Annotated in this window: 50 protein-coding genes and 2 other annotated features (2 of these 52 cut by a window edge); of the genes, 10 read left to right on the forward strand and 40 right to left on the reverse strand. The window is 43.9% G+C overall.

Annotation, left to right across the window (positions count from 1 at the left end; translation table 11 throughout):
* The 4 genes from tgt to ruvA form a co-directional block, all read right to left on the reverse strand.
* Positions 1 to 298, reverse strand: the 5' end (the start) of a protein-coding gene (gene tgt / locus FFM64_RS02575) for a tRNA guanosine(34) transglycosylase Tgt (protein WP_137606444.1). The gene continues 845 nt to the left of window position 1, outside the view; 298 of the gene's 1143 nt are visible here — the first part of the coding sequence; it begins with the start codon at positions 296 to 298; its stop codon lies off the left edge, out of view.
* 147 nt (positions 299 to 445) lie between these two features.
* Entirely contained in the window at positions 446 to 1480 is a 1035-nt protein-coding gene (queA, locus tag FFM64_RS02580; RefSeq protein WP_137606445.1) for a tRNA preQ1(34) S-adenosylmethionine ribosyltransferase-isomerase QueA, read from the reverse strand.
* Between the two features lie 20 nt (positions 1481 to 1500).
* On the reverse strand, positions 1501 to 2511 hold the full coding sequence (gene ruvB, locus FFM64_RS02585; RefSeq protein ID WP_137606446.1) for a Holliday junction branch migration DNA helicase RuvB: 1011 nt from the start codon (positions 2509 to 2511) through the stop codon (positions 1501 to 1503).
* A gap of 12 nt (positions 2512 to 2523) precedes the next feature.
* Positions 2524 to 3138: a Holliday junction branch migration protein RuvA gene (ruvA, locus tag FFM64_RS02590; protein WP_137606447.1), complete on the reverse strand. Its 615-nt coding sequence runs from the start codon at positions 3136 to 3138 to the stop codon at positions 2524 to 2526.
* A gap of 159 nt (positions 3139 to 3297) precedes the next feature.
* On the opposite strand from ruvA, the gene FFM64_RS02595 reads away from it, so the two are divergent.
* On the forward strand, positions 3298 to 3819 hold the full coding sequence (locus FFM64_RS02595) for a DUF1015 domain-containing protein (protein ID WP_137606448.1): 522 nt from the start codon (positions 3298 to 3300) through the stop codon (positions 3817 to 3819).
* Positions 3820 to 3974: 155 nt separating this feature from the next.
* On the forward strand, positions 3975 to 4562 hold the full coding sequence (locus FFM64_RS02600) for a hypothetical protein (RefSeq protein ID WP_137606449.1): 588 nt from the start codon (positions 3975 to 3977) through the stop codon (positions 4560 to 4562).
* Between the two features lie 87 nt (positions 4563 to 4649).
* Here the strand turns inward: FFM64_RS02600 and FFM64_RS02605 are convergent, their stop codons facing one another.
* From FFM64_RS02605 to yfmF, 12 genes are all read right to left on the reverse strand, one after another.
* Positions 4650 to 7718, reverse strand: a complete 3069-nt coding sequence (locus tag FFM64_RS02605) for a YfhO family protein (protein WP_137606450.1) — start codon at positions 7716 to 7718, stop codon at positions 4650 to 4652.
* Positions 7719 to 7909: 191 nt separating this feature from the next.
* Entirely contained in the window at positions 7910 to 9913 is a 2004-nt protein-coding gene (gene mutL / locus FFM64_RS02610) for a DNA mismatch repair endonuclease MutL (RefSeq protein ID WP_137606451.1), read from the reverse strand.
* A gap of 26 nt (positions 9914 to 9939) precedes the next feature.
* Positions 9940 to 12591, reverse strand: a complete 2652-nt coding sequence (gene mutS, locus FFM64_RS02615; protein WP_137606452.1) for a DNA mismatch repair protein MutS — start codon at positions 12589 to 12591, stop codon at positions 9940 to 9942.
* Between the two features lie 25 nt (positions 12592 to 12616).
* Positions 12617 to 13423: a TIGR00282 family metallophosphoesterase gene (locus tag FFM64_RS02620; protein ID WP_137606453.1), complete on the reverse strand. Its 807-nt coding sequence runs from the start codon at positions 13421 to 13423 to the stop codon at positions 12617 to 12619.
* A gap of 124 nt (positions 13424 to 13547) precedes the next feature.
* Entirely contained in the window at positions 13548 to 14159 is a 612-nt protein-coding gene (locus FFM64_RS02625; protein WP_137606454.1) for a helix-turn-helix domain-containing protein, read from the reverse strand.
* A gap of 183 nt (positions 14160 to 14342) precedes the next feature.
* A complete protein-coding gene (gene rny, locus FFM64_RS02630) occupies positions 14343 to 15902 on the reverse strand; it encodes a ribonuclease Y (protein ID WP_137606455.1) in 1560 nt (519 codons plus the stop codon).
* A gap of 226 nt (positions 15903 to 16128) precedes the next feature.
* A complete protein-coding gene (gene recA, locus FFM64_RS02635) occupies positions 16129 to 17229 on the reverse strand; it encodes a recombinase RecA (RefSeq protein ID WP_137606456.1) in 1101 nt (366 codons plus the stop codon).
* A 91-nt stretch (positions 17230 to 17320) separates the two neighbouring features.
* Positions 17321 to 18583: a competence/damage-inducible protein A gene (locus tag FFM64_RS02640; protein ID WP_137606457.1), complete on the reverse strand. Its 1263-nt coding sequence runs from the start codon at positions 18581 to 18583 to the stop codon at positions 17321 to 17323.
* A gap of 131 nt (positions 18584 to 18714) precedes the next feature.
* Positions 18715 to 19299: a CDP-diacylglycerol--glycerol-3-phosphate 3-phosphatidyltransferase gene (gene pgsA, locus FFM64_RS02645; RefSeq protein WP_137606458.1), complete on the reverse strand. Its 585-nt coding sequence runs from the start codon at positions 19297 to 19299 to the stop codon at positions 18715 to 18717.
* Positions 19300 to 19321: 22 nt separating this feature from the next.
* Complete coding sequence (locus FFM64_RS02650; protein ID WP_137606459.1) at positions 19322 to 20218, reverse strand: helix-turn-helix domain-containing protein; 897 nt, start codon at positions 20216 to 20218, stop codon at positions 19322 to 19324.
* Positions 20219 to 20323: 105 nt separating this feature from the next.
* Positions 20324 to 21625: an EF-P 5-aminopentanol modification-associated protein YfmH gene (gene yfmH, locus FFM64_RS02655; protein ID WP_137606460.1), complete on the reverse strand. Its 1302-nt coding sequence runs from the start codon at positions 21623 to 21625 to the stop codon at positions 20324 to 20326.
* A complete protein-coding gene (gene yfmF, locus FFM64_RS02660) occupies positions 21612 to 22883 on the reverse strand; it encodes an EF-P 5-aminopentanol modification-associated protein YfmF (RefSeq protein ID WP_223876877.1) in 1272 nt (423 codons plus the stop codon). Before yfmF ends, yfmH begins: the two co-directional genes overlap by 14 nt.
* Before the next feature lie 203 nt (positions 22884 to 23086).
* Between yfmF and FFM64_RS02665 the strand changes: the two genes are divergently transcribed.
* Complete coding sequence (locus FFM64_RS02665) at positions 23087 to 24439, forward strand: aspartate kinase (RefSeq protein ID WP_137606462.1); 1353 nt, start codon at positions 23087 to 23089, stop codon at positions 24437 to 24439.
* A 51-nt stretch (positions 24440 to 24490) separates the two neighbouring features.
* Here FFM64_RS02665 and FFM64_RS02670 read toward each other — a convergent pair whose 3' ends face one another.
* The 15 genes from FFM64_RS02670 to ezrA form a co-directional block, all read right to left on the reverse strand.
* Positions 24491 to 25327: an amino acid ABC transporter substrate-binding protein gene (locus FFM64_RS02670; protein ID WP_137606463.1), complete on the reverse strand. Its 837-nt coding sequence runs from the start codon at positions 25325 to 25327 to the stop codon at positions 24491 to 24493.
* An 11-nt stretch (positions 25328 to 25338) separates the two neighbouring features.
* A complete protein-coding gene (locus tag FFM64_RS02675) occupies positions 25339 to 25980 on the reverse strand; it encodes an amino acid ABC transporter ATP-binding protein (protein ID WP_137606464.1) in 642 nt (213 codons plus the stop codon).
* A 12-nt stretch (positions 25981 to 25992) separates the two neighbouring features.
* Positions 25993 to 26634, reverse strand: coding sequence for an amino acid ABC transporter permease (locus FFM64_RS02680; protein ID WP_137606465.1), 642 nt, complete (start codon positions 26632 to 26634; stop codon positions 25993 to 25995).
* Positions 26635 to 26802: 168 nt separating this feature from the next.
* Positions 26803 to 27034, reverse strand: a binding site (T-box leader).
* Between the two features lie 48 nt (positions 27035 to 27082).
* Positions 27083 to 27889, reverse strand: a complete 807-nt coding sequence (gene minD, locus FFM64_RS02685; protein WP_137606466.1) for a septum site-determining protein MinD — start codon at positions 27887 to 27889, stop codon at positions 27083 to 27085.
* Positions 27889 to 28557, reverse strand: coding sequence for a septum site-determining protein MinC (locus FFM64_RS02690; RefSeq protein WP_137606467.1), 669 nt, complete (start codon positions 28555 to 28557; stop codon positions 27889 to 27891). The genes minD and FFM64_RS02690 overlap by 1 nt, the downstream gene beginning before the upstream one ends.
* Before the next feature lie 21 nt (positions 28558 to 28578).
* Positions 28579 to 29094 carry a rod shape-determining protein MreD gene (gene mreD / locus FFM64_RS02695; protein ID WP_137606468.1) on the reverse strand — a complete coding sequence of 172 codons (516 nt, stop codon included), beginning with the start codon at positions 29092 to 29094 and terminating at the stop codon, positions 28579 to 28581.
* A gap of 13 nt (positions 29095 to 29107) precedes the next feature.
* Positions 29108 to 29953, reverse strand: a complete 846-nt coding sequence (gene mreC, locus FFM64_RS02700) for a rod shape-determining protein MreC (protein ID WP_137606469.1) — start codon at positions 29951 to 29953, stop codon at positions 29108 to 29110.
* A 70-nt stretch (positions 29954 to 30023) separates the two neighbouring features.
* Positions 30024 to 31028 carry a rod shape-determining protein gene (locus FFM64_RS02705; protein ID WP_137606777.1) on the reverse strand — a complete coding sequence of 335 codons (1005 nt, stop codon included), beginning with the start codon at positions 31026 to 31028 and terminating at the stop codon, positions 30024 to 30026.
* A gap of 217 nt (positions 31029 to 31245) precedes the next feature.
* A complete protein-coding gene (locus FFM64_RS02710) occupies positions 31246 to 31887 on the reverse strand; it encodes a JAB domain-containing protein (RefSeq protein ID WP_137606470.1) in 642 nt (213 codons plus the stop codon).
* 40 nt (positions 31888 to 31927) lie between these two features.
* Complete coding sequence (locus FFM64_RS02715) at positions 31928 to 33247, reverse strand: bifunctional folylpolyglutamate synthase/dihydrofolate synthase (protein WP_137606471.1); 1320 nt, start codon at positions 33245 to 33247, stop codon at positions 31928 to 31930.
* Between the two features lie 447 nt (positions 33248 to 33694).
* The gene (locus FFM64_RS02720; protein WP_137606472.1) at positions 33695 to 36364 is read right to left on the reverse strand and encodes a valine--tRNA ligase; all 2670 of its coding nucleotides are present in this window, start codon (positions 36362 to 36364) and stop codon (positions 33695 to 33697) included.
* A gap of 53 nt (positions 36365 to 36417) precedes the next feature.
* Positions 36418 to 36773: a binding site (T-box leader), on the reverse strand.
* A gap of 38 nt (positions 36774 to 36811) precedes the next feature.
* Positions 36812 to 37306 (reverse strand): thiol peroxidase, encoded by a 495-nt coding sequence (gene tpx, locus FFM64_RS02725; protein WP_137606473.1) that lies wholly within the window; start codon positions 37304 to 37306, stop codon positions 36812 to 36814.
* A 275-nt stretch (positions 37307 to 37581) separates the two neighbouring features.
* Positions 37582 to 38799 carry a tRNA uracil 4-sulfurtransferase ThiI gene (gene thiI / locus FFM64_RS02730; protein ID WP_137606474.1) on the reverse strand — a complete coding sequence of 406 codons (1218 nt, stop codon included), beginning with the start codon at positions 38797 to 38799 and terminating at the stop codon, positions 37582 to 37584.
* 18 nt (positions 38800 to 38817) lie between these two features.
* Complete coding sequence (locus FFM64_RS02735) at positions 38818 to 39972, reverse strand: cysteine desulfurase family protein (RefSeq protein WP_137606475.1); 1155 nt, start codon at positions 39970 to 39972, stop codon at positions 38818 to 38820.
* Between the two features lie 149 nt (positions 39973 to 40121).
* Positions 40122 to 41834: a septation ring formation regulator EzrA gene (gene ezrA / locus FFM64_RS02740; RefSeq protein ID WP_137606476.1), complete on the reverse strand. Its 1713-nt coding sequence runs from the start codon at positions 41832 to 41834 to the stop codon at positions 40122 to 40124.
* A gap of 172 nt (positions 41835 to 42006) precedes the next feature.
* Here ezrA and FFM64_RS02745 point away from each other — a divergent pair, with 172 nt between their 5' ends.
* Entirely contained in the window at positions 42007 to 42468 is a 462-nt protein-coding gene (locus FFM64_RS02745; RefSeq protein WP_137606477.1) for a GAF domain-containing protein, read from the forward strand.
* Positions 42469 to 42668: 200 nt separating this feature from the next.
* Positions 42669 to 43277, forward strand: a complete 609-nt coding sequence (gene rpsD / locus FFM64_RS02750; RefSeq protein ID WP_137606478.1) for a 30S ribosomal protein S4 — start codon at positions 42669 to 42671, stop codon at positions 43275 to 43277.
* A 270-nt stretch (positions 43278 to 43547) separates the two neighbouring features.
* Here the strand turns inward: rpsD and FFM64_RS02755 are convergent, their stop codons facing one another.
* Positions 43548 to 44156 (reverse strand): DUF1054 family protein, encoded by a 609-nt coding sequence (locus FFM64_RS02755; RefSeq protein WP_137606778.1) that lies wholly within the window; start codon positions 44154 to 44156, stop codon positions 43548 to 43550.
* Between the two features lie 81 nt (positions 44157 to 44237).
* Here FFM64_RS02755 and FFM64_RS02760 point away from each other — a divergent pair, with 81 nt between their 5' ends.
* Entirely contained in the window at positions 44238 to 44696 is a 459-nt protein-coding gene (locus FFM64_RS02760; RefSeq protein WP_137606479.1) for a YueI family protein, read from the forward strand.
* A 46-nt stretch (positions 44697 to 44742) separates the two neighbouring features.
* On the opposite strand, the gene gshAB is transcribed toward FFM64_RS02760, so the two are convergent.
* The gene (gshAB, locus tag FFM64_RS02765; protein ID WP_137606480.1) at positions 44743 to 46995 is read right to left on the reverse strand and encodes a bifunctional glutamate--cysteine ligase GshA/glutathione synthetase GshB; all 2253 of its coding nucleotides are present in this window, start codon (positions 46993 to 46995) and stop codon (positions 44743 to 44745) included.
* A 140-nt stretch (positions 46996 to 47135) separates the two neighbouring features.
* Between gshAB and FFM64_RS02770 the strand changes: the two genes are divergently transcribed.
* The 3 genes from FFM64_RS02770 to FFM64_RS02785 all read left to right on the forward strand — a co-directional run bounded on the left by FFM64_RS02770 (position 47136) and on the right by FFM64_RS02785 (position 49709).
* On the forward strand, positions 47136 to 48416 hold the full coding sequence (locus FFM64_RS02770) for a replication-associated recombination protein A (protein WP_137606481.1): 1281 nt from the start codon (positions 47136 to 47138) through the stop codon (positions 48414 to 48416).
* Positions 48417 to 48876: 460 nt separating this feature from the next.
* Entirely contained in the window at positions 48877 to 49152 is a 276-nt protein-coding gene (locus FFM64_RS02780; protein WP_137606482.1) for a hypothetical protein, read from the forward strand.
* Positions 49153 to 49226: 74 nt separating this feature from the next.
* A complete protein-coding gene (locus tag FFM64_RS02785) occupies positions 49227 to 49709 on the forward strand; it encodes a universal stress protein (protein ID WP_137606483.1) in 483 nt (160 codons plus the stop codon).
* A gap of 97 nt (positions 49710 to 49806) precedes the next feature.
* Here the strand turns inward: FFM64_RS02785 and FFM64_RS02790 are convergent, their stop codons facing one another.
* Genes FFM64_RS02790 through FFM64_RS02805 form a run of 4 tightly spaced genes read right to left on the reverse strand, consistent with a single transcriptional unit; the run spans position 49807 to position 52986 of the window.
* Positions 49807 to 50580, reverse strand: coding sequence for a hypothetical protein (locus FFM64_RS02790; protein ID WP_137606484.1), 774 nt, complete (start codon positions 50578 to 50580; stop codon positions 49807 to 49809).
* Between the two features lie 15 nt (positions 50581 to 50595).
* A complete protein-coding gene (locus FFM64_RS02795; protein WP_137606485.1) occupies positions 50596 to 51261 on the reverse strand; it encodes a zinc-ribbon domain-containing protein in 666 nt (221 codons plus the stop codon).
* A gap of 37 nt (positions 51262 to 51298) precedes the next feature.
* Entirely contained in the window at positions 51299 to 52408 is a 1110-nt protein-coding gene (locus FFM64_RS02800; protein ID WP_137606779.1) for a PrsW family glutamic-type intramembrane protease, read from the reverse strand.
* A 17-nt stretch (positions 52409 to 52425) separates the two neighbouring features.
* Positions 52426 to 52986 (reverse strand): DUF805 domain-containing protein, encoded by a 561-nt coding sequence (locus tag FFM64_RS02805; protein WP_137606486.1) that lies wholly within the window; start codon positions 52984 to 52986, stop codon positions 52426 to 52428.
* Positions 52987 to 53266: 280 nt separating this feature from the next.
* Here FFM64_RS02805 and FFM64_RS02810 point away from each other — a divergent pair, with 280 nt between their 5' ends.
* Positions 53267 to 53956, forward strand: coding sequence for a helix-turn-helix domain-containing protein (locus tag FFM64_RS02810; RefSeq protein WP_137606487.1), 690 nt, complete (start codon positions 53267 to 53269; stop codon positions 53954 to 53956).
* A gap of 421 nt (positions 53957 to 54377) precedes the next feature.
* On the opposite strand, the gene FFM64_RS02815 is transcribed toward FFM64_RS02810, so the two are convergent.
* The 3 genes from FFM64_RS02815 to FFM64_RS02825 all read right to left on the reverse strand — a co-directional run.
* A complete protein-coding gene (locus FFM64_RS02815; RefSeq protein ID WP_137606488.1) occupies positions 54378 to 54950 on the reverse strand; it encodes an SdpI family protein in 573 nt (190 codons plus the stop codon).
* 66 nt (positions 54951 to 55016) lie between these two features.
* Positions 55017 to 55913, reverse strand: coding sequence for a helix-turn-helix transcriptional regulator (locus tag FFM64_RS02820; protein WP_137606489.1), 897 nt, complete (start codon positions 55911 to 55913; stop codon positions 55017 to 55019).
* A gap of 455 nt (positions 55914 to 56368) precedes the next feature.
* Positions 56369 to 57671, reverse strand: the 3' portion of a protein-coding gene (locus FFM64_RS02825; protein ID WP_137606490.1) for a glycerophosphodiester phosphodiesterase. 251 nt of this gene lie beyond the right edge of the window; 1303 of the gene's 1554 nt are visible here — the last part of the coding sequence; its start codon lies beyond the right edge, outside the window; its stop codon occupies positions 56369 to 56371.

Raw genomic sequence — 57671 nt, forward strand, 5'->3', positions numbered from 1 at the left:
GAAAACCACCTGAATCGGTCAAAATACCCTTTTTCCAATTCATGAATTGGTGCAAGCCACCAGCTTCTTTAACAATCTGTTCACCAGGGCGTAGCCATAAGTGATAAGTATTGGAAAGAATAATCCCAGCACCCATCGCATCTAACTCTTCTGGGGCCAGCGACTTGACGCTTGCCTGCGTTCCCACAGGCATAAACATTGGCGTTGGAAATGTCCCATGTGGTGTAATAATTTCACCCAAGCGTGCGCCTGTGTGTTTTTCTTTTTTAATTAATCGGTATTTAATAGCCGGTTCCATAGTTAATTTTTGCCTCCGTTAATTCCTGATCTAAACTTTCAATATCATAGCACGAATCCAGCACTTGAGCCAACTCGCCTAACTAGTCGGTGCTGACAAAAAGAGACTGGAACTTGCCCAGTTCCAGTCTCAGTTCACGACTTACCGCTAATGAATATACATGGCATCGCCAAAGCTAAAGAAACGATACTTCTCATCAATCGCATGTTGATAGGCGTTCAAAATCATGTCACGGCCTGTAAAGGCAGCAACCAACATCACTAATGTTGATTTTGGCAAATGGAAGTTGGTGATAAACGCATCAACAACTTTCCATTGATACCCCGGCTTGATGAAAATATCGGTCCAACCAGAATCCGGCTTGATTTCGCCATCAAACTTCGTGCCGACCGTTTCCAACGTCCGAATTGAAGTCGTCCCAGTCGCGATAATCCGACCGCCGTTAGCCCGAACTTCATTCAAAGTCTTGGCGGCGTCTTCATCTAAGCGATAAAATTCACTGTGCATCTTGTGGTCTTCAATGTTATCTTCTTCAACTGGTCGGAAGGTACCTAATCCGACGTGTAACGTTAAATAAACCAGCTTCACACCTTTATCCTGAACCTTTTGTAATAAATCCTTCGTCCAGTGCAACCCTGCCGTGGGTGCCGCCGCCGAACCATTTTCTTTGGCATAAACGGTTTGATAACGATCTGGGTCATCAAGCTTTTCTTTAATGTATGGTGGCAATGGTGTTTCACCAAGACTCTCAAGAATTTCCATAAAAATCCCATCATAATGAAATTCAATCAACCGAATGCCATCTTCTTTTTCAGCAGTCACTGTGGCGGTTAGCTTGCCATCACCAAATGAAATCACTGTCCCAACTTTAGCCCGTTTTGCGGGTTTCATCAGCGTTTCCCATTCGTCGCCCTCGGTATTGTGCAATAACAAGACCTCAGCATGACCACCAGTCTCAGGCTTAACGCCATATAATCGTGCAGGCATGACCCGCGAATTATTCATCACAACCGCGTCGCCAGGATTCAATTGATCGAGAATATCGTAAAAATGCTTATCTTGCATTTCACCGGTTTTTCGATCTAATTCTAATAATCGCGATGTATCGCGTTGTTTAATCGGGGTTTGGGCAATTAGTTCGTGTGGTAAATCATAATCAAAATCTTCTAGCGTTAAGCTCATCAGGATGACCTCTAATCTATTTATTTAGTTTCTGGGTATGGAAAGCCCAGATGTTGATAACCTTTTAATGTGACGACCCGTCCACGTTGTGTTCGTTTGAGAAAACCAATTTGCAATAAATATGGTTCCACCACTTCCGCAATCGTGTCGGTCTCTTCACCGATATTCGCCGCAATCGTTGCTAAGCCAACTGGGCCGCCATCGTAATATTCTAACATGGTTCGCAGTAACTTATTGTCGGTCTCGTCCAACCCGGCCTCATCAACCCGTAAATAAGTCAATGATCGTGTGACGATGGCCTCATCAATGGCGTCCTTATCAGCAACCTCCGCAAAGTCACGAATCCGTTTAAACAACCGGTTCGCAATCCGCGGCGTACCGCGTGAACGACTGGCAATCTCATGCGCACCGGACGGCTTGATGGGCGTCTGGAAGATATCGGCCGTTCGTTTGACGATGTCTTCCAAATCGGCAACTTGATAATAGGCCATGTGTTCAACAATCCCAAAACGATCACGTAACGGCGCCGATAACATTCCGGCACGTGTGGTCGCACCAATCAAGGTGAACGGTGGCAGTGGAAAATGCACCGGATGAGCCGTTGGACCTTGACCAACCACGATATCCACAAAGAAATCTTCCATCGCAGAATAGAGCATTTCTTCCACAATCTTAGGCAACCGGTGAATCTCGTCAATAAATAAGATATCACCAGGCTCCAACTCATTCAAGAGCGCCACCAAATCACCGGGTTTTTCAATCGCTGGGCCACTAGTTGTCCGAATATGCACTTGCATCTCATTAGCGATAACCATTGCCAGCGTCGTTTTCCCCAAACCAGGAGGCCCAAACAATAGGACGTGGTCTAATGATTCTTCCCGTTTACGAGCAGCTTCAATATAGACACCGAGTTCATGTTTGACCCGATCCTGACCAATATATTGGGCCAGCGTCTGCGGACGAAGCGACTTCTCTAAAGACCCCTCGGCGGCATCAGTGGTGTCACCTGATAACAATTTGTCGTCGTCCATGCTCATCCCTCCTTACGACTTAGTCGTCAATAACCGTAATCCTTCGCTCAGCAAGTCATTCGTATCCACTGACTTGGTTTGGCTAAAGGCTTCTAACTTCTTCGTGATTCGTTTAATTTCGCGAGCTGAATAACCTAGTGCTTCTAACGCAGCTAAAGCATCCGCCAAGGCGCCTTCTGCTGGATCATCAGGCATTGCCAATTCTGTTTGTCCGGTCACATCAACATTTAAATCATTTAATTTATCCTTCAAATCTAACACAATTTGTTGGGCCGTTTTCTTACCGACGCCAGGGAAACTGGTTAGATAAGTTGCATTGCCTTGATTAATGGCTTGAATTAACCCAGCATGGTCGTTATTGGCGAGAATTGCGAGCGCCGATTTGGGACCAATACCAGAAACATTTAATAATTTTTCAAATAAAGCTTTTTCATCCGCATCAAAAAATCCGAATAACGACATCCCATTGTCGCTGACGGCTTGGTGGATATACATCTTTATGGCATCTGCGCCAACTTGATAACGATAAGGGTTGGCCGTTAGTACTTTGTACCCGATGCCCGCAACTTCGATAACCACGAAGCTCGGTGTGACATCGGTAATCTGGCCTAAGAAATATTCATACACGGTCAATTTGCTCCTTTAATAAAACGTATGTTTGCTTGCTAAATTGTACCACATTCCCAGCCTTGCTTGATAGGTTTCGACCGATGATTTTACCGTCACTTTCATACTTGCCCCAAACCCGTTAAACATGCTATGCTCAAAGCCAATGGAGGTGCCATTTTGCAATTAAAACCTTTTACCGCCGTCCTACCAAATGCTGACGGCCGAATTAAACTTGAAACTAACGACGAAACTTGGTCCACAGAAGACGAACAGCGTCAAACCGGCAACAGTTATTACTGGTATGAATTGACTCAAAACGGCGTTCACCAATGGCGTTTAATCGCGCGTTGGCCTGAAAACCAAACCGTTTCAACAATTATCCCAGCCACAATTAACACCGTCCTTTATGCGCAACAACCTGTCATTGAAATGTTAATCGACGATTGGGTTGGTCACTTTCCCAAAGCGCTAGAAGTGACGGACACCAATAAAGTGACGCATCGACTATGGCAGATCACTGATTCCGACGTGAATGCGGATATTACCGAAGTGTTGGCCCCAATCGAACCGCGCAAAACTTGGCTGACCACTACCAGCACATCCCTAGTAATGTTAGTAGCCGACAGCGAGTGGGCAAAGTTTAAAGCGCCAGTCAGTATTCCCGCTCACTTGATCCGTTTAGCAACTGACCAACACTAAGCACCAGCCAAAAGCGCTGATGCTTTTTATTTAATTTGATGTCCATCTAAATTTATGGCTCACTTTCAAAACGACAGGATATGTCGCGATCTGGTGTTATCCTATCATTATCAACTCAATAAGTTACTAATACCAATAAAGGATGATCGATTAATATGACAGAATTACCATTTACCGCCGAAGATAGTTGGGCGCTTTGGAACCTCCCAAATGCGTCACTGGACGATAAAACCGACAAAGAACGCGAAGAACTTTTTGCAAACAACTATCAGCCAGAGACATTTCCAATCGAATTACTACCAGACGACCTCGAGAAACATCTAAAAGGCGTTCAGTATGTCCTAGTTGGCATGAATCCTGGCAATGCTGGCAATGATCACCCTGCTGAAGGCGTCTTTCTAAACTTTCACGGTCAAAAGAAAAGTGCCGACTCGCGGTTAGCTGCTGCCGTCTATGGAACAGCTGTCTGGGGGACCTTCATGACTGATCTGTCGAACACCATTGACAGTGACAGTACCCGCATTAAATTCATTGAAGCTAATGTCGCACAGTTAGAAGCTCATCTTGATGAACTCGGCATTCCGCGTGATGCAACCTTAATTGCCATGGGTAAAAAAACTGCCACCGCACTCGACCAATTTGCAACTAGGCCGGTCGCGCAAATACCACACTATTCACGTGCAAATGCACACTGGAACGCAACTGATGCACATGCACTACTCCTCTCAATCGGTCAGAAATAATTTATTAGCAATCGGTCGTCAAAATTGGCTGACAAAAGGACTCACGATGATGGTCGTGAGTCCTTTTCGAATGATACTTTTATAAGATTAATCTTTTTCCACCTTAAACCGTTTAAACCCAAGCCACCCAGCAATTACAATCACAATGATCCAGCTCACTACCGCCAACCATGTGCCTAGTTTTAAGCCTGGTGTCGTATAAGTCAACTTAATGGTGTGCTTGCCAGCTGCTAACGCTGCGCCAACGAACGCGTCATTGACGATTTGCGTTTTTACTGATTTTCCGTCAACTTGTAAGTGCCAACCAGTTGAGTACGGAATACTCGTCGTTAATACACTCGCTTGCGTCGTCTTGGTCGTGCCGGTCACTTGGTTAGCAGTCACCCGCATATTTTGTAGACCTTGTTTTTGTAGCTTAGTTGTTTGGGCCGTATATGATTTGCCAAATGGGACGGCCACTAATTTTGCGGACTTAAACTTCAAGTCACGAACCTGCGTAAAGTTCAAAACTATCTTTTCACGCGCATGTTTGCTATAACCAAGATTAATTACCGCAGAGGTTCGTGGTTCATAGTCCGACATATTGGTCGTCCCAAGTTGGTTAAAGGTCGCCAAGTTATCCATGGTTTGAGCCGTTAAACTATAACCGCTGGCACTTAAATTGCCCTTTAACCCATCACGCAACCGATTTAACTTATCAATTTTTGTATTCGGTCGTGCTGCGAAAACACTATTCCGATTACCAACCGTCATTGCATATTTGATGGACGAATTATTATATGTGATACCATCAAGAACCAGATATAATTCAGTATTACGATATTTCTTCGGATTCGTAATCGTTAAATTATAAGGCAACTGATGACCTTGCATATCACTCGTCATTTGTTTCAGCCCATTTTTGTTCACTTCGGCATCGTTGTTAAAGATTTCTTGATTTGCCGTAATTAAGTTAAGCAAGTGTTGCGAAGGTTTGGTCATCCCGGTTGCCGGGGTCAGGCTTTCACGTTGTTCTGGCGTCAAAATGATCGTATCTGCCGGTAATTTGCTCAACAAGTTGTTAGAACTTCCGGAAGCATGCTGGTTCCGATAAATAATCACCTTATCGGTCGAATCTAGCATTGTTGTATCATCCAACTGCGCGCTATAAGCCACGTTTTCGCTCTTAGTGGTCGGAGTAACCGTCTTGACATCTTTAGCTTTGGTCGTCGTCATGGCGCCCTGCAATAAGGCTTGTTCCCGATCCGTCACGGCAAGCTTAGCAAACGTTTTGGGCGAAAATTGTTGGGTTTGTGTATATACCAAAGGCAATGCCCGCTTAGACTCAAGCAACACGGTACCAGTGTGATTACTCAACCCATAAATAAATTTATCCGCGTAAATCTTCGGTTCACCTTGTTTGGTCTTGACCACTTGATAGCCACTTGGCAAAGCTTGACCCTTCAATTGGTCCTCCCGCGCAAATAAATAGCGAACCCCTAAGAAATTACTTAAAGTCGTTCGTTGATCTAACGTTCCGAGTGGCGAATTCATCGCATATTCTGAATTACCAAGGTCTTGTGACAACTTACCCACGTAGCCGCTTTGGACTGAAAAGTAAGAGCCAACCGTGTGTGTGCCTAAGACCATTGGCACATCACTCTCGGCAGAACGCATCGTGTAATAATTTGGTCCCAGCGCCGTTCGGTAAAAACCAGTTTTGGACAAGCCGGTTTGAGCACCATCAAGGTAACCTTTTACCCACTTCATCGCAGTACCCTTGCGAATCTGCTCGGTACTATTCGAGTTCGTATTAATACTCATCCAACCTAGGCCGTTGTTAGCAAGATTCAGCACAACCATCCCCAACAACAACCAATTAAACTGGCGTGTGGACAGCTTCAGTGAGTGTCGAGCTAATAACAAACCAACTAGCGCTAGCAAGATTAAATAAGTCGCAATATCATGTTTTCGAATATTTAAATATAGCCCGTTGATGATCCAAATGATGGCCAGCAATCCGCCACTCATCCCAGTTAACCATTTCAAATCGCCAGCGGTTAGGTTCGCCATTTCATCAACAAAAATCATCGTTGCTAAGGCAAATACAAGCGTTGCCATCATCAACCAGCGATTTGACGGTGTCGATAAGACGTTAAAGAACGCGGCAAAGCCCGGAACCAAGATACCAATCATCATGGCAACGATTACCCAGTTTAAAGTCCAGTAACGCTTGAAGTGTTTTAAGGTATACAACGCCCCTAAAAAGCTAATGCTACTTAATCCAAGTGTGACCCAGTATTGAACACTCCCACCATTCGTTAAAAGTCGATTGGGTAAATTAATGTAGTAATTAATGGGGTACGTGAATAGCCCATTGGCAAAGTCAAAGCTTGTCCGAGTGGCATGCAGCATCGCTAAAATTGTCGGTACCAAGATGGCACCAGCCATCGCAACACCCAGCACGACAGCAACTAACAATCGCCAAAATAGTGCCATAAAATGTCGTGACAAGCGTTGTTCACGTTTCAGTTGCCAGAAACGGACAAACGCGTAAATCAAGCTACCGAGTGCTAACAGATAAGCAAAATAGAAATTGCTGGTAATCACCATGGCGGTAATTAAGGTTAACGGTAACCAGTGCTTTCCCTGCAAGACTCGTTCAATTGCCCAGCAGAGTATCGGGAACCAAATCATCGGTAAAATGAAGAACGGATGGTGCATGCCAACATAAAAGGTATAGGCCGTAAAGGTATAAGTCAACGTCCCAATCAAGCGGCTCAGTCGACTAAAATGAAATTGCTTGCTAAAACCAAGAAAGGCTAGTCCAGCACAATATAACCGCAAAATAATCAAGGCTTGGTAGGTAAATTCCAAATGTGCCCGTGAAGTCAGCGCCACCAAATAATTAAATGGATCACCAACCACATAGTAGGCAAACGTCGTTAACTGATCAGCGCCTAACCCCATATTCCAAGACCAGCTGAATAGCTTTAACGGATTGCTTTGTAAGATTCGTTGAAATTCCAACAGGATTGGAAAGTGCTGCGCAATCCCATCAACTTCCCAAATTAACGTTCGCCCGGCCAAGAATAGACTACTAAACGTCAAGCCACAAATGATGACAAACATGACGCTATAAGTCACCCATAGTGGGATTTTTCTAAATTTAATCAAACTCTGGTCCCCTTCATTAAACCGCGATGCCTCGCGATCCCCATCTAATTTCGGTAAAATAATGGTTTAATTTTACCATGAAACGACGCAACAGCGTATCAGTTACCAATAAACTTAAAACTTTCGAAGAAAAAAGGCCCTCGCAATTCGGACAGACACAAAAGACCGTGACATTAATCACGGTCCTAGGTCTAACGCGTCGCTTGCGACGTATGACTATCTTGAATTCGTTTGAACATTTTTTCCATATCAGTATTCGTAAAGTGAACCGTCACTGGCCGGCCATGTGGGCAATTAAATGGATTCTCACAAGTCGGCAATTTTTTCAATAATGCCCGCGCCTGTTGATCATCTAAATGATGATTAGCCTTGATTGCACGTTTACACGACATCATAATGGCAGACTTCTCACGAAACTGTGCGACTGTCAGTTTGCCATCTTGCAGTACCCAATCAACCATTTCACGAATCGTGTCCTCTTCCTGTCCGGCCTTAAACCAAGTCGGATGGGAATGGACGATAAAACTATTGCCGCCAAAAGCTTCCAACTTGATTCCAAGCTCAGCCAGCATCGGCAATTGTTCTTTAATTTTCAATACATCACTCGTGGGATAGTCCAAAATGATTGGGACTAACAAGTTCTGTTGATCCGGGCTGACCTCGCCAATTGCTTGACGATAGTATTCATAATTGATCCGTTCTTGAGCAGCATGCTGATCAAGAATATACATGCCATCATCCGACTCGGCAAGTAGATAAGTGCCGTGCATTTGACCAAGGTAGCGTAATTCTGGAAAGCGCTCGGTTGAAGCTGGTGTACTGGTCTCCTTGGTTTCAGGTTCAATGGCCATCATTTTTGCTGGCTTGGCGACCCCAAATGGTAACCCCACGGTTTCATCACGATACCGCTCATCAAAAGCAGTCACAGCGGTATTGTCGAGTTCACGCTTGTCACTGATCATAATTGGCGTTGTTTCAGCCGACTCAGTCTCTGCGGCTGCAGAGGTATCCGCAGCTGAAGTTGCTGCTTGTGACGTTGCGGCAGCCATTTCAGTTGCGGCGGGTGCCGTTGATGGACTAACTTCTACCTTAGCGGGACGCGGCTTTACCTGATACTGTGATGAAGCGGCATTTAAATCAATGGCTAATTGGTCTGTATTTAGCCGTTCACGCCGGTGGCTTCCTAAATTCGTTAATGCCGACGGAATCAAATTGACGTTCGCTAAACGGTCTGTAATCGTTGTACTAATCAGCTTCGCTAAGGCTGGCTCTTGACTCAATCGAACCTCTTGCTTAGTCGGATGCACGTTCACATCGACCAGCAAGGGGTCCATTTCAAGTGCGACCACCGCAATCGGATAACGGCCAACCATTAATTTCGACCCATAGCCTTGGATGATAGCCTTAGTCAGTTGTTGATTCTTGATAGCACGACCATTAATTAAGACTGTGATATACTGCCGACTTGCTCGCGTCAATTCTGGTAAAGCGATATAACCAGACAAGGTATAGTCAGGCGTTGAACCAGCAATTGCCACCATTTTACGAGCGTTTTGTACCCCATAAATGCCAGCAATCACCTGTTGCAAATCACCACGACCGGCTGTTTTAAGTAACTCTTTCCCATTGTGCACCAGTCGAAAAGCAATCGCCGGGTAACTCAAGGCTAGGCGATTTACAATATCGACAATATTAGCTAGTTCGGTTTGCGGTGACTTCAAATACTTTAAGCGAGCTGGTGTATTGAAAAACAGCTCGGTAACGGTGATATCTGTTCCTTGACGCAAAGGCGCCGGGGCTTGTTTCAGCAATTTACCGCCACGATAATGAATGTTTGTCCCAGTAGTACCAGTACTCGTATTCATAACCACATCCGCAACTGACGCAATACTTGGTAACGCCTCACCCCGAAAGCCCAGTGAATGAACTCGAAATAAGTCTTCACGAGACGTGATTTTGCTCGTCGCATGCCGTTTAAACGCCGTCAAAACGTCATCATCCGCAATGCCGTCCCCATCATCAATCACGCGAATTGATTGCACGCCCGATTCCAAAACTAACACATCAATTTGCGTTGCATGGGCATCCACCGCATTTTCAACCAATTCTTTAACTACCGAGGCCGGACGTTCCACAACTTCCCCAGCGGCGATTTGATCCGCTAAAACGGATGCTAATTCATGGATTTTTGCCATTGCCATCGGCTCCTTCATCTAAAAAATTACTGACCTAGTTTTTGTTGCCATTTATACAGCTGATTCATCACATCCATCGGTGTCATCGCCATCAGGTTTAAAGTCTTCAACTGTTGTAAGACTTTCTCACCTTTGGCATCGGTGACCGTTGGTTCACTAAATAGGGATAATTGTTCCTCTGGAGCTGGAATAGCAGCCACGGTTGGCGCTTTTGCAACAACAGGTGGTTGCTTTACAGTCGGTGTTGGTTGAACTGGACTAGTCGTTGTCACACCCTCACCAGTCACGGACACAGTGCTAGTTTGACTTTCAAGACTCGTCAAGATCGTATTGGCACGCGTTAACAGATCGGCTGGCATCCCAGCGAGTTTAGCCACGTGAACCCCATAGGATTTGTCTGCAGCACCGTCCTCGACTTTGTGTAAGAAAACTAATTCACCGTTTTGTTCGGTCGCCCCAACATGCACGTTGCGTAATCCTTTGAGTTCTTGATCCAATGCTGTCAATTCATGATAATGAGTCGAGAAAAGCGTTTTTGCATGGATATTGTTATGCACAAATTCAATGATTGCTTGGGCCAGAGCCATCCCATCATAGGTAGCAGTTCCTCGGCCAATTTCATCAAATAGAATCAAACTATTCGCAGTAGCATGTTGCAACGCATTATTGGCTTCTTGCATTTCCACCATAAACGTACTCTGACCAGAAATTAGGTCATCCGTGGCGCCAATTCGTGTAAAAATTTGATCAAAAATTGGCAATTTGGCTTGCTTGGCTGGCACAAAACAACCAATCTGTGCCATGATCACCGTCAGTGCCAATTGCCGCATATAGGTACTTTTACCTGACATATTAGGCCCGGTAATCAGTAACACCGTCTCATCAGGGGTCATGTTGACATCGTTTGGCACGTAACTTTGATTACCCATTACTTTTTCAACGACGGGATGACGACCTTCAACAATGTCCAAATTGTGCGACTTAGTCAGTGTCGGCCGAACAAACCGGTAATCTTCACTGACGACAGCAAAACTTTGCAATACATCAATAGCGGCTACAGCTTTAGCCAACGTTTGTAGCCGTTTAATGGCCCCTTTAACTGTTTCTCGCACCTTAGTGAAGAGTTCATACTCTAACTGGGTAGAATGGCTCTCAGCCTCTAAAATCAAGCTCTCATGTTCTTTGAGCTCTGGTGTGCTAAAACGTTCAGCGTTGGTTAACGTCTGTTTCCGTTCATAACGATCAGCAGGCAGTTGCGCCAAGTTAGACTTGGTCACTTCAATATAATAGCCAAAAACACGATTAAACCCGATTTTAAGGTTCTTAATCCCAGTAACTTCACGTTCTTTAGCCTCTAATGCCGCAATCCATTTTTTACCATTATTCATGGCATCGCGGTATTTATCCAACTGTTCGTCGTAACCATCCTTGATGACCCCACCATCTGTCACAGATAGTGGTGCTTCCTCAACAATCGCCCGATCAATTAAGTCAGCCACATCTTCCACTGGATCTAAGTGGCTCACTTCTGCCGTAAACACTTTTTCATCTAATTCAGACAAAATATAGCTGATTTTAGGCACTTGGCGCAAAGACGTCTTTAACTGAATCAAGTCTCGTCCATTCACGCTCCCAAATGCCACGCGGCCGGCTAACCGTTCCAAGTCATAGACCTTGACCAATTCTTCTTGTAAATTACTGCGTTCAAAATAGTGATCTAACAACGCAGCCACTTTATTTTGACGGGTTTCAATATCTGCCTTAACAATTAATGGCCGATCTAACCATTGTTTCAGCAAGCGACCACCCATCGCGGTCTTAGTTTCATCCAATAACCACAAAAGAGTGCCTTGTTTTTTGCCTGTTCGAATCGAACGCATTAGTTCCAAATTATATTTAGAGTTATGATCCAACTTTAAAAAATAGGAAGGTTCATAAGCCACGGCTTTTTGTAAATGCGCCAGACTGCGTTTTTGAGTCACATTAATATACATCAATAAGTGCTCAACGACCTTGGTCTCGAGTTCAACCGTCAAGTCTTGAGTGAGGTAGCTCAATTCTGCTTGTGGCTCAACTTGGTTCTGTTCCGAAACCAAGATCCCCAAGTTTTTAATTTTGGCTCTGAGATCATCATCAATTGACTCATCAACCACGATCTCCTTCGTCTGTAAACTCGTGATTTCATTGATCAACGTATCAATGGTGGTCAGTAAACTGGTCTTTAATTCTCCAGTGGATAAATCCGCGTAGGCAAACCCAAATTGACCATCGGCTTGAATTAAAGCAGTCAGGTAATTATTGGATTTAGCTTGTTCAGCGCCGCGTTCTAAAGTCGTCCCCGGCGTCACCAACTGAATGACTTCGCGTTTGACCATGCCTTTAGCCAGCTTAGGATCTTCCATTTGCTCGCAAATGGCAACTTTGTAGCCTTTATCAACTAAAATATCAATATAATTTTGGACAGCGCGATGTGGAACCCCACACATTGGAATTGGATTGGCCGCGGAATGGTTCCGGGTGGTTAAGGTCAATTCCAATAATTGGGCACCCTTGATAGCGTCGTCATAAAACATTTCATAAAAGTCACCCAGCCGATAAAATAAAAATGCGTCTGGATATTGATTTTTCACCGAGAAATATTGACGCATCATCGGCGTATCACTCGTTTTTTGTGGCAACTTAGTTCCTACTTTCTATCTCAAATTAATCATCAAAATAAGGGTGGTCCGGGTTAATCAAAATCCGTTCGATCTTCTTAGCATGTCCCGTCTTACCATCAACATCAATCACACAACCAGATAAGACCGCTGGACTGTCTTCTTGCACATTAAAACGGGTCGGCATTTGTTCCAAAAACCGACCAATCACATTTTCACGAGTCATCCCTAGAATCCCATTATAAGGGCCTGTAAAGCCAACGTCACTTAAAAAGGCCGTACCGGCAGGTAGAACGCGGTTATCGCTCGTTTGCACGTGCGTGTGCGTCCCAATCACCGCACTAACTTGACCATCCAAGTACCAGGCCATTGCTTCTTTTTCACTCGTCGTTTCCGCATGTAAGTCGATAAAGATATTAGGTGTTTGTTCACGCAACTCATCGACCAGTGGCTTGACGGTTAAAAAGGGATTCGCCAAATTCTGGCCCATAAAAACATTGCCCTGCACATTAATCACTGCTAATTTTTCGGTATTAACATTCACAATCGTGTAGCCAGATCCCGGTGTCGTCTCCGTTGGAAAATTCAGTGGTCGTACCAACTTTTTGGCATCACCAATAAAATCAAAAATTTCATTATTATCCCAAGTATGGTTTCCCATGGTAATCACGTCGGCACCAGCCGTCAAAAAATGCTTATAGACATCCTGGTTGATCCCGCGACCCTTAGTGGCGTTCTCACCATTAACAATGGTTACTTGCGGTTTGTAACGCCGCTTTAATTTTGGCAAATACGTGGCAATCGCTGCTTGACCCACTTCACCCATGACATCGCCGACAAATAAAATTCGCATATGTTGCTCCCTTGTTTTAACGTTATAACCATTATTCTAGCATTAATTAGCATAAAAAGTGGTGCTCAATCCACAATAAAAATGAGCTTAAGCCAACTTTCAGCCCAAACTCATTGTTAAATTCTCATTGGGCTATTTTTTCAACCCGTGCAATTAGCCACAAGCAACTCCCAGCAAGCCCAATTCCGCACATGACGCCAGTGATCAGGGGCCGAAAATTAATTATCTCGCCGATTAAGCCCAAAATTCCAATTAGGGCAAAGAGCCAAATTGCATACTGATTAAACCACGGATGTCGTTCACGAAACAATGGCCGTTCATTTAAACCCAGGTGACGATCAAACTTATTTAAGCCGTCCAGTCCGAAAATTCCAAACAGGAACACAAAACTGACGACTGGATTCATGAGCTTCAATTGTGGTTTAAACAGATTAACTAGTGTCAAAATGATAAACGCCACCATCATGACGACTAACATCATTCGAACTGGCCGAATTTGTTTGCGAACATCTTGACGCCGCAAATACTCGGTCATACCGACGTCTTCACGCAACAATACATCCAACGACAAGTCGTAAAAATCGCTCAAGCGTAACAAACTATCAATATCTGGATAACTATTTTCGTTTTCCCAACTAGAAATCGTTTGACGAGAAACGTGCAATTGTTCTGCCACGGCTTTTTGAGTCAATTGCTTATTTAGCCGTGCCTGTTTTAAACGTTCACCAAAGCGCATGATCATCAGCTCCCTTATTAATTGCTTTAATCATAAATCGGCGACTCACAAAAACCTAGCTTAGAATCTTGGCACCTTGATTTGACGGTAATTATGACATGAACCAATTAGAAATTGGCTGAACTAATTTCACTGTAACTAAAAAAATAAGCCCAAGACCGAAGTCCCAGACTCATTTTCTATTTATTTAGCGTAGTCAACTGCTCGAATTTCCCGAATAACTGTCACCTTAATGTGACCAGGATACTCAAGTTCATTTTCAATTTGCTTTTTGATATCGTGCGCCAAAACAGTTGCTTGTAAATCAGAAATTTCTTTTGGCTTTACGATAACCCGAATCTCACGACCAGCTTGAATCGCATAGCTCTTCTTGACGCCATCCTCATCATTCGCAATCGCTTCAAGTTTTTCAAGTCGATGAATGTAATTCTCCAACGACTCGCTCCGAGCGCCTGGCCGAGCAGCAGAAATTGCATCCGCCGTCGCAACCAACACAGCAATAATCGATTTCGCTTCAACATCACCATGATGAGAAGCAATTGTATTAATTACCACTGGATTTTCTTTGTACTTAGTTGTCAATTCCACGCCAATTTCAACGTGGGAGCCTTCGATCTCGTGATCGACGGCTTTACCAATATCGTGTAATAACCCTGCGCGTTTCGCTACAGTAACATCTTCACCAAGTTCAGCGGCCAAGACACCCGCTAACTTCGCAACTTCAATCGAATGATTTAACACATTTTGTCCGTAACTGGTCCGATAATTCAATCGACCGACCAACTTGATCAAATCAGGATGCATCCCATGCAATCCTAAATCAAAGACCGTTTGTTCACCGGTTTCACGAATCTTCTCGTCCATTTCTTTACGAGCTTTTTCAACCATTTCTTCGATCCGAGCCGGATGAATCCGACCGTCTTGAATCAATTTTTCGAGCGCAATCTTAGCAATTTCGCGACGAATTGGATCAAAACCACTCAAAACGACCGCTTCCGGCGTGTCATCGATAATTAAATCGACACCCGTCAACGTTTCCAGTGTCCGAATATTACGACCTTCACGACCGATAATCCGACCCTTCATGTCATCATTTGGTAATGAAACGACTGAAACAGTCGTCTCAGAGACCATATCGGCGGCACTCTGTTGAATGGCTTGAACGATTAAGTTTTTAGCTTCTTTTTCAGATTGGGCCTTAACTTCGTCCGTACTTTCTTTGATCATCACTGCGCGCTCATGCGTTAATTGATCTCGCGTTTGCGTTAAAATCTGTTCCCGCGCTTGGTCTTGTGACAAGGCGGCAACCTTTTCTAATTCTGCTTGACGTTGCGTGATTAGTGAAGCTGCACTTTGTTGCTGTTGCTCAACCCGTTTTTGCTCTGTGGCAATTTTTTCTTCCTTTTTGCCTAAAGCATCTTCGCGTTTTTCAAAAGTATTTTCTTTGTGATCCAAAGTCTCTTCGCGTTGTAGCAGACGGTCTTCTTGCTTTTGCACTTCATTCCGTCGTTGCTTCAATTCACCTTCAACTTCAGTTCGATAGCGGTGACTCTCCTCTTTTGCTTCAAGGACTTTTTCTTTCTTATGAGTCGCTGCTGCTTTCTTAGCCTCAGAAATAATACCTTCAGCGGTGTTCTTGGCCACGTCCAAATCCTTTTCATGGACATTCTTACGAACGTAATAACCAATCCCATAGCCGACAACAATTGCGATGACTGCGAGGATTAACCCGAAAACATTCATGTTTCCACCTCCGCATCACCAAAATCCAGTTAACATAAAATCAACTACAAATTTTCAGATGTTATATTTTGATTACTTACACACTTGTTATTCTAATGTTTGAAACAAGTAGTGTCAACTTAAAGTCTTATGTGAGGGCGGTCTGAACCGGTTTCAACTAGGTTGAAATGGCTCTTTTTGGGACAGAAAACGCCCAAAGCAACCGCTTTGGACGTCAAATGTTCACTTATTTAGTTTCTTTTTCGGCTTTAGGTGTCTCTTTCAAGTCAAGGGTACTTGGATCGGTTACTTTATCCTTAGCTTTCGGATCGGTCATTTCAGCTTCTTCATCGGTCGCAGCATCCATCCCATAGGCATTTCGAACTTTGGTCCGGATCTCATCCATGACATCTGGATGTTCAGCCAAGTATTTCTTGGCGTTCTCACGCCCTTGGCCGATTCGGTCTTCACCATAAGAATACCAAGAACCACTCTTCTTAACGATATCCTTATCGGCAGCCATATCAACGATTTCACCAGTTTGAGAAATCCCATGACCGTACATGATATCAACTTCTGCACGCTTGAATGGCGGCGCAACCTTATTCTTGACCACTTTGATTCGAACACGGTTCCCGATAATATCGGTGCCATCTTTAATTTGTTCTGCCCGACGAACTTCCAAACGAATCGTTGCATAGAACTTCAACGCACGACCACCGGGAGTAACTTCAGGATTACCGAACATAACGCCAACTTTTTCACGAATTTGGTTAATAAATAAAGCAATCGTTTTGGTTTTATTTAAGGTTCCAGAAAGTTTCCGAAGTGCTTGAGACATTAAACGAGCTTGTAACCCAACGTGGGCATCACCCATTTCACCTTCAATTTCGGCACGTGGCACTAAAGCCGCAACCGAATCGATGACTAAAATATCCACCGCACCACTAGAGACCAAGGCGTCGGCGATTTCCAACCCTTGTTCACCAGTATCAGGTTGTGAGAGCAATAAGTCGTCAATATTAACACCTAAGTGTTCAGCGTAAACGGGATCTAGCGCATTTTCTGCATCAATATAAGCTGCGGTTCCGCCTTGCTTTTGTACTTCAGCAACAGCGTGTAACGCAACAGTTGTCTTACCTGAACTTTCAGGCCCATAGATTTCAACGATACGGCCACGCGGATAACCGCCAACCCCTAACGCATCATCTAAGGCTAATGACCCACTTGAAATGGTTGAGATTTCGGTGTTAGCCGCATCCCCCATTCGCATAATAGAGCCTTTACCAAAGTTCTTTTCAATCTTTTTTAAGGCAGCATCTAGTGCTGCTTGCCGTGCATCAGCCAAATTATTTCCTCCTTTGGTTCTCGCTCTTAACTCTTAATATCATAGCTGTTCAATTGCAGAAATGCAAGCAAAAAGCGAACAAAAGTTCGGTTTATTTTTCAGTCGGTTGTTCTGCAGCTAATGCCCGCCGTAAGAGGTCTAATCCGGCCATTACACTCCGCTCACGAACTTTCTGCCGATCACCAGCAAAGTGATACAGTCGGCCAATTGTCGGCTGTTTACGATAAGCTAGTCCAATCCAAACAGTCCCCGCAGGCTGTCCTTCCAAGTCGTCTGGACCAGCCACACCGGTAAAGCTTAAGGCAATCGCGGTTTGCAACTGAGCACGGGCCCCATCGGCCATCGCGATTGCCGTTGCCTCCGACACAACACCAGCCTGATCAATCGTGGTTTGCGGAACGTTGACCAATTGGTGTTTGGCCGCATTCGCATACGTCACAAAGCCGCCTGGGAATATTGCTGAGACTCCCGGTACACTGCCGATAGTACTCTGAAACTCACCAGCAGTCAGACTTTCAGCCGCGGTAATACTCAAGTTGCGCGCAATCAGCGACTCAACCACAACTTTTGCTAATGAGTTATCATCGCCATAACCGTAAAAGTACGTTCCAACCTTAGTCATAATCTGTTCGTCAACAACATCCAATGCAACTTGAGCTGCTTGCTTCGAATCAGCTTGAGCACTCAACCGCAACGTCACTTCATTGGTCTTAGCATATGGTGCAATTGTCACCGCTTGTTGATCATTGATCAGTGTTTGCAACTCAGTCACCAACTTAGATTCACCAATGCCGAAAAACCGCAACACGCGTGAATAAATCTGTGCCTGTTTGCCGTATACTGCCTGTAGCTTAGGCTTAGCCTCCGAATCAAACATCTTAGTCATTTCACGTGGTGGCCCAGGTAACAACAAAAAATCAGCTGAATCTGGGGACTGATAAAACGCCCCTACGGCCATACCATTATGATTGGTCAACGGTGTTGCCCCGTTTGGATACAGTGCTTGAATCCGATTATTAGCCGTCATCGATTTGCCGGTCGTTTTAAAATAATTATTGATGACTGTCATCGCTGCCGCATCTTCCACCAGCGGAACGTTTAAGTATTTAGCCAACGTTTGTTTCGTTAAATCGTCTTTCGTTGGCCCGAGTCCACCTGATAAAATAACTAAATCATTGCGTTGTGCGGCAATTTCAATCACTCGGGCTAACCGGGCTGGATTGTCCCCAACTACTGTTTGATAATAGCTGTCAATCCCAAGTTCAGCTAATCCTTGTGCAATGTGCGTACTATTGGTATTCGTAATCTGACCGAGCAAAATTTCGGTTCCTACCGCAATTATTTCTGCCTGCATTAAATTAATGACCCTCCTCGTAACTGTTGTTTCACGTTACATTAAGTATATACGTAATGTAACCCTCACTACCACTAAAAGAATCGAAAAAAGTTCACTAACCAGTCGTCCTAGTTAGTGAACTCAAAGAATTACTTAAAGCCATCTGCAAAGACATCCCGATTTTGAACGAAATAGTCAATTCCTGAATAGATGACAAAGAATAAACAAATATATAACATAATCAAGGCAAATGGGAAGTTGATGGCGTCAAAGAAGACGTTATTCAACAATAAGAAGATAATGGCAATCATTTGTGTGGTTGTCTTAATCTTACCTGGCATGGCTGCAGCCATGACTTTACCGTTGTTTTCAACGATCAAAAGTCGCAGTCCAGTAACAGCTAATTCCCGACACATGATAATGGCAACGACCCAGTCAGGCGCCATGTTCAAGCGAACTAAGATAATGAATGCCGTCATGACCAACATCTTATCGGCCAAGGGATCCGCAAACTTACCAAAATTGGTCACCAAATGTTGGCACCGTGCAATCTTACCATCCGCTAGGTCCGTTAAAGAAGCCACCGCAAAAATAATTGTTGCGACAACTTGTGTCACTGGGATAGTCGTGCCAGCCCAAACAACTTGGCCCCAGCTCAATGGCAAGACCATAATCAAAATGAACACTGGAATCAAGATAATTCGAAATACAGTTAATTTATTAGGTAAATTCATGACTAAACTTCCTCCGTAACGTTTATTTAATGGTTAAAGTGATTGTCCGTACTTGTGACGAACTATTCTTTGGATTAAAATCAAAGTTTTTGCCATTAATGGTTACTGAAGTCGAAGTTGCATTTCCAAATTGGAACTTAACCGTCTTCGCACCGCTTGGTAACGTGACATCATGAGTGCCGTTAGCCGTTAACGTGCCCTGCCAAGTTTGTGTTCCATCAGTCGTCACAGACATCCAAGCCGCTTTTTCAGCTTTGAAGGTCACTTTGTTTTTCGTTGCACCGTTGGTCAAAGTATAGGCAGTATCACTATCACCATCTGCTTTGATGGCTTGTTGGTCATCCTTAGCTTTCTTTTCAGAACTAGCCTTGGCGGCACTACTACTGCTAGCAGCGGCTTTAGAACTGGCAACTTTACTGCTACTGTTGGCCTTGGAACTGGAAACTTCCGTGGTCGAAGAACTAGTATCGGTTGCGGAGCCAGCGCCTGCATGCGTTTTAACTGCCATGAACCAGATAAACAGCAAAATCACCACAACAATGCCAGTAACGATAATTGTTGGCAAATAATTACGGACCCGACCAGCGGGACTTGTTGGACGTTCACGCGAACTTGCCCGTGTCGGTTGCACTTCATCAACATTCTTAACAATCGTTTCGGTTTCAGTTTGAGGTAACTCATCACGATGAGCTTCTAGTAAGGCATTGCCATCTATATCAACCGTATCCGCGTATTGACGAATAAACGCGCGCACATAAAAATCGCCCGGCAACTGATCAAAATCGTCATCTTCAATGGCAATTAAATAACGCTTCTGGATTTTTGTGATTTGTTGTAAATCATCAATCGTCAAACCTTTAGTTGTCCGCGCGGCTTTTAGTTGCGCACCAATTGTACTCTTCTCTTCATTTTCACTCATTTGACTTTTTTCTCCACCCTAAGTCTATTTTCAAAATCTTTCGTTTCATAGTATAGCACAGCCCACTCAATTGTCAGTACCGCTGACCATAACTTTCAGATTTCTTTAATTCTTGCCACTTGGTCGAATTTGATATTCACTGATTGCTTGCGATGTTAGGAGTTGTTTAGCGATTGTTGCCAAATCTTCCAAACTCAAACTGTCGATTACCCCAGGTTCATCAAAAATCGTCGCCTGACCAAATAACTTCTGATCATAGCGGTTCGCAATGGCTTCCAGAGAGTTCGCCATAAAGACGATCCGCCCAATCATTTCCTTCTTAATCGTTGCTAACAGTTCTGTTTGATCAAGCACCGCTGTTTGCCAATTTTCTAAAACATCGATAATTGCCGCATCAAATGCAGCTGGGTCATCAGTCTCACCACTAAAGGTCAAGAAATCAAACCCATTTTGTAGTTCGAAATCATACCCAAAAGTGTCATCGATAATGCCTTGGTCGTATAACCGCAAATAATTCTTCGAGGTATCACCAAATAACATTTCTAATAGAACATTCACACCTGCTCGATATTTCAACGCCGGCAAACCGGGTTCAATTGGGTTCAACCCCTTAACGCCTACGACTGATTTTGCCCGATTAACTGGCATCTCAATTGAACGATACGGGATGATGTCATGACCATCAGTCGCTGTGGCAGGGATTTTGGTTTCAATCGGTTGAAACGCATCAAATTGTTTAGCCGCCTGATTAGCAGTCACCCAACTCAAAACTTCATCTGGGTCCAATTTACCAACCACAAACAAGGTCATATTTTCAGGATGATAGAAAGTCCGATAGGCGGAATACAAGTCATCCGCCGTAATCTTAGCAATCGAGTCGGTGGTTCCGGCAATATCAGATTGCAGTGGATGATTCGGATATAAGTTGCCAATCATCCCAAAGTACAAGCGCCAACTTGGATCATCGTCATACATTTCAATTTCTTGACCAATGATGCCTTTTTCCTTTTCAACCGTTTTTTCAGTGAAATAAGGTGCTTGCACAAAATCGAGTAACGTTTCCAAGTTTTCTTTTAAATTCCGCGTGGCGGAAAACAAATAACTTGTGCGTGTGAAGCTGGTAAACGCATTCGCACTTGCGCCATACTTACCAAATGTTTGAAACGCATCATGATCAGCCTTTTCAAACATTTTATGTTCCAAAAAGTGCGCAATGCCATCCGGAAAACGACGCATTTCAGTCTCACCAGCTGGCACGAACGTATTATTAATTGAGCCATAGTTCGTTGTAAACACAGCATACGTTTTATGGTAACCAGCCTTGGGCAACATTGTCACTGTCAGACCATTGGCCAGCTTAGTTTGATAACTTGTTTCATTAAATTGTTCATAATTAGTTACTTTCATGCTGACCCCCACTTAAGAAGAACCCGTTATTTAACGTCACGAGCTGGGCGACCGCCATAATCTGATCCCGCGTCACGGCCTGAATCTGTTTGAGCCAGTCGGCATCGCTGACACTTTGTTGCGTCAGGTCATCAATTAAGGCCTGAATGGCAAAGGTCCGTTGACTATCTAAACTTGACTCGAAGTCGTTGATCAAGCCCAATTTCAACTGATCAACTAATTCATCGGTAAAGTTACCTTGTTGAATAGCGGTCAATTGGGCGGCAATGATTTTCAACACCTGATCGTGGTTTTGACCATCGATTCCAGCAGAAACTTTTAAGACCCCGCGGAAGGTGTCTAGCGAGCTGCTGGCATAGTAAGCCAAACTGGCTTTTTCCCGCACATTCATAAATAGTTTTGATAGCGGTGACCCACCGAATAACTCGTTGAAGACAAGCGCCGCGTAATAATGCTTATCGCGATAAAAAACTGGAAAATCGTAACCTAAATTCAATTTAGCTTGGCTAAGTGCTTGAATTTCTGACGTTTCAGTATAAGTATTTTCATTTTGATGCCGGTAAAAGGCAGCTGGGCGGGCAACCAATCGATTTCTGAAATCAACGGCCTGCCAACGATCAATCACAGTCGGTTCATCAAAGTCACCCATCATAATAATATCAATCTGATCCTCGGCCAATAACTTTTGGTAATAGTCATACAAGTCACTCGCTGTGATTGCGGCAATGTCACCGGCAACTCCATAGCTGGGAATTTGTTGCGCAACATCTGCAGCAAACAAGGCTTCATTTAATTTCTGAGCCGCATAATATTGCTTATCATCCGCAACAGAATCAATTGACGCTTTTAAATTCGTTGCTTGGCGTTTAAAGGTTGGCTCGTCAAAATGGCCGTCCTGTGCGAGCGGCTTGAAAATAATCTTAATTAAGAAATCAATGGCTTGGATCGTCAACGGTTCGGCCGTGGCAAGGTAGCGCTCGTTAGGTACCGTAATTGACAATTGTAAATTATGCGTCGGTCCCTTGCGACTGACACCCGCACCAAACGCCGCACCATACATCCCAGCTAAGGCATGCGCTAATGCCCGCTGGTCCGGATAGTCGGCGGAACTCGTTTCTAATAAGTTGGCCAACAAGGCCCGTTTTGTAATATCGGCCCGCTTGATTGGCGCCCGAAAATTAATAATAATTTGATTGGTTTTAAATTGATGACTCAGGACCGTCGTCAATTGAACCCCTTTTGCTAACTGAGTTTGCAAATTTCGTCCTCCTTGCATATGTATTAAATAATAAGCGAAAGGCTGCACTGACGCAACTTTCAATATCGGTTGGTGAAAATCAAGGTTAAATGTTAACGCTCCGCGAGTCAAAATGAGAGTCAGATGAGGTCATATTAACATTGCAAACAAGCGGTTTGTCTGCTATTCTTTGAAGTATTGATAAAATTGAGGAGCGATTTAATGTGAAAGTAATTAAATTTGGTGGCAGCTCGCTTGCCAGCAGTACCCAGCTACAAAAAGTACTGTCGATCGTCAAAGCAGACGACCAACGGAAATATGTGATTGTTTCTGCGCCAGGTAAACGGTTCGACGGCGATACCAAAGTCACCGATCTACTCATCCAGTATGCTCGCCAAACGATTCATCATCAAGACACCACGGCAGTTATGCAAACCATCATTGATCGCTACGCCGAAATTGGCCACGGCTTCGATGTTGCCGACGCCCAATTAGCACCTATTTTTGACACAATTAAAAACTTACCTAAACAAACATACGCCGATAATACGTATTTGATGGCAACGTTTAAGGCCCACGGCGAAAGATTGAACGCGCAGTTAGTTGCCGCCGTCTTTGCAAAATCCGGCTTAAACGCGCGCTATTTGGATCCGAAAGAAGCCGGCATGGTTGTCACCGATGTTCCGGACGACGCGCAAATCATTGACAGTAGCTACGCCAGCCTCGCTAAATGGGCAAATAGTGAACAAATCCTAGTGATCCCAGGCTTCTTTGCCTACAACCGTAACGGCCAGATCTGTACGTTTTCACGTGGTGGTTCCGATATTACCGGTGCCATCATTGCGCGTGGTGTAAACGCCGATCGCTATGAAAACTTTACAGATGTTGACGCCATCTATGCCGTGAATCCCTCATTAGTCGCTCAACCGGCCGCCATTCAAGAAATGACCTTCCGTGAAATGCGTGAACTTTCTTACGCTGGTTTCTCAGTTTTTCATGATGAAGCGCTGATTCCTGCCATTCAAGGTAACATTACGGTAAATGTTAAAAACACGAACCATCCAGAGGCACCTGGGACGTTGATCAAATCCACTAAGGATAATAGTACCGACTACCCGGTCACTGGGATTGCCAGCTCTTCTAGCTTCTGTTCCTTATATATCCGTAAATACTTGTTAAATAAAGAAGTTGGCTTTGGCCGCAAGATTTTAACCATTTTAGAAGATCATCATGTGAGTTATGAACACATGCCTTCTGGGATCGATGACTTAACGATTATTTTCGATGAGCACCAATTGACACCCGAACTAGAAGCAACCCTCAAGACTGAGATTGCGGCGGCTGTTCAGCCTGACGAGATTTACTTCACCCATGACTATTCGATTTTGATGATTGTCGGTGAAAGCATGCGTAATCGTGTCGGTATCATGTCACGAGCTTCAACCGCATTAGCTGACCATGGAATTAAATTAATTATGGTCAACCAAGGCGCCTCCGAAATTTCAATCATGTTCGGAGTCCACGACCGTGACGCCGATCAAGCTGTCATTGCGCTATATAACGAATTTTTTAAATAGACTTCAATCAAAAAAAGTGCGACTCAGGCTAATTCCTGAATCGCACTTTTTTTAATTTTCAACCTGTTGATCACCGAACCATTTTTTGTTGATTTTTGCTAAGGTTCCATTGGCTTTTAACGTCTTCAACCCAGCGTTAATCTTAGCCTTCATGGTCTTATCACCCTTACGCATCCCGACGGCAAAGTCCTCAGAGTCGAATGTGCCTTGTGTTTCATGGTAATCCGCAGAGTTCGCTTCATGTTTGATGTAATAGTTTGCGTAAACACTATCGATTAATAGACCTTGAATCCGACCAGCGTTCAAATCCAGAAAAGCATTGGTAAAAGTATCGTATTGAACAGGGGTTTTCTTGGCAATTTTATCTTTCAACAATTTAGGATTATTTTCCAACGATTCATAACCAGACGACCCGGATTGAGCCCCCAGCGTTTTACCAGTCATATCGTTGAATGAGTTAATATTATTTTTCTTTAAGGAAACGAGTACTTGCTTATTTTTCAAATAAGTATCGCTGAACGCGACAACTTTTTCACGTTGTGGATTTTTCGTGTACCCATTCCAAATCAAATCAATTGTCCCATTGCGCAATTCAGTTGCATTCATCGACCAATCGATTGTCTGGAAACTGACTTTGATCCCATACAGTTTGAAAACTGCCCGGGCCAAGTCAATATCATAACCAACAAGCTTCCCCGACTTTTCGCGAAACCCCATTGGCACGAAACTATCATCCAAACCAACCACGACAGAGCCACGCCGTTTAATTTTGGACCAAGTATCTTGGGTGTCGGCCCGCGTCGTGACATTTTCACACCCTGACAACGTGCTAGCTAACCCGAAGAGGACCACAAAGAGTAAGCTCAATGAAATTAATCTTTTTTTCATGCAATCCCCTCCTACTTCGATTGATTAGGTTCAACGTGTAACATCTCATCCGCAATATTTTCAGCAAAAGTTAAATCATGGCTAACGACGATTTGGGTCATCCCATCAGCTTTCAGGCTTAAAATCAACTTTTCAACTTCTTGGCGTAAATTTGGGTCCAACGCAGACGTTGGTTCATCATAGCACAGCACGTTCGGTTTCATTGCTAAGGCTCGCGCAATCGCAACCCGTTGTTGTTGGCCACCTGAGAGTTGATAGGGATACTGATCACCGTGGTCACCCAGGTTTAAGCGAGCCAATAATTTGTTGGCTTCAGCTTTTGCAGCCGCTTCACTTTGTTTGAGGACCATCGTTGGCGCTAACGTGATATTTTGCAACACTGTTAAATGTGGAAAGAGCTCGAAGTTTTGGAAAACAACGCCAATCACACTGTCATTTGACCGGTTAGTATAAGGATCAAACGGCTGACCGTCCACTAAGAAATCGCCGCTATCAACTTGTTCCAAGCCTGTAATACAGCGTAGTAATGTGGTCTTACCAGCACCAGAGGGACCAACAATACTCAAGATTTCACCATCTTTAACCGTTAAACTTAACTTGTTAATGATGGTGCGATCGCCGAAACTCTTCGTAATATTTTTAATTTCTAACATATTGACCCCTCCTTATTTCCAATAACTGTAACGTTTTTCGATTCGTCGTAAGACAAAGGTCGTTACCGCGGTGAGCAATAAGTAGAGCACGGCGACTAAGACCAATGGTACCAGCGTGACATCACGAGCGGTCGCAACGTTCCCAGCCCGCAGGAGATCACCAATCCCGATAACGTAGACTAATGAGGAATCCTTGATCAAGTTGATGACTTCATTCCCAACTGAAGGAATAACAATTTTGACCACTTGTGGGATCACAATCTTACGAATGGTTTGACCATAACTTAACCGTAGGACCCGCGCGCTTTCATACTGACCGTTATCAATCGATTGTAACCCGCCCCGAAAGATTTCTGCGAAGTAAGCCGCATAGTTTAAAATAAACGCGAATAACGCCGCTTCATACCGTGGAAAGACGATTCCAATCAGAGGTAAGCCATAGAAAACGAAGATCAATTGCAACAACAACGGTGTCCCACGCATGAGCCAAACATAAAAGTTGATAAGCCATTGTAACGGTTTAATTTTTGAAATTAAGCCTAGACTTAAAATCAGTCCTAATGGTAATGATCCAATCAACGTCCAAAGAAAAATTTGTAGCGTCATGCCGGCGCCGGATAATAATGATGGCAAGATTTCTGAAATATAATGCATAAGCTTTCCCTCCTAATTTTTATCACAGTAACAAAAAAGTCCTCTCGAGAAAAATTCTCAAGAGGACGTCTATGCGCGGTGCCACCTCACTTCGCAGCAACTTCACAGTTACTGTCTCAGGGAGTTTAGTGATAAAAATACAAAAAAATCGTCCTTAGGTCTGAAACCTAAGAGGACGATTTTATCGCGGTGCCACCTCATCTTTTTCAATTGCTCACACAACTGAACTCAGCGAGTTTATCACTAAACTCCGCCGCTAACGAGGCCAACCGAAACAGCTTACTTAATTCAGCCATTCAACTCACAGATGTGGTTCGTCCACCAACTATGATCGACTTTCCAGCCCCGCCGATTCTCTGCTCAATAGTTGAAGTACTACTCTTCTGTTCTCTGTTTTTTAATGTTGTTCTCATAATAACCAAAAGCTGGTCACACGTCAAGCCCTATTTTACTTATTTCGATGAAAAATACTGGTAAACCGCGACCAAACGCCTGGTTTTTGTTGCTCAATATTCATCAGTGGCACGGTTTCACCTTCAATTCGACGGGCAATATTTCGATAGCCTTGTGCCGCCGCATTTTTCGGATCGAGTACGATGGGTTCCCCATTATTAGACGTCCGAATAACCGCATCATCATCAAAAACGATTCCTAATAGATCAATCGACAAGTGATGGGTAATTTCATCAATATCCATCGTTTCCCCATCTTGCATCATCCGGCGACGAATCCGATTAATGACTAGTTTAGGCGCTTCAGCTAATGGGTATTGTTCCAATAAACCAACGACCCGATCAGCATCCCGAATTGCCGAAATTTCTGGCGTCGAGACAATAATAGCAGCGTCAGCACCGGCAATCGCGTTCATGAATCCCCGTTCAATCCCGGCTGGACAATCCAACAGGATATAGTCAAAATCAGGTTTTAATTCATCCACGACTGCCTTAACTTGGTCTGGATTCAAGGAATCCTTATCCGCGTTTTGAGCCGCAGGAAGTAGGAATAAGAGATCATCAAACCGCTTATCCTTCACTAAGGCTTGACGAATTTGGGCCCGGTTTTCGACAACATCCACGATGTCATACAAAATCCGGTTATCCAAACCGAGGATCACATCTAAATTCCGTAATCCAATATCCAAATCAACCAGGCAAACTTTCTTGCCCATCAAAGCTAAAGCCGTACCAAGATTGGCAGTCGTCGTTGTTTTACCAACGCCGCCTTTACCAGAAGTGACCACAATTGCTTTTCCCATTAAAGACGTCCTCCATTCCGCGTAAATAATTTTGGCCGGACCCGTTTCAATTGGTTCAGCGGGACATAGTCGAGGGCTTGAATATCATTAATGTAAACGACATTCGTCCCGGCCACGATTTTTTCTTTATCAACTAATTCGATTAATTCACCGACTCGTACACGGGGTACGGTCGCTAGATCACAAACGATTGCAGCATCATTATGATCAGGATAACCGGCCTCTAACACACCAGCAATGTCTCCCATCACAAAAATACTACCGGTCGCTCGTAACACACCGCCTTCATGGATTTTTCCAAAAAACAACACATCACCAGTGACTTCTAACACCTGACCATTACGTACAATTTGATTCACCAAATGAACAGTATTGCGTTCAACCATTGCTAACGCATCTGAAGCCATGATCACATCAGCAGTTAATTTATGAATACTGAATAATGAATAGCGATTGACTAACTGCGTGACTTTTTGGGTCTGTTCAGCGGTCAATAAACGGCCCTCGGTACTCATATCAAAAGAGATTTGTTTATCAGTCGTGTTGTCGACTTGTAGCCGGTCTAACAAAGCTTTCAAATCGACCATAATGGCATCAAAACTGGCGGCTTGTCGAAAAATCAAGTCATAACCATCATTACTGGCTTTTAAAATCACACTCTGTTGCATGCTCGAATTCCTTTCTACCGACTAATCAACTCTTAGATATAACTGCCGTACCGGATAATACAAAATCACGAAAATAGCCAGATTTACGGCAATCGTCGGTCCTAATGTATAAACCGCAAAATCGGCCAAGTTACTCGTCACAATCTTGCTGATCATATACCAAATGTACACAAACGCTTCAACGATCGTTAAGTTAATAATGTAGACCATTAGTAACGTCAAAAAGTTCAAATCTAACCAAGGTTTGATTTGACGACACAAATAGACCACGAGTGGTAGTGCAATCAAGTAAACACCAAAAACCCCAGTGTAAAACCAATCGAAAACCAGCCCAGCAAACGCTGACCAAGCCACGACTGGCAAGTCATCACGTTCATCTAAAAAGACTGCAAAGATAAGCCATAGCAGAACTAGATGTAAGACACTTGAGTAGGGATATTTGAACAAACTCCCTGCAAACACATTCGACAAGGACCCATCCAAAAACAGGGCTAAAAACAAACCAATTGGGAAGATAATTCTTAATCGTGATTTCAAAGTTGCACCTCCCCTATTGTTCAGCAACCGTAACGACTGTTAAGTCAGTCAGGTCGGCAGCAGGTTTGATTTCAACTTCTGAAGCCAGCCCGTAATCGTCTTGTTTGACTTTGGCGACGGTCCCGACATAGAGTCCCTTAGGTGTTAAGCCACCTAAACCACTCGTGATAACCTTATCACCCTTTTTAATTTTAACGGATGAGGTCACGGAACCCATTTCAATGAGATTATCACTCTTATCAAAACCTGTGACAATCCCATTAACGGTCTTACCAGCAGAATTGGTAATCTGAATGGCAAATTTATCCGCAGATGAACTGGTATTTGAAATCAGTTCAACCTTTGAATTGGTCTGATTGACTTCGACGACCCGACCGATTAGCCCGGATTGTGACATAACTGGCATATTCTTCTTAACACCGGCCGTTGCACCTTTAGAAATAACCAATTGGTTCATCCATGAAGATGGTGTCCGAGTCAAAACATTCGCGGTCACGGCCGTATAATCAGTCAGGGCCTTATTAAGCTTTAATTCCTTCCGCAATTGCTTATTTTCCGCAGTCGCAGTCTGTGCATTGACCTTAGCTTGTGCTAATTGGTCAACTTGTTTCTTTAATTTTTGATTTTCTTGATAAGTGTTCAATAAGTCTGAGACGGAATTCGTAGCACCTTGCAACCCATTGACCGGTAAAGCAACCACGCGATCAACTGCGCCCGCCACATCATTGCCAAACTGCTGGACTAATGGTGGCGTCGATTTACGATCCCGAATCGCGACAGAAACGCTCATCAAGCCGAAACTGATAATTAAGATAATAATCGCAATGACCAATTTACGGTTTGAGAAAAACTTTTGCATAATGAACCCCCGGTCGAAAATTCAAAGATTTAACAATAAATAAGCGGGAAGTCATCTTCCCGCTCACCTGTTATCGCTTTTTCATAACATCAATGCTCTTAAGTGATTCACCGGTCCCGACCGCTACACAATCGAGCGGTTCGTTCGCAATGAATACTGGCACTTTGGTTTCGTCGGCAATCACTTCGGAAAGATTCTTCAATAAGGCGCCACCACCCGTCAAAACGATCCCGTGGTCAATGACGTCAGAAGCAATTTCTGGTGAAGTTTCTTCAAGCGTTTCCTTGATTGCGGAAATAATTTCAGAAACGATTTCCTGAATAGCTTCGGAAACATCAACCGCTGTAATTTCGACCGTCTTTGGTAAACCAGTTAAGAGATCCCGACCGCGAATCGTGGTACTTTCAATGTCTTCAGCAGCTTCTAATGAAGCTGAACCGACAGCGATCTTAAGTTGTTCTGCGGTACGTTCACCAATTAATAAGTTAAACTTTTGACGGACATGATAGATGATTGAATCATCGATTTTGTCGCCAGCCATCCGAATCGAACGGCTTGAGACGATCCCTCCTAAGGAAATCGTTGCCACATCGGTAGTCCCACCACCAATATCAACAACCATGCTACCGGTTGGATCCATGACTGGCAAGCCAGCCCCAATCGCAGCGGCAAATGGTTCTTCAATCACATAAGCGTCACGCGCACCGGCAACCCGAGTGGCATCAATCACAGCACGCTTTTCAACTTCCGTGACACCAGATGGTACACAAACCATGACATAAGGTTTCCCGTTTGAACGGCCTAAAGTCTTTTGAATAAAATACTTCATCATCGCAACGGTGGTATCGTAATCCGCAATGACCCCGTCTTTCATTGGTCGAATCGCTACAATACTTGCAGGAGTCCGTCCAATCATTTCACGAGCGTCTGAGCCAACAGACACGATTTCACCAGTCTTCGTGTTCTTCGCAACTACGGATGGTTCCCGCAGTACGATGCCCTTGCCGTCAACGTACACAATCGTATTGGCAGTACCGAGATCGATCCCGATATTTTTAGTCCCAAATCCGAACACTACATTCATCCCTTCATCAATTACATTTTAATTTTTATAAGTCACAATAGTAAGTATTATAGCATAATAGCCCAGTATTAAAAATACTGCCTAAATCCTAGCATACCGTAAACACTCAAAAAATACAGTGTCACGATTGAACTTAGATAAAATTTAACAAAAAAGCGAGATTAAAGCGAGCAAAACACTCACCCTAACCCCGTTATTTTAACATATTTTATTTAGAATCCGTATTACAGTTTAACAATCCCTGCTCAGCGAAACTAAAGTAGTCTGACTCACCGATGACAAAGCTATCCAAGAGTGGCAACCCAAGTAAAGTGCCACCAGCGACTAGTCGTTCTGTAAATTCAATATCTTTGCGAGACGGCTCACAGTCACCACTCGGATGATTGTGGGCAATCACCACTCTCGCAGTGTTGGTCAGCAGCGCTGCCTGAAAAATCTCACGCGGATGAACCGGACAAGCATTCAACGTGCCTTGAAACACCACTTGCCGTTTCAAGATCTGATTCTTAGTATCTAAACAAAGTAGCAGCAATTGCTCTTGCGGTAACCCAGCAAAGTCATGGCACAACTCCTCACCGATTTGTTGACTGCCATAAACTTGGCCTAAAACCACTCGCGGTTGTTGCTGTAACAGTCGCCCACACCGCAAGGCCGTTAACAAACTGTTCCAAAGTGGATTAGCATCAGGCTGTTGTGACCACGCCATCACTTGCGTTGCTGGATAACTGTCCTCAAAAGCTAGGGTCGCGGCGTTGGCCGCCGTTGGATCTAAGAACCCACCAAAATACGTCTGAATTAACTCGTGAATCTGTGTCCCATGGTCATCGGTACGACCAGTCAATAAACTCATACGAAAGCCTCCTATTCTACTAGGCAGTTCCGTAATTTGATTAACCTTGCGTTTTAAAATATGCGCGCACATCTGAAATAAAGTAGAGCGACCCGGTCAACAACAACACATCATCGCTGGACATTTCACTGGTTGCGGCCACAAGTGCGGCTTGCCAATCCGCAAAAATCGGCGCCTCGTGATGAGCTGGCAGTTCAGCCGCTAATTCGCTTGGTGAAGTTGCTTGGCGTTTCGGATTGGGCCCGGCAAACTGTGTCAGCAACAAACGCACATTCGGCAACTTTGCCAGAGTTTGAATCATCTGAGCATGTTGCTTGTCCGCTAACACCGCAAAAATAACGTAGACCATTTGCTGACCAAAACGTTCCTTAAGTGTTGCTGCTAATTCGGTCACAGCTGGTTCATTGTGAGCGCCGTCAATCAAAATTAGTGGTTCCTGATTCAAACGTTCTAGGCGACCTGGCCAAGTCGTGTTAGCTAGTGCTTGCCGCACGTCACGCGCATTGACTGGTAATTGTGCTTGGCGATGATAGGTCAAATAAGTGGCCAATGCAACCGCAGCATTGTCTACCTGATAATCGCCAAGTAACGGTGTCGTTAAACCTTTGAAATGATCGTCAGTGTCATCAAAATCAAAACGTTCTTCCCAACCTTGTGGCGGCAATAACGTGGTTCTAAAATCTACGCCTAACGTTTGTAACGGTGCCTGCTGTTTGGTCGCTGTCGCTACCATCACTGCCTGGGCTTCTGCAGGTAATTTGCCAACGACTACTGGCACGTTGGATTTGATGATCCCCGCCTTTTGTGTTGCAATCTCAGTCAGCGTATTGCCCAAAATTTGCATGTGATCGTAGCCAATCGTCGTAATCGCGCTAACTTTCGGTGTAAAGACGTTGGTCGAATCATACAAGCCACCTAAGCCGACTTCAATAATGGCAATGTCGATGGGTTGGGTGGCAAAGTAAACAAACATCATCGCAGTAATAATTTCAAATTCGGTCGGCCCACCCGTTGGTAACGCTTCATCTAATTGCGCCACAACTGGCTGAACTTTTTGAACCAATGCGACCAAGTCATCATCACTGATTGGCTCGCCGTCAACACTGATACGTTCGTTGAATCGCGTAATGAACGGTGACGTGAACGTCCCTACCGTGAGGCCATCCGCCATAAATAACTCGCGTAAATTAGCCACCGTTGACCCCTTACCGTTCGTGCCTGCCACATGAATCCCATTTATTTTTTGTTGCGGATTGTCGAGTTCTTGTAAGAACCGTCGCATCCGCTCCAAAGTTGGTAGCTTTTTAAACTTCGTGCGGCCATGAATAAATGCCAGCGCCTGTTCATAGTTTTCAATCAAACGAATCGCTCCTCTTTCAACCTATTAGTCATTTGGTACTACATCCAACTTCAAATATTGTGTGCTTAATTACCACGCTGGATAGTCTATAATTAACTCACAAGCTGGACTTTATCTATGATAAACGCACCACAATTTAAGCCCCCAGCCGTCAAAGCCCGTCAACCAAGACAATCGTAGCCTAGCCGAGAGGTCGGTTTCTAAAATGCTCAGCCGTGAAATTGGTCTTAGTCTGAGTGCCCTTCTCAGGCTTAGACCAAGGTCAGTTTTGAAGACCGCCCTTTGGCTTCAAAATGGCCCATGGCGTTCCAGCATTTTAGGAATCGACTGGGAGGCGGAAAAGACCATTTTAAGCTTAAACTTCAATGACATATTTTACCCTTTTTCAACTAGAACGACAAAAAAGTCTACCAAACCTTTGTAGGTTCGATAGACTTTCTGTTTTGTCTAAGCTTGGGCTTTAATATCAACTAATCGTTGCTTAGTGGCAACGAGTTTGCTTTCATTGTCAGCCAATTTTTCTTTTTCGCTAGCAACAACATCTTCCGGTGCGTTGGCAACGAAACGTTCGTTACCGAGCTTCTTAGTGGCCCGCGTAACTTCACTTTCAAACTTAGCCTGTTCTTTTTCAAGTTTCTTGACTTCTTCGTTTAAATCAACCAATTCAGCCAATGGAATATATAGTTCTGCATCACTGATCACTTGTGTCATGGCTAATTTAGGTGCTTCGACATCGGCACCAATTGACAATGTCTTCGGATGAGCGAAACGGTCAATATAGTCTTCATTGGTCTTGAAGACGTTTTGCAACCGTGTACTATCTGTCTTGATCAACAGATCAACGGCTGAAGACATCTTGGCGTTAGCCTCGGCCCGAATACTCCGAACCGCTGTAATCAATTCGATCAATGACGCCATATCGCTTTCAGCAGCGGCATCATCAAATTCGGCATGTTCAACTGGGTAATCGGCAACCACTAAGGACTTGCCAACATGTGGCATCGACAACCAAATCTTTTCGGTTACGAATGGCATGATTGGGTGGAGTAAGCGTAACATTTGATCCAAAACATAGGCCAAAACGTTTTGCGTGTTGGCTTTAGCTTGGGCGTCATCACCCGTCAAAACAGCTTTACTCATTTCAATATACCAGTCACAGAAATCGTTCCAAATAAAGTTGTATAAGGCCCGACCAGCTTCACCAAAATCAAATTTTTCGAAGCAATCCGTCACTTGTTTAACGGTCGCATTCAAACGACTCAAAATCCATTTATCCGCTAAAGTCCATTCAGACTTAGCTGGTAAGGTTGGCTTATCCATGTCGCCTAAATTCATGATGACATAACGACTGGCATTCCAAATCTTGTTAATAAAGTTCCAAGCTGAGTCCATTTTCGTATAACTGAAACGAACATCTTGACCAGCTGTCGACCCATTTGATAAGAACCAACGTAAGGCATCGGCCCCATACTTCTTGATAACATCCATCGGGTCAATCCCATTACCTAAAGATTTACTCATCTTGCGGCCTTGTTCGTCACGGATCAATCCATGCAACAAGACGTTCTTAAATGGTCGCCGACCGGTAAATTCAAGGCTTTGGAACATCATCCGTGAAACCCAGAAGAAGATAATGTCATAACCAGTCACTAACGTATTGGTTGGGAAATACCGCTTGAAGTCTTCGGCATTTTCATCTGGCCAACCCATCGTTGAAAATGGCCATAAAGCACTCGAGAACCACGTATCCAAAACATCTGGATCTTGTTCCCAATTCTCAATGTCCTTTGGTGGTTCTACATCAACGTAAGTCTCACCAGTCTGCTTGTTGTACCATGCTGGGATTTGATGTCCCCACCAGAGTTGTCGTGAAATGACCCAATCATGGACGTTTTCCATCCATTGATTAAAGGTGTCTTCGAAACGATCTGGCACAAAGTTAACCTTGTCGTCGCCTTTTTGGTTCTTCAAGGCCTGTTCAGCTAATGGCTTCATCTTAACGAACCATTGCGTTGACAGACGAGCTTCAACTTGAACACCCGTCCGTTCAGAATGCCCAACGCTATGGACAATTGGGTCAATCTTGATCATCAAGTCTTGGTCTTGTAAATCTTTAACCATGGCTTTACGAGCTGCAAAACGATCCAAACCTTCATATTTACCAGCATTGGCATTCATTGAAGCATCTTCATTCATCGTGTTGATACGTTTCAAATCATGACGATTACCGACTTTAAAGTCATTAGGGTCATGGGCTGGCGTGATTTTTACCATCCCAGTCCCAAACTCAGGATCAACGTATGCATCCGCAATAATTGGAATTTTACGTTCGGCCAATGGCAAGATAACTTCCTTACCGACCAACTCCTTATAACGGTCATCACTGGGGTTAACAGCAACCGCCGTGTCACCCATCATCGTTTCAGGACGAGTCGTGGCAATTTCAATGTAATGTTTGCCATTAAACGTATAGTCTTTATCAGCGAATGGGTACTTGACGTGGTAAAACGCCCCTTGGTCATCCTTATGAATCACTTCAATATCTGACAACGCCGTCCGAGCTTGCGGATCCCAGTTGATGATATATTCACCACGATAAATTAAGCCTTTTTTGTAGAGGGTCACAAAGACTTTCTTAACTGCGTCAGACAACCCTTTGTCCATCGTGAAGCGTTCACGTGAATAGTCGAGTGACAGGCCCATTTTGCCCCATTGTTGCTTGATGATTGAAGCGTATTCGTCTTTCCAATCCCAAACTTGTTGGACAAACTTTTCCCGACCTAAGTCGTAACGGCTGACACCTTGTTCCCGTAACTTAGCTTCAACCTTAGCTTGGGTTGCAATCCCAGCATGATCCATCCCTGGTAACCAGAGCGTATCAAAACCTTGCATCCGTTTTTGACGAATGATGATATCTTGTAACGTCGTATCCCAAGCATGGCCTAAATGCAACTTACCTGTCACATTTGGTGGGGGTAAAACGATTGAATAAGGTTGTGCTTTCTTGTCACCTGATGGCTTAAATAAGCCTTCATCCAACCAAGTTTGATACCGACCTTTTTCAACAGCGGTGGGGTCATACTTAGTTGGCATATCAGTAGTTAAATCTTCTGACATATGGGTCCATCCTTTCATTTTTGGCACGAAAAAAGCCTATTCTCCTAAATTAACATTAGGACGAATAGACTTCGCGGTACCACCTAAATTTAAAGAGCGTTATCAGCGACGAACAGCTACCGAGCATTGCCTAGCTACTGATATGATGCGCTTTTGGCATTCTATCAGTAGCGTAGCAAGCACAGGTCGCTGTCGCTGATAGCGCGTTTCGGCAATTTAGCTTCGCCACGCTACTCTTCACACTTAAACATTATTGTTAACGAACGGCGTATCCGTCCGGTCGACCCTACTCAAGTTTCAGGTCAACAGCTCGCAAGCTACCTTCACTTAAAAACACATCAAAAACTTACAGCACCGTTTTCTTTCTGAGGACGTATCTTTAAGTTACTCTCTTGCTCATTGCTTGAATGTTCCTATTGTAATCAATTTATAATCGGGCGTCAATGCTTATTCAAATTGCTTGAGGGCATCTAAAGCCGCAACATAATTTGGTTCGTGCGTCATTTCAGGGACAATTTCGTGATAAACGACTTTACCTTCAGCATCAACGACGTAAATCGCGCGTGCTAACGTCCCGTTATTTGGCAAGTATAAATTGGTGGCATAACCAAAGGAAAGCTCTTCATCTGAAACGACCGTCAAATTTTTGACGCCTTCCTTAGCACACCAGCCAGCTTGATCCGCAATTGAATTGTTCGAAACGGCCAAAAATTGGATATGTGGATACTGGTCGGCCTGTTGATTAAACTTCTTCGTCTGAATGGAGCAGACCCGAGTATCGATATCGGGCATGACACTAATCAACGCGGGCTTGCCTAAAAGATCTTTGGTCTTGAGTTTCTCATTATGCGTTGTGAACACTTTAAACTTAGGTAATTCAGCACCATCTTTTAAAGGTTCTCCAACTAAGTCTAACGGCTGATCATGAAATAATACTTGCACAGCAAACACCCCTTCAATAACTTGATTAAGCTAACGACTACTAGTTTGACTAGTATGCTTCAAATGTACCGCAAACTGGAGTCGGTCGCAAACAATAACTTTAAAATTCCCCGAATTATTGCTAGCGGTTCCCATCAAAGTCATTTTGGCATTAGCTTGGTCCATATAAATATCTTTATTATTATCGAAAATTAATTCAGTTGCTAAAAAAACTCGTTTCGGCTTTTTAGGCTGAAACGAGTTTTAAGCTAAGCTATTTTGATCGGCAAGACAATTTACAGTAGTTCTGCAAACACATCTTCCTGGGTATTCATATAGTTCTCGCCCGGTTTGATTTCCGTAATCTTGATGCCAGCCATCGCACGCTGCATTAAACCTTCAACGTCGATGCGTTCTTCATAAGCACGCGAACGATCAAGTTTTGGATGCGTCTTTGGTGCTGGTGGCGCAAAGATCGTACAGCAATCCTCAAATGGCATGATTGACAAGTTATACGTATCGATCTCTTCCGCAATCTTAATGATTTCGGTCTTATCCATTGAAATAACTGGGCGCAATACAGGCAATGCCGTGACATCGTTGATAGCAATCATACTATCCATCGTTTGTGAAGCGACTTGGCCTAATGATTCACCATTGAAAATAGCTTTCCCATGCCGTTCGCGGGTAACGGCATCCATCAAACGCATCATCAAACGGCGTTGAACAGTCATCAGATAACCTTCGGGCACCTTTTCTTTGATTTCTTCTTGGATTTCCGTGAATGGAATCTGGATGAATTTCACACTACCAGAATAACTTGCTAAGGTAGAGGCTAATTGCTTAGCCTTGGCGAGCGCTTGTTCACTCGTGTATGGCGGACTGAAGAAATGTACCATTTCCATATTTACGCCACGCTTCATGCCCAAGTAACCGGCAACCGGCGAATCAATCCCACCAGAAAGCATCAACATCCCTTTACCGGCAGTGCCAACGGGCAACCCACCGGCACCTTGAATGGTTTCGGATGATAAGAAGATCCCGTTAGGACGAACCTCTACACGGATTACAATGTCTGGTTGCTTCATTTTTACTTGAATACCGTCGACGTGATCTAAGATTTGACCACCTAACATATCATTGATGTCATTCGTATCATATTCAAAGTTATGATCAGAACGGCGCGTGTATACCTTAAACGTCATTCCAGGTTTGAACTGGGCGCGTACCATTTCAATTGCGGTTTCATAAACCGCATCCATGTCTTGGGGCACCCGGATACTTGGTGAGAAGTTTTGAATCCCAAAAACTAATTTCAAGCGGCCAATGACCTTGGTAGCATCCTCACCATTTAAGGCAATGTGCATTCGGTCACGGTCAGCGTGAACCTTCAGTTCTGGGAAATCGTGCAGTGCTTTGCGGACGTTGCGGCCTAAACTGTCGATAAAGTTACGTTTGTTCTTCCCTTTAGTCGAGAGTTCGCCGTAACGCACCATAATTTCAGTGTATTGCATGGCATTAGTTCCTTTCAGTTAAGCGTCTGCATTAATTTTAGAGAATCGCTTATATAATTTATCAAAGACACGGTTAAATTCATCCGCTTCAGCTAGCGTGTTGTTTTCATCCAGACTAATCCGAATGGCACTCGTCGCGATAGCTTCAGGCGTATTCATCGCCATCAGCGTGCTGGAAGCCAAGTGTTTCTTCGACGAGCAAGCACTCGTCGTTGAAATATAAATCCCTTGATCTTCAAAAGCATGCACAATGGTCTCACCACGCACCCCATTAATCGTGAAACATAGAATATGTGGTGCAAAGCCGTCCGTTGGTTGGCTAAAAATCGTGACCTTGTTGAATTCCTTGATGTGGTCATACACCCGTTGCTTAATGGCCCGTTCGCGAGCAACTTTTTCGGTTTCATCCGTTAATAAGAGTCGTAACGCTTTCGCCATACCGGCAATGGCAGGCACATTTTCGGTTCCAGAACGCCAATTGTTTTCTTGGCCACCACCGGTCATCAGCGGCGCCAACTTACGGCCAGAACGCGCATAAATAAACCCAACGCCGCGGGGCGCATGAAATTTATGACCAGAAAATGTCACAAAATCAACCCGATCGTTCATGATCATCTCTTGGATGCCTTTACCAATCCCTTGAACCGCATCAATATGAAAATGAATCTTTGGATATTGTTTTAAGACGTCCGCCACTTCGGTTAAAGGTTGAATCGTCCCGATTTCATTATTCACGGCCATGACAGAAACCAAGATCGTATCTGGTCGAATGGCGGCTTTCAAGTCATCGATTGAGATTCGACCTTCCTTATCAACGGGTAAATAAGTCACGTCAAAGCCGAGTTCTTCTAATTGCACCATTGAATTATGAATGGCTGGATGTTCTACAGCAGTCGTAATCAGATGTTTACCAAACGTGCGCTTCGCCGTGGCTGTCCCTTTGACCACCCAATTGTCGCCTTCCGTACCACCCGAGGTAAAGAAGATTTCGTAAGGCTTGGCACCCAGTAAGTCTGCAATTTGCTGACGTGACTGTTCCAATAAATGAAAAGCTGTTTCGCCAAAATTGTGCAAACTAGATGGATTACCCCAAACCTTTTGTGAGACGGTCGTATAGGTCTCTAATACTGATGGTGCAACTTTTGTGGTTGCACTATTGTCGAAATAAATCATTCTAAAGCCTTCACTTTCCCTAAAAGCCGTGCCTACACGGTCTTTCGATAAGAATTCTTTGCAATTATACCAAATAACGACACTGAAACAAGCATTTTTGTTTTGACGCCAAGCAAAAAGCCACCTTTAACAGTGGCTTTAATGACGGCTTATGACGGTTTATCAGCTTGCTTCTGGGTATAATAACTATCTTCGATCCGCTTATAAGCGCCTGCGTCAATTTTATCAATCGCCGTTGCAATCACTTCTAAGCTGCGTGCGTAGTCATGTTCTTCATTGAATAACCGTTGCGCTTCCACACTTGCTGCTTGGACCTCTTCATGATTCGTTTTGTACCGATTGGCATATTGTAACAACTGTTCAGACAATACGGCTGAGTCAATTAAATCGGTCGTCTTCTCTTTCAAAGTTGCCATATCCGCCTGAATCACAATTAATTGTTTCGTAATATCATCCATATTAATAACCAACTTATTAATATCATGATCTAAGCGCTCAATTTCCTTGGTCACAACCATGAAATAGTCGAGATAATCTTTCGGTAATCCAGGTAAGTTCAAGTTCTCCACTTGCCGCTTAACCGCATGAATTTCAAAGTCAAAGCGTTGCAACGTGTCATGAGCCTTAGCTTCTTCAGCCGCTAATCCGGCAACGCTGTCGTTAATGGCAACCTGTTCGGACTCAATGCCGGTCAATTGCTTATCTTGTTCCGCATAGTGATTGGAAATTTGGCTAAATACCGCCTGATTCGTAGTCAAAGCCGTTGTGTCAGCCTGATAAACATCTTGAATATTTTTTAGTTGTTCCCCTAACTCACGGGTCCGTTCAACTTCGTGATCATTTAACGTATAACTCTGTGCCAACCGATCTAATTCCACTTGTAACCGTTGATTTTGATTCGTGGCATGGGTCAAAAATTGACTGATTTCGTCTTGTTTTTGATCCACAACTGCTTTAGCGTCAATTTCAACCTGCATCACGTCGTATAAATGGTCAATTCGTTTTTCAATTGCGTGATTACCTGCCTCAGCGTCTGAGACCTTTAATTCGCCTAACAACTTAATGTTATCATCAATCGCCTGCGTCAAAGCGTGAATTTCTGGTTCAATCTTCGCCACTTCAAAATGGAAATGCTGGTCAATCAATTGATGGTAACCTGTTTCAAGTTCATTTAACTGATCTGGGAAGCCACTGACAAGATCCTTGTAAATCGGTGGCACCCGATCAATATCCATTTCTAGAGAACTGGTGTCATGACGCAACTTATCCAATACTTGTTCCGCTGCATCATGATCCCCAGCCTTGGCGAGTTGAGAAAACTTGTCAAAATCATTTTCCAAGTTTGCCAATTGATCTTCCAGTTGGTCAATACTCGGTCCAAATGAAAAGTTTTGCGACAGCAACGTTTTACGCAAGTCCTGATATTTCTTTTCCAAACTAGCAACAGCTTGACGATGAGCTTGGTCAGCCGCGTCTAACGCCTTTAACCCTTCGTTGATCGTCCCAATCTTGGTTTCAATCACCGTTAAAGACTGTTCAACTTTTTTAATGTTCTGATTAGCGTCCAAAAATTTAATACTGTGGGCGGCGGCAGTAATTTCGGTCAAGCGTTCATCAATGGCTGGCAAACGATCATCCCGTAAGACCTGTCCATCATTTTGCAGTGTTTCTAGTTTTGCCAGTGATCCGCCGGTCAAACCGAGACTTTCAATTTTTTCAAAGTCGGTCGCTTGAACTTGCTCGACTAACGCTTGTTTCTGTGCCGTTAACTGTCGAACTTGTTTATCTATGTACAGTTGAAAGCCCTTGATCGCAGCGTAAATCACAAGCGCGACAACCACAATACCGATTGCTACTTGCATATGAATACCCCTTACTTAAATTAAATTAATGGTAACTGGTTTAGTTGCGGATACACCCTGTCGAACCGCAGCCTTGCTTTTTGCTTAATTTCCAATTAAAATCTAACCTAAATTATAGCATACCCGCAATTATCAATCAGTATGAAATTGCCAACTTATAGGAGGATTTTTCATGTCAGAGACCCAAACATCACTCATGAACCAGCAATTAGACGCCTTGCTTTACAACGAAACCAACTTGGTTGCGAATTTAGCCAATGCCAGTGCCTTAATTAACAGTACATACACCGACCTGAACTGGGCTGGCTTTTATCTCTATAGTTCCGAAACTAACTCGCTTGACCTTGGCCCATTCCAAGGCAAAGTTGCTTGCATGCACATTAAAGTTGGTGCTGGCGTGGTCGGCACTGCTTTTGCAGATCAACAAATCCATCGCGTTGCCAACGTCCATGAATTTCCTGGTCACATCGCCTGCGACAGCGCCAGCAATGCTGAAATTGTCGTTCCCCTAACCAAGGATGGCCGCAAAATTGGTGTCATGGATATTGACTCCCCTTCTTTAGATCGTTTCACGGCCGAAAACGAGTTGGAATTAGCCGAATTCGCGAAGATCCTCGTGCAACACATTGACTAAAGTAAGTCAACATGCTATGCTACTCTTTGTGTAAAATAATGCAGCAGTGAGTGGGTAAGCTCGTCAACAGATTGGTGCCATATTTTTGGTCAGTTAGTAACCTGCGGCTGCAATGGCGAAAACTGCAGTTCAATCTGAACGAATATCGAACTCACATCGGATTATTTTACTCCAACTAAAATTATTGGAGGAAACAATATATGTCTCGTTATACAGGTCCAAGTTGGAAGATCTCCCGTCGTTTGGGAATGTCTCTTTCAGGTACTGGTAAAGAATTAGCTCGTCGTCCTTATGCTCCTGGTGATCATGGTCAAGGTCGTCACTCAAAGCTTTCTGAATACGGTACTCAATTACGTGAAAAGCAAAAGTTACGGATGATGTACGGTTTAACTGAACGTCAATTCGCTAACTTATTTATCAAAGCTGGTAAAATCCGCGAAGGTAAGCATGGTGTTAACTTCATGATCTTACTCGAACGTCGTTTAGACAACATGGTTTACCGTTTAGGTTTGGCTACGACTCGTCGTCAAGCTCGTCAATTAGTTAACCATGGTCACATCACTGTTGATGGCAAACGTGTCGATATTCCTTCATACGAAGTTCAAGTTGGCCAAGTTGTCTCAGTTCGTGAAAAGTCTAAGAAATTAGTCGTAATCACTGGCGCTGTTGAAGCCGTTGTGTCACGTCCTAACTTCGTTCAATTCGATGCTGATAAGCTTGAAGGTTCATTAACTCGCTTACCACAACGTGAAGAACTTGAAGCAGACATCGACGAATCACTTATCGTTGAATACTACAACAAACTTTAATTTCCAGTTATCAAAAACACGTCGCATTTGCGGCGTGTTTTTTTGTCTTTCGAAACTTGCTGGATTGTGCTTCAGTTGCCGCCTGCCGGGCAAGAAAATTTAGAGCTGGAACATGGTAGCGCGTTTTCGAGCCAAAATGTGGTCTCGAAAGCCACGCTTGGCCCAAACCGCCGGTAACCCACTGCCAGCTAAGGCCAGCTTCACCACTGAGCCCTAAATTTTCCCGCCCTCTCGTCTCGCTCTGTATCAACCCAAGCAATTTAACATATCTTATTTCAAGGCTGCCATGATTGGCTCGTAAATTGGCAATAGTATTTTCATTGTTGTTTGAATATAAGTTAATTGGGCCACATCATCTGCTAGTAACGGTGAATCCAATTTAATTGCGCGACCCACGACCAATTCACTGTGCTTGTATTGGCCAAACTTTTTAATTGCCGCCATCACATTCGCCGGTGTTGCCAGTTGCGTCTCGGCCGTACTGTGGTCATTGCTGATGACATAGTCGGCCGGCAACTGACCAAACAACTTCTGTAGGTTGGCTGGTGAAACAGCGGCTTGAACTTTGGCCTTTCTCTCATCTAAAATATCAAAGTAACAAAACAACCGATCCGGCCACAAGCCTAATTCAAAATGTGGTAACCCTTTATAACTTCGCTTATCTTCACTAAACGCGACCCAAGTATCGACTGGCGGATTCTTGAAACGGCGTAAATGCTTGGCAATATGTGGATAAAATGTTTGGCCGTCTGCTTGGAGTGTCGCTAATAACTCGGGCGTAATGGCCTCGAACTTTGGATCAATCACCGTTTTGATTTGCGCCATGCGTCCTGCCAAGGTGGGATCATTGAATAAGTTAAAGTCTGATTTTGTAAACACAGCTTTCCCTGCTTTCGTTTTTCGCATTTAAGTCTGTAACATGCTACAATTATATGATAATCAGAGAAAGGATGTTTGACAATGGCTGACAAAGAAATGCAACCCGTTGATCGGATTCAAAGCGCGATGCATGGGACTCCGCAACTTCATCCAGATGAACAGAATAAATATCTTGGCACATTTCGCGAACGTGTTGAAGTTGCGGTCACTGTCTACCAAATCAAGCGCCATCACTATGTGGACCAACTCAACCTGGCCTTTTCCGAACACCCGGATTACCGCTTATATATTAATGGCAATCTTGATCAAGACATACTCGGTCCCTACCTGCAGGCTGCTGCCAAAGCCAATATTCAATTCACCATTAAAACCGATGATATCTATCGGACTGGTGATGACAATTACGCACTGGTTTTTACAGCAGCCGCCGCCATCAATCGCGATGTGATTGATATCGATCAACGATACCCGCTAGAATCTAAAACACAAGCCACACCAAAAACAACTGGCTTGTTCGGCAAATTAAAAAAATTATTCTAAATTAAATGCGCTAGCCGACCAATCGAGTCCGCTAACGCATTTTTAGTTAAATTTCTGGAAATAATGTTTCTAATAATTGAGCCGCCACTGGCTGTGCCTGCCCAAAGGTTGGAAAAACATGTGGATATAAGAATGGTGCCGCATGAATACCTAGATACACCGCCATTTCTGGATGTTCTGGGGTGAATTCCGCATATAAATTAGGAATCATCACATCAAAACCCGCGACCTTTAACTTTAAATCAGCTGCCAACTGCTCGACAGCATCAATGTATGAATGATGCATATCGTCAGTGGCATCCAAAACGTCGGCCCCATTGCCAAAGGTAGCATCTTCACGCAAGAGAATCTGGGTTCCACGACTGACAACCGAATCTAATGCTAGGTGATACGATTTGAGCCGATAACGTTCAACCGTGCCCAACTTCAATTCAGATTGCGGATAGTCGAAGGCCGTTCCGCGTAACGGACGCGCATTCTTACGATCCAGCAAAGCTTGAACCGTCGTACGCCCATCACCAACAATATTAGCGGGCAAGCGTTCGATAACTGCTTTGACACGGCCATCAATCACTAAGAACCGATAGCTGGATGCCACAATCAATTCCTCGGCCATTACTGAGTTCGTCTGCTCGAACAACTGCCGGACCACTTGTTCGAATAATGCTCGCTCCGGCATAATCCGAAAAGCAACCACTGCCCTAGTGGTCTCGGTGCCTTTCAACACGATTCCCCCACCGGCTGCATAACGATCGTAATCATCAATCAATTGATTGGCCGACCGATAAGTTTGCGACGCTGGGACTTGAACCCCATGTTCAGCCATAATTTGCTTGGCTGCCGCTTTATGCGCGAGCACCGTCGTCAATGCCTGAGGATTTAAATCCGTCCCACTGCCATTAACGACTAACTGGGCAGTGCCGTTGTGCGTCAATCGCATAATTGAGGCTTGGGCATCAACCACATCCACTTTAATTCCCCGCGCTAATGCTTCCTGCGCAAGTAGCTGGCTTGACAAGCTCACTGACGTAAAACCTGGTAACTGAGCTGGTTGGGCTTGAGCGGTTGTTTGAGCGGCCTTGGCTTGCGCGATTGCCCAGGCTAACGTATCCGCTTGCATCGCTACTTTGGCACTCGGTGTTTGTTTCGGATCAGTCACCCGCGTCTTCAAATGCGCTAACAAGACCTGATCACTCGCTGGCAACCCGTTGGCTTTAACAAAATCACCTAACGCCGTCAAGACTTGTTCTGCTGGCGTGGCTTGGACACTCGCCGTCGTCGGATTTTCCGTCGTTACTTGAGCGGTCAACTGCTCAGCTTGGGCATTCACCTGACTGACCATGGCGGTCGGCAAAGCTGGCATCATCACAAAATAACTAGCAAGTAGCCGAATAAATTCAACCGCGTTTTTATCAACGCCAGTCGCGCTAGTCGGATCCAAATCTAAGCCACAATACTCTAAATAATAAACCCCTTGGCGGCCAAGTGTTGTCAGCTCACCAGTACTTCTGAAACGAACAGGACCAGCAAAATCACTGACCGTTTCGAGCTTTTTCGCCCGAACATCCGCTTGTAACTTGGCCACATAGCGGTCAATGGACGTGTAGTCCCCTTCAACACTATTTTTGCGTCCCGCTGGGCTATGAACGCTCGTGCGTTGCCGCTTTGACGTCTTATCAGCAACCGCTAATGTTGGGGTCGCACCAAACAAGTATTGAATTAACCAATTCATCCGGACGAAGCCTTGGGCGACTTTCAAATAAATAGCATTGCGAAAATCGACATAGCTTGAATACTGTTGATGAAAAGTTTCGGCATATAAGCGGGTGAATAATTGTTCATTAAAACTTAGATTAACATGCACACCCGTCGTCATTAATTTTTCGATTGGGACCCGTTTCAACTGTTGTTGACGTCGTTTGAACCCAACTTCGTCATCTTCCGCTAACGGAATTTCAGCTAAATCGGTTGGCAATACTGGCGCACTCGATAACGGCCATAAATACTCATCCGCAGGCAAGGCGCGGCGAGCAGTTGTATTTAATCCTTCTAAATATGACATCAGTGCCGACAAGTCGGCCATCGCTGGGGTCGTTAATTTTAATTGGGTCTGGGCAAACGTACTGTGAATCTGGTGATTCTGTTGTCGCGTACCAAAGACTCGTGGATACGGCTGTTTAGAAAGGCCACCCTGTGCATTCACTCGTTGCATCGTTACTTCTAGTCCGAGATTTGACTGACCGACTAGCGGTACTAATTGGTACTGCATAATTGCTTTTCCAACTGCATCGACTTCCATATTTTTATCCATCCTTATTATCTTGATAATTTCGTTGTATCATACGGCGCGTCATCGGTCAACATTGAAGCCAATCAATCGGCGCTGACGTCGGTGAATGCTATAATAATTAAGACTAGTTTTTTTGTAAGGAGGTTACTATGCAACAACCATTAGCCTATCGTATGCGTCCTAAAACAATTGAAGAAGTTGTTGGACAACAGCACTTAGTTGGCCCCGGTAAAATCATTGCCAGAATGGTGAAGGCCAAGCGCTTATCTTCAATGATTTTATATGGCCCACCGGGTACTGGTAAAACCAGTATTGCCAGCGCCATTGCGGGTTCGACTAAATATGCGTTTCGCATGTTAAACGCCGCAACCGATAGCAAAAAACAACTGCAAATCGTAGCTGAAGAAGCTAAAATGAGCGGTACCGTTATCCTGTTATTGGATGAAATCCATCGTTTAGATAAGACGAAACAAGACTTTCTGTTACCCCATTTGGAAAGTGGCCGCATTATTTTAATCGGAGCAACAACTGAAAATCCCTACATCAGCATTAATCCTGCGATCCGTAGTCGGACGCAGATTTTTGAAGTCCACCCCCTTGGTCCTGACGACATTGAAGTCGCTATCAATCGCGCGTTAACGGACGATGAACACGGTCTCGGTCAATATCAGGTTGAACTAGAACCGGCTGCCATGCACCATTTATGCACAGCAACCAATGGTGACTTACGAAGTGCCTTGAATGGATTGGAGCTAGCGGTGCTCTCTACAACCGACGACGCCAAAACTGGCATCACCATTACGCAATCAATTATCGAGGAATGCCTGCAGAAAAAGGCGCTCTCCGCCGACAAAGACGGTGATGCGCATTACGACGTCATTTCCGCGTTTCAAAAATCCATTCGTGGCTCTGATGCCAACGCTGCCCTTCATTACATGGCGCGTTTGGTCGAAGCCGGTGACCTCAAAAGTATCATGCGCCGGCTGATGGTCATTGCTTATGAAGACGTTGGTTTGGCCAATCCAGCCGCCTGTGAACACACCGTTGCGGCGTGTCAGGCTGCCGATCAATTAGGGTTACCAGAAGCCCGAATACCACTAGCTAATGCAGTCATCGAACTCGCGTTATCGCCAAAATCAAATTCAGCCATGGCTGCGATTGATGGCGCTTTGGATAAAGTTCGTAGCGGACATTTTGGGGATATTCCCGCTGATCTAAAGGACGCTCACTATTCAGGCGCCGCAAAACTGGGGCACGGTGTCGGCTATGTCTACCCACATGACCATCCTGGTGATTGGGTCGCTCAACAATATCTGCCAGACTCAATTAAAAGCGCCAAGTATTACCAGCCTAAGGCCAATGGTCGCTATGAAACTGCGCTTGGTGAGCAATATAAAAAATTATTAAAGGCAAACCAAAGTAACCGTTAACATCCTTACCATCAGTACAATCGTTGCAACTTTTATTTTAATATGCTAGACTAATAGTCGAAATTACTAAGGTGTGCGCATTGCTCTAAACAAAGTGTTGCCGAACAATTAATACTACTTTGGGACTGTCTTTAGGTAGCCATCATAACATGCCTTATCATTTGGTAGTTAGGAGGCTATACAGCCGGTCCCACCTGCCTTGAAGCGGGTCAATACTGAAGGGCGACTAACGGCACTACTAGTTTTTTTCGGAAGGTTACTTCCGTGGGTCAGGACTTGTCCTGGCCCTTTTTGTTTGACTGCAATTGAGGACATTTTGAGACCGACACAGCCAGTGGAAGCCTCAGTCTGCGCGAACACGTTACGACTATTCAAAAAAAGCGACAGCCGTTGTTGCAAATGTCCGAACCAATTCGATCTAAAAATTTAGATACAACAAACTTCACTAGGAGGTTCCAACTTGATCACCCTACTTTTAATCGTCTATACCTTAATCGCCGCGTGGCTTGGTTATTACTTAGTTACCCATCAAAATAAACAATTTCTCACTTTCGATCCCACCGAGTCGACAACCGTCCAACATGTTGCCCGCTATGGTGGTCGTTTAATGCTACTGGTTGCAATCGGAAGCGCCATCACTATTTTCTATCAAAGTACCGTCGTGATCGCGTTGGTGCTTGCTAGCGGTTGCTTAATTATGATGGCAATTGGCTTACTTCTCATCAGTTTCATGTAAATTGAGAGAAAACGCTTTTTATTTTTTACGAAAACCTTTACAATATAGGTATAAAGTATTGAGGGGTGAGAATGATGTTACAACAATACCAACACATCTTAGTTCCCGTAGATGGTTCTTACGAAGCGGAATTAGCATTTAAAAAGGCGGTCGCCGTTGCCAAACGAAACGGCCCCAAAGCGTCAGTTCATATGGTGCATGTCGTAGATACCCGTGCATTCCAGAACATCTCTAGTTTTGATACAACGATGGTTGAACAAGTCACCGATACTGCCCAAAAGACATTAGATAAATACGTCGAAGAAGCAAAGTCAGAAGGCTTAGACAACGTCGATTATTCTATCGAGTATGGTGCGCCAAAGACCATTATCGCACGCGATGTTCCTAAGGATTTAGGCATTGATTTGATTATGATCGGTGCGACTGGGTTGAATGCGGTTGAACGGCTCTTGATTGGTTCAGTCACAGAATATGTCACTCGGATGGCAGTTTGTGATGTTCTCGTCGTTCGGACTGATTTGGAAAACAAACCAGCACCAAAACCTAAGAAGAAGTAATTAAATAGATTATAAAAGGACATCATGACGATTTTCATTTTTGAAAATTTTGTCATGATGTCTTTTATTTTTGCATTTTAAATCAATTTAACTGCTACTAAGGCTTTTGTACGGTCCCATCTGGATAGACTATCCAGTAATAGCCATCCGGATTCATAAACACCCAATTCCCATTATCTAGCTCTCTTATCGCTAAGGTGTTATAAGTATAACCACCGAAATTATTAACCCAATTCACACTCTCACCCAAAATATTTTTTGCCTCTTGTTCAGTTAGCTCGTCGCTCTCATCATCAGTAGTCGTATCATCACTGCTGGTTGTATCGTCACTACTAGAGCTCTGATCATAATAACCCGTTACATTCTTGTTTTCCTTGGCCAATTTTGAATCACTCAAATTTTTGGAACTTGCTTTATCATGTTTGAAGTTCGCATAGGCAAGCTTGTTTTTCTTATTCAAGTATTCAATGATACCGTCACCAAGCGTCCCTTGTGCTGGGATTTTCTCAAACAGCTGATTAACCGTTTTAGTTTGTTTAGGCTGAACAGTCAGAATTCCCTTCTTTTTAGAAAATGTTTTATCAACAGGTAATAAATAAATAAATTTGGACTTATCAAATTTAATACCCTTTTGACTATTATTTGTCACTTTCATTGAGACAACATAAACAGGGTCTGCCTTCGAGTCCTGAGTCTCGTCCTGCTCAAGACTAAACGTAAAGTTAACCTTCTTTTTATCCGATTTACTTAAATCTTGGTAGTACACAGTCTTCGTTACAGCATTGTTCTTTGCTAAATGACCTTGAGTTAAACTACAACCCGACAGTAATAGTGCAATTCCAATTACCATGAAGCCCAAAACTTTTTTCATCTTTATTATTCCCCACTACTTAAAATCATTTTGATAGGCATCATTCAAATTAGAAATATGATCACTATAATAATCAATGGACATCTTATCTGACCAGGCGTATGGATTGTTCCCAATAATTGATGTGTGGACCTTCTTGCTAATATATGAATACCATTTAACATTATTGATATCAATGGCCATCGGTGCCTTCCTATTGCCATTTCCAACAGCAATCAAGTAACAATAATGAATTTTGCCATTTTCACCTTTTTTTACCGGGAAAACATACTTTCCTGTTCGCTTATTTTTATTCAAAAAGACCACATAGTCCTGCGCCAAAAATTCGTCACGATGATAGGTCCCATAATAAAAGACTGCTGAATTTAGAGTTGGAGAAGCATATTTTAAAATGGACGTCTCATTGGTCTGACCCTCAGGCAGGTAAGTCTTGTATTGATAAAATCCCCAACTACCCAGAATAATAACTGCGATTGCTACAATCCACAAAACAATATGGTGATTTGGTGTCTCAACTACCTGACTGGTTGAAACTTGTTCAACTTTTTCAGGTGTATTAACTTTCTCTATAGGTGCAACAGATTCGCTGGACACACCGATTACTGGCTGCTCAGCACCACAAAACGGACAAAAATTAGTCGACTCCTTAATTTGCTTCCCACAATTAACGCAAAATTTCATTTTTTCTCCTCCAAAATTCCATCATAATTACCTTAACCTAATTATGACTAGGCTGATCGACGCTGACCTGTTTTAACGTGCGCACCTCACGTAGTCCAGCATTGATTAACACCAACACCACTACCCACGCAATCACGATTAACAGCACCATTTTTTCATAATCAAAGCCTACCGGCGCATCCCAAAGTGCGTGTAAGGCAATGGCAATCACGAAGAAGCGAATAAAGCGACCATCTTCAAACGTTGCCGAACTTAACCGAGCACTGCCTTTGGCTAAACCGAGTGCTGCACCAACCATGGCGCACCACATTGTATGTGTGCCTAACGCACCAACACTTCTAATCAACAAGACCGACAAGCCCATATCGCCCGCATACCCAGCTGTCTCAAACGTAGCAAAGCCAGCACCAATGGCCGCGCCGATTAACAAACCGTTCAACACAAATTTGGTGTCAATCCGATTGATATAATACGCAATCATAATTAACTTACCCGTCTCTTCGACAACGGCAATGATCACGGCAGTCAGGATTGTTAATTTAGAAACATCTACAAATTCATATAAAAATAGTGAAACCAAAAGCGAGGCCACGCCACCAACCATAAATATTTTTGTAATTTTAAAAACACTAATATTTTTAAAAGTGTTAATTTCAAAAAACATGATTAACAATGAAAACGGCACTGCCAACGCGCTCACAGCGATTAACCCAACGTACATCTTTTCACCATTCAACAAATAGAAACTACCCACTAAAATTGCCACTGCGATGACAAATGAAGCCAAGACCCGTGAAAATAGCCATGGCTTAACCGGTGAATCGCTTACTTCAGTCAACGTCGGCGTGGTTTGCGCTGTCCCCGCAATAAACAACGACTCCGCTTCTTGTTCCGTATGCGAGTTGAATACTTCGCTAAACATACGCTTCAAATGGATCGGAACGCGTTTCTGTTCACCAGTCCAGCCGTTCAGAGTTTCCGTGGCAGAATCAATCAAACTCTTTTGCGCCGGTTTGGACGTCTGCACGATTGTTTTTGGTTGTGGTGCTTCAGCGACTCTGACAACCTTGGCGCCACAATAGTGACAAAACTTCGACTCACTTGGTAACTTTTGACCACAATTTGCACAATAAATAAACTCATTCATCTTAAATAGCACTCCCATTAACCAAAACGATTTGGCTGTGGATCACTTGGCTTACAGAACAAGACAATTACCAAAATGGCGCCAACTATCGGTATCAGGGCAAGCCAATAGTAGCCAAATGAATGGTTTGAATCATGTAGCCGACGACTAGCGACGGCTAAACTAGGAACCAAACAAGCCACCACCAAAATAATCATCAAAGCCATCCCAATATATTCACTTAAAAACAAATAGATTAAATAAAAAGCGCTATAAAAGAGATTGTAAACCAATACACTCCACCAGTATTGTGATCGACTACTGCGGCCATGAAACTGAGCATACCGCTTAAAATAATCCCGCATTGCGGCATCAATCCCACCGCTATCCTGTTCCTCATACCTAGTCTCTGTCCGTCTCTCAGTCTGACCCGATTGACTATTAGGTACCTGCTGATTAGTCACTGTCGGCTGTGGCGTAACAACCGTTTGTGCCGGAGAACCTGACGTAGCTGTTCCTTCAACCAGATTCAACCCGCAATTAGGGCAAAAACGTGCCCCCTCCACTAACTTCGTGCCACATTTAGGACAAAATTTCATGATACTATTCCTCCATTGTATTACTTTTGCGAACAAGCAAATCCAATTAATTTCCTCAAAAAAAACGACAATTGCTTATTCCAAAAGCAATCACTTTCTTTGATAGCATTGAATTATCAAGTTAAAACCATTCTTTTTGATTGGCCTGAATATTCGCACAGCTATATTGAATTATAATTTTTGTGTTTTACTTTAGCAAGCGTTTTTATTGGAAATACCGTTATATCAGTGTTAGATGTTTTTTCCCATTGCTATACTTATGTGATACAGAGGTGTTTTTATGGCGAAATCTACATTTGGCGAACGATTAAAACAAATTCGTACCAATAAAGGCTATTCCGTCCGTAAGGTGGCACTTTATGGTGGAATTTCCTCATCGTACTATTCCCAAATTGAGAACAACAAACGGAACATTCCAAAACCGGAAACTTTACTTAAACTCGCTAAGGGGCTACATATCTCGCATGATGAAATCTTTGAATTGGCAAAATTTTATACCGAGACACTTCGAAGCGCGGACAAATCGTTTAGTTTCAACCAAGAAACTGAAATTAACAATTCTGGTGCCATTATCCAAAATTTGATTAACTCCAATACCAAAGTTATTCTGCCAGATGATCGTCGCGTCTATACGAACCTTTCAGCTGAATCTCCAACAACCCCAGGTGACTATGTTTGGGTGAAAGTCTCAGATGACACCTTGACCAATGAAGGAATCATGACTAATGACTTAGCAATTGTATTGATCAAGTCTGTAGACGAGCCCTTTTCCGTTGAGTACGGTAGTAAACTGATTGCACTAAATCTCAATTCAAAAACCGTTATCCGGAGAGTCGTTCAAGACTACGCTAACAACTTTCTAGTTTTCAATTCAAGAGAACGTACTGAACCAATAATGATTCCTAAAAATAAATTTTCTGAATTTTTAGTCGGCCTAGTCGTCGGCATCCATCGCGAGATTTCCAATTAAAAAGACATTGCCTTGTGACTTGTAAAATCACAAAACAATGTCTTTTCTATTACTTAAAGGTTGAAAAACTCAAAAGCATCACAAATGTTGCAGTACCAGTAACCATCACGTCTAAAGTAGACTCACCTAAATTTAGCGCTCCGTCAGTCGATAACGAATTTATCAAAAAAAAGAACTACTGACTTAGCTAGAGGTTGTTGATGATAACATCGGACGTGCAGGTGGCGTTTGGCCGGCGTTTTTTAGCCGGCCTTACACCACGGACGGTCCGGGAGATTTGCGGTTTTGGCAAAGTTTCCGGACGAGGTTCAAGACGTTTCTATGGCTTGAACCGGTCCCTCGTTCGCATGCTATCAGCAACAACCGGAAGCGGGAATAATCGACTAGTTTTCATTACCTAATTGTTTCGAAATCAATACACCTAACTCATACTGTGCGGTCGTCGCGACAACCAATACGCATATACCACCGAAACAACACCAGCGATCAAAGCTGGAATCACAATTAGTGCCATACCAATTGTAGGCTTCCAAGCACTGATACCAATGCCTACCAGACCACCGACGTATAGTAGCCAGCCGCCTAACTGATTCGTTTTACGCCAAACAACTTCAGAAGCATAAGTCCAGCTGACTCGAATGCCAAGCACCCCATTGCGTGGCGCATCAACACATAAGATTCCAAAGAAACTAAGCATAAAACCAATTCCAATTTCATTGGCCTGCGCCGATACAAACCAACTTGGCACAACTATTAACGCGGCCCCGTAACCAAGCCAGCCTAACATCCAATGCCAAATAACTCTGCTTGGTTGCCAGTGGAAATTTTTAACCAACAAAAACGGCGTAAACCATGAAAGTAGATAGGCAATTGTAATCACGATCAACAACTGCTGTCCCAGCCGGAATGGTGCCTGAAAATGTCCCCAGAACCACATTAAGATTAAGGCATCTAACGCCCCCAGCAAAACGGCCGGTCCCCATTTTTTTACCATTTTAAATCCCCCTGACAAGCACAAAACACCCAGCCGATAGGATATCGGACCGAGTGTTAATGCTAACTAGGCTTCATTGGCCACTTGCAACGGTGCAATGTGGTAGGTTGCCATTTCCTTAATGATCTTCTGAGTCAAATTCTCATTGTGCGTCACCAGGCTCAACGCATAGGCCACATAATAATGGTCGTGCGCCGAAGCAACGTTGTTCAAGACAACTTCATTAGCGGCTTTTTGCGCATACAACCGGTCAAGCAAGTACAGTGACTGGCTTTCTTGCGCTTTCTTCAACGCCAAGTCAATCAATTCCAGTGCTTCCTCTGGGAAATTAATTTTCGCATATAACTGCGCTGCTGACGCGTAGATCAAAATTTCGTTTTGTAAATAATCATCATCGCCAATTGGCATGGCTTGTGCGTCCATGGTATGAAGTGTGGCAACCGCCTGCTTGACGAAAATCTCCGCCTTGTCATAAGATTGCTTCCGTTCATACGCTAACCCAGTGCCCAATGTTGCCAAAATGGCAAACATGTCATGACTTGACTTCACAAACTGGTTCAACAACATCCCAAAGTTGAAAATTGCTTCATCTGGATTGTCATTTAAGACTAATTGGATATAACCCTCATAGTAATAATATTGTTTTTTGTCCGTATTGCTACGCAGTTGTTTTGGCCGAATCTTTGTAAAGACTTCATTGGCCGTTTCTAACTGATCATGTCGAATCAAAGAATCAATTTTTTTGAACGTCCGGTATAACTGATCATCATTTTCAACAATCACATCTGACAAACGAATTCCTAATCGATTACAAATCTTCATCATAATTTTCATACTAGGAATCTTGCTCTTTTTCTCAATTAAACTAATCGTTGCTTGGGTACAAATACCCTCCGCCAATTCTTTCTGCGACATGCCTTTACGCTTCCGGAATTGCCGAACTTTCTCTCCCAATATTCTCATCTTAAACCCCTCTTTATGTCTACTGTCTCAACCTAACCCTAATTTGATCACCGTTGGGCCGACCCCACTCGCAAACCCAACGTCGCTAACACCTAATCAATCCTCAGGTTTCGATTAAATAATTAGTTGTCCACAGTCAAATTGGACAATACCAATTACGCATATTATTATATTCAGATAAGTGATAATACGCAAGAAATAAGAGTAATTCTTATTTAATATTAAGTTATACCATGCTCAATACACAAGTCCACTTATTAATTAGCCGGGGTTATGATTAGTAATTAGAACTAATTTACACTTTGTTAACTCAGGTATCGGACTAATGTAAACGATTCAAAATAGAACGCAACAACATTTATAATTATGGGACTGATATTGTCAACAATCCGCTTTTGACTTCGTTTTAGTCCCCTCCTTATATCTTAATCTTCTCATTTTTGGGCCATTCGCTATCATAAACTAATTACCCAATTAATAAGCTGGTAAAAATAATAGTGCGGGGCTTGTCCTTGTAAACGGCGCATCCGTCCCGGCTGATTCGTAATGAGTCCAGTTGGGCGCATGGCAGATAACCGTTGCAGTTGCATCGACCGATCCACGGTCCACAAGTAAACCGCCTTGTGTTCACGTTTAGCCGTTGCTAATTGCTCACGAGTCACCGTCAACGCCTGTAACGAATAGAAATTAGCAACATTGGGGGTAAATGCCGTCAGATAAAACGGCGTGATATACCCAACACGCAACTTTCGAGTGCGCTGCTTCAAACGGGCGAGAACTTGATAATCCAAAGAATGGACGGCACCACCTCGTTTTTCAATCGTCGTTGCGTACTCATCCGCGAACGGGGAAATCAATTGTACCGCGTCACCAATCGCTTTAATCTCGACTAGTAGTGGCTGATTTAATTTTTGTGCCGCGGTCAAATACTGCCTAAACGTACTCAACTCACCATGTTGACCGTGCTCGGTTAGCGGTAGTCCAGCTAACTGCTGTAACCGATAATCCTGAACTGGGCCTGACTTAGCCGCCAAGTTGCGTAAGGTTGGATCATGCATCACAACCCAGTGCTGATCGGCCGTTGGTTGAATGTCCATCTCAACATATGCCGGTTGAGTGGCGTGTACCGTCTTTTTAAGCGCGCTCGTGGTGTTCTGAACACCATCATCACCATTGACACCCCGATGCGCAATAATGGCTGGTGCCGTGGTTGGTGGCGTCTGAAGCCACCACGTCGCACTACCTAAGGTGACGACCATAAGCCCGGCAATCAAATAACGACCAGTACCTGTTCGAGGCTGTTGTGGCAACGTAAACCAACGCCCCCACCAACTGGCGAAGACAAGCCACAATCCCCCTTGTAGTCCGGCCAAGCTGACAATTGCGCAGACCCGACCGAGTCCCTCATTTAAGTTTTCCAGACCACCTGTCAGCAATATCAAACAAGTCGCTAAAACGAGCCAGCTCATTAACCAGCCAACGAAACCAACTAATTTCCGACAGACTGGCCACCAGTGCTGATGCCAACCTTGAAGCCACCAAGTTCGCCAGCCAGTTGGCGCTTGCAATTGGTCTCGCCAAGCTGGTAACCATTTGAGCGACCACAGCCAGATCACTGCCCAAATCGGCGCGACCCATGGTAACCAATCGTAGCGCGTCATCAGTATCACATTTTGCCATTCAGCGGGCAATTCAATGCTGGCCTGCAGCGTGGCTAAATAACCACCCCAACCAAATGGTAGCCAAATCACCGCTAAT

The sequence above is a fragment of the Lactiplantibacillus daoliensis genome, assembly GCF_005405005.1.
Classification (GTDB): Bacteria; Bacillota; Bacilli; order Lactobacillales; family Lactobacillaceae; genus Lactiplantibacillus; species Lactiplantibacillus daoliensis.

Bases quoted from the DNA above. Each gene is read 5' to 3' on its own strand.
- queA (WP_137606445.1), bottom strand. From the start codon at position 1,480: ATGAGCTTAACGCTAGAAGATTTTGATTATGATTTACCACACGAACTA.
- ruvB (WP_137606446.1), bottom strand. From the start codon at position 2,511: ATGGACGACGACAAATTGTTATCAGGTGACACCACTGATGCCGCCGAG.
- FFM64_RS02600 (WP_137606449.1), top strand. From the start codon at position 3,975: ATGACAGAATTACCATTTACCGCCGAAGATAGTTGGGCGCTTTGGAAC.
- mutL (WP_137606451.1), bottom strand. From the start codon at position 9,913: ATGGCAAAAATCCATGAATTAGCATCCGTTTTAGCGGATCAAATCGCC.
- FFM64_RS02620 (WP_137606453.1), bottom strand. From the start codon at position 13,423: ATGCGAATTTTATTTGTCGGCGATGTCATGGGTGAAGTGGGTCAAGCA.
- FFM64_RS02625 (WP_137606454.1), bottom strand. From the start codon at position 14,159: ATGCGCTTTGGTGAACGTTTAAAACAGGCACGGCTAAATAAGCAATTG.
- rny (WP_137606455.1), bottom strand. From the start codon at position 15,902: ATGAATGTTTTCGGGTTAATCCTCGCAGTCATCGCAATTGTTGTCGGC.
- FFM64_RS02640 (WP_137606457.1), bottom strand. From the start codon at position 18,583: ATGCAGGCAGAAATAATTGCGGTAGGAACCGAAATTTTGCTCGGTCAG.
- pgsA (WP_137606458.1), bottom strand. From the start codon at position 19,299: ATGAATTTACCTAATAAATTAACTGTATTTCGAATTATCTTGATTCCA.
- FFM64_RS02650 (WP_137606459.1), bottom strand. From the start codon at position 20,218: ATGAGTGAAAATGAAGAGAAGAGTACAATTGGTGCGCAACTAAAAGCC.
- yfmH (WP_137606460.1), bottom strand. From the start codon at position 21,625: ATGAAAGTAACTAATTATGAACAATTTAATGAAACAAGTTATCAAACT.
- FFM64_RS02670 (WP_137606463.1), bottom strand. From the start codon at position 25,327: ATGAAAAAAAGATTAATTTCATTGAGCTTACTCTTTGTGGTCCTCTTC.
- FFM64_RS02675 (WP_137606464.1), bottom strand. From the start codon at position 25,980: ATGTTAGAAATTAAAAATATTACGAAGAGTTTCGGCGATCGCACCATC.
- FFM64_RS02680 (WP_137606465.1), bottom strand. From the start codon at position 26,634: ATGCATTATATTTCAGAAATCTTGCCATCATTATTATCCGGCGCCGGC.
- minD (WP_137606466.1), bottom strand. From the start codon at position 27,889: ATGGGAAAAGCAATTGTGGTCACTTCTGGTAAAGGCGGCGTTGGTAAA.
- FFM64_RS02690 (WP_137606467.1), bottom strand. From the start codon at position 28,557: ATGCAACAGAGTGTGATTTTAAAAGCCAGTAATGATGGTTATGACTTG.
- mreC (WP_137606469.1), bottom strand. From the start codon at position 29,953: ATGCAAAAGTTTTTCTCAAACCGTAAATTGGTCATTGCGATTATTATC.
- FFM64_RS02710 (WP_137606470.1), bottom strand. From the start codon at position 31,887: ATGAGTTTATTGACTGGTCGTACCGATGACCATGGGACACAGATTCAC.
- FFM64_RS02720 (WP_137606472.1), bottom strand. From the start codon at position 36,364: ATGTCAGAAGATTTAACTACTGATATGCCAACTAAGTATGACCCCACC.
- thiI (WP_137606474.1), bottom strand. From the start codon at position 38,799: ATGCAATACACTGAAATTATGGTGCGTTACGGCGAACTCTCGACTAAA.
- FFM64_RS02735 (WP_137606475.1), bottom strand. From the start codon at position 39,972: ATGATTTATTTCGACAATAGTGCAACCACAAAAGTTGCACCATCAGTA.
- ezrA (WP_137606476.1), bottom strand. From the start codon at position 41,834: ATGCAAGTAGCAATCGGTATTGTGGTTGTCGCGCTTGTGATTTACGCT.
- FFM64_RS02745 (WP_137606477.1), top strand. From the start codon at position 42,007: ATGTCAGAGACCCAAACATCACTCATGAACCAGCAATTAGACGCCTTG.
- rpsD (WP_137606478.1), top strand. From the start codon at position 42,669: ATGTCTCGTTATACAGGTCCAAGTTGGAAGATCTCCCGTCGTTTGGGA.
- FFM64_RS02760 (WP_137606479.1), top strand. From the start codon at position 44,238: ATGGCTGACAAAGAAATGCAACCCGTTGATCGGATTCAAAGCGCGATG.
- gshAB (WP_137606480.1), bottom strand. From the start codon at position 46,995: ATGGAAGTCGATGCAGTTGGAAAAGCAATTATGCAGTACCAATTAGTA.
- FFM64_RS02770 (WP_137606481.1), top strand. From the start codon at position 47,136: ATGCAACAACCATTAGCCTATCGTATGCGTCCTAAAACAATTGAAGAA.
- FFM64_RS02785 (WP_137606483.1), top strand. From the start codon at position 49,227: ATGTTACAACAATACCAACACATCTTAGTTCCCGTAGATGGTTCTTAC.
- FFM64_RS02790 (WP_137606484.1), bottom strand. From the start codon at position 50,580: ATGAAAAAAGTTTTGGGCTTCATGGTAATTGGAATTGCACTATTACTG.
- FFM64_RS02795 (WP_137606485.1), bottom strand. From the start codon at position 51,261: ATGAAATTTTGCGTTAATTGTGGGAAGCAAATTAAGGAGTCGACTAAT.
- FFM64_RS02800 (WP_137606779.1), bottom strand. From the start codon at position 52,408: ATGAATGAGTTTATTTATTGTGCAAATTGTGGTCAAAAGTTACCAAGT.
- FFM64_RS02805 (WP_137606486.1), bottom strand. From the start codon at position 52,986: ATGAAATTTTGTCCTAAATGTGGCACGAAGTTAGTGGAGGGGGCACGT.
- FFM64_RS02810 (WP_137606487.1), top strand. From the start codon at position 53,267: ATGGCGAAATCTACATTTGGCGAACGATTAAAACAAATTCGTACCAAT.
- FFM64_RS02815 (WP_137606488.1), bottom strand. From the start codon at position 54,950: ATGGTAAAAAAATGGGGACCGGCCGTTTTGCTGGGGGCGTTAGATGCC.
- FFM64_RS02820 (WP_137606489.1), bottom strand. From the start codon at position 55,913: ATGAGAATATTGGGAGAGAAAGTTCGGCAATTCCGGAAGCGTAAAGGC.